The following is a 57,671-nucleotide window of genomic DNA, read 5'->3' as shown; positions in this document are numbered from 1 at the left end:
TCTTCATCAGTCGGTGTTAAAACTTCTCTCTCTTTCACTCCTCTCCAAAATGGTAATTTTAACAGATTTACCCAAAATCTCTTTTCACTTATAACCTTGCAATTAATGTGCCAATATTGAAATCCTCAATTTATAATTATTACGAAAACAATATGCAAAATTCCATGGCACTTTTCTTGATTTTTTTTGCCCTTTACTGCAAAAAATTTCACAAAAAATCTTTGATCCAATAAAAGATTTTTTAAAACTGAGTTGAGATGAAATATTGCGAGAAAAATACATTTTCTCGACAATCTGAGGCGGATTTTCTGAAGCACCTTTTATTATTTTTTAATGAGAACAACCAAATACATAGTTATACCATAATTTGGGGATGATAATGGAAACATTTTGAAAATGGAGTAAAAAAATGAAATCCATTTACCTTGCTTTAACAAAGTTCATGAAAAGGGATACCCAACCTGTTGAGTCCAATAAGGAGTCTATATCGTTTAAAGAGGTCTTCCATTCAATCGATGAAAATATCTCCTTTTTTAAAGATATATTTTCTGAATCAGCAGATTTAATAATTAAGGAAGTAAATATAACAAATAATCGGAGAATTTTGATTTACTTAGATACGATGGCAGATAAAGATAAGATTCAAAGGGAAATTGTAAAACCGATGATGGAAGTAGAGAATGACCAGTTCCAAAATATCCTTTATTCTAACTTTCTTAAATCAGATAACTTATTTAACGCTCAAGAAGAACTGTTAAATGGGTTCTGTATAATGTTCTTTGATGGTGTCAAAGAATTCTACATGATAGAACTTGGCCTCTCAAAAGACAGGAGCATTATTGAGCCTAGTAATGAACAAGTCATTCAGGGATCTCATGAAGGTTTTATCGAAAATCTTTCAATTAATCTTCATTTAATAAGGAAATCATGTAGAACTGCAAACCTTACCATGGAACATATAACATTGGGAGACCAGATTCAATCCAAAATAGCCATGGTTTATTTAAAGGATCTTGCCAATGATGAAATGGTCAGCGAATTCAAACGGAGGGTCCATCACATTTCAATGGATCATCTCCCAGGTACTGGAGCTCTTCAGGAATTGATAGAAGATTCCACTTGGTCACCCTTTCCTCAGATTTTAAGCACAGAGAGAGTAGATCGTGTAGTAAGTCATCTAAATGAAGGAAGAGTAGCGGTGTTAATGGAAGGTTATCCTTCTTGTTTAATTATTCCCGTCACTTTTTTTGCATTTTTCCATTCACCTGATGATTATAATTCGCGCTGGATGATTGGGACCTTTATCCGTACCATGAGGCTCGTGAGCATTTTAATTGCGATTAATTTACCTGCTATTTATATTGCGATAATTGGTTTTCATTTTGAAGTACTGCCGGATGATTTAGTACTCCCTGTTGTAAGTTCAATTAAAAATATACCTTTTCCTCCGTTAATTGAAGCACTCGTCATGGAGCTGACCATTGAACTGATTCGTGAAGCGGGGGTACGCCTACCATCAAGGATTGGCCAAACCATCGGTATTGTCGGAGGTCTAGTTATTGGTGATGCCGTTGTCCGTGCAGGCCTCATTTCGAATACTATGATTGTGGTTGTGGCGATTACGGCCATTGCGGCCTACAGCATCCCGACCACAGAAATGAGTGATGCCGTAAGATTTTTGCGATTTCCCCATATGATTTTGGCGTCAACCTTTGGATTCGTTGGGATTATCTTTGGGTTTATGTTTACTTTAGCTCATTTATGCAGGTTAGAATCATTTGGCACGGCCTACTTTGCACCTTGGGCACCCTTTCGATTAAAAGACATTAAGGATACGGTTATCCGTTTGCCCTTATGGAAATTTAATACACGTCCACTTGATTCAAAACCGAACACCCTGAAAAAGCAATCTGTCGCAAGAGGCTGGGAACGTAATGAAACAAAACAAGAATAGAATTACAAACAAACAGCTTATCTTTATGATTATCCAAGCCCAAATTGGTGTAGGTATATTATCGTTGCCCCATGATGTTGCATTAATAGCCAAACAGGATGGCTGGATGTCCACTTTAATATCAGGTGTCATCTCACAGGGGATTATCTTTTCCTATTGGGGACTAAGCAGAAGATTTCCTTCGTTATCTTTGTACCAATTACTGCCTACATTACTAGGAAAATTTGCCGGGAAGCTACTCATTCTTTGTTACGCACTCTATTTTATGGTAACAGGGAGCTTAGTTCTAGCAAGATATAGTGATATCCTGGATAAATGGATCTTACCACGTACCCCTAATTGGATTACAATGGTGTTAATCCTTATCACTTGCATATACATCGTCAACGAAGGTTTAACCAGTATCGCGAGATTTTATGTACTAGTATCCCCCATTCTGTTTGTATTATTAGTGTTGATTGCGTATGCAATGAAGGATGCGAACTTACTGTATATCTTTCCAGTCGGGGATCATAGTATTTTAACAATATTGAAAGGTTCAAAAGAAGCTGCTTTCTCCATGTTGGGCTTTGAACTGTTTCTTTTTATCCATCCCCATGTACAATCTTCCGAAAAAGAGAAGCTGATTGCCATCACAACTGCGAACATTTTTGTCACCTGCTTTTATACCTTTTTGGTGTTCGCAGCACTTGTCTATTTCGAGCCCAATTTAGATATCGGGCTGACTCCAGAGCCATTATTATATATGATAAAAGCTTATTCCTTTCAGGTTATTGAAAGGACGGATTTATTTTTCTTATCACTCTGGCTTGTCATCGTTGCCACTTCGATCGCCAACTGGTTATTATTATCTGCAATGGGGCTGTCCAGCCTTTTTAGAAAAAAACATTATACCCGCTTTCTGCCTATTGTTGCAGGTGTTTATTTAATCTTAGCTCTTCTTCCTGATCAAGGAAGAGACTTTGAAAATTTTAATCACTTTCTTGGGCCGACGCACTATATTTTTATCGGCATCATCCCTTTACTTCTACTTATTCTCTCTTGGGTTCTGTCGAAAAAAGAAGGGGTGAGTAAACCATGAAAAGCAAAAAGCCTATCATTTTACTTCTATGTGTATTACTTACTGGATGTTGGGACCAACACCTGATGAAAAATGCAGTATTGGTACAGATATTAAGTTATGATTTAGCAGATAACGACGAAATGTTATTAGGGGTTTCCATTCCCATAATCGATGAGTCCTCCGCGGGACCGCAAGCCCGAGTAAAAAGTGAAACACTTTCTGCAAAAGGTCATACACCAAGGGATTGCCGACTTAAAATCGATCGAGAGATATCTGGAATATTAGATTCATCTAAAAATAAACTGATTTTTTTTGGCGAGCGGATGGCGGCTGAAGGTATTTATCCACCATTAGATGTCGTTTGGAGAGATCCCCGAAATTCACTGAGTGCAACACTAGGTGTAGTGGATGGAGAAGCGGTGAATCTGCTTGAAATTAATCCAAAACATGAGCCAAACGTGAGCGAATATATACAAGACGCTCTTACTAGCGCAGAAGAAAACTCAATTATTCCAGATCAAACCATCCAGATAGTAGCCTCAGAAATGCTTGATCCGGGAGAGGATATTGTCCTCCCTTATCTTAAAATGAATAATAAGAAAAGTGCAGTAGTGGTCGGCCTCGCTCTAATGAACGAAACAAAATATTCGGGAAAATTATCTCCACAAGAATCATGCCTCCTCCTTTTATTGAATAACAAAAAAGGAAAATACGCACGATTTACAAAACAAGTAAATAAAAAAGAAAAGCAGAAATTAAAAAATTATATTTCATTTAATGTCAACAATCTGAAAAGAAAATTAAAAGTTCATGTAAAAAATGGAGAGGTTTCTGTTCAACTCAAATTACATTTAAAGGTAAATGTGGATGAATATCCAAAAGGAAATGTTCCTAAGGATATAGAACGGTTAAATAAGGTATTAACAAAGGAGCTTACAAAAGAAGCGAAACAGGTTATTACGAAATTACAGAAGGCTAATTGTGATGCATTTGGTATTGGGAGGAGACTAATCGCGTTTCACCCCAACACTTGGGAAATGCTAGATAAGAAGGATTATTTTAAAAATGTAACATTTTATACCAATGTAAAGGTTGAAATCATCAAACAAGGTATTGTCTTGTAATGATGAAGTAAACAACTATGAGTACTAAAAATAACTTAAAGGACGATTATGTGTGCCATATCGTCCTTGTTGGGTTTAATTATTTAAGGGCTTTACTTACTTTTAACTTCTTTCCTTTTATGGTTGTATTCTCCATAGCTTGTAAAACGAGCGAACCTTTTCCATTCAGAATATCCACATAGGACATCTGATCTTGAATCGTAATAATCCCAATATCATCTGCAGTTACCCCAGGAATTTTCGCAATTGTTCCAACAAAATCTACTGCTCGAAGCTTCTTCTTTTTTCCACCGCTAAAATATAGTTTCATAATATCTTGGTTAATTCTTGCGGTTTTATTATTTCTTACGACTCGCCGGCCGCTGATTTTTTCTTCGAATGCAGCCTTCTTACCAGCAACTTCATGTGGCTTGGGTGCATCCATTATTGGAATTTCAAAACCAATATAACGTTCAATTGCTTTTACGAATTTCCCTTCATACGGGGTCGCAAACGTAATCGCTTTTCCTTCATTACCTGCGCGACCGGTTCGGCCTGTTCGGTGGACATAGCTCTCTTTTTCCATTGGAACATCATAATTGATTACAAGGGTCACATTATCAATATCAATTCCTCGTGCAGCTACGTCAGTGGCAACTAAATATCGGAAATTCCCCATTTTGAAACCATCCATTACAGCAAACCGATCTTGTTGTTCTAGTCCGCCATGGAGTCTTTCACAAGAATAATTGGATTCTTCCAATTCGGTATAGACAGTATCGACGTGTTCTTTTGTTCGGCAAAAAATAAGGCAGCTGTCTGGATTTTCAATGACGGTAACGTCTTTCAGAAGTGAAATTTTTTCCTCTTCCTTCACTTCGATTAGACGATGTTCTATTGTATCCGTCGTGATCCCGGCAGCTTCAATCTCGACATTAATTGGATTTTCCATATACTTAAAGCAGAGATTTTCAACATCTTTAGGTAATGTTGCCGAAAATACCATTGTTACTCTGTTTAAAGGTAGTTCATTTATAATTGCTTCTACTTCATCGATAAAACCCATATTCAGCATTTCATCAGCTTCATCTATAATGAGATACTTTATTTTATCTAAAACCAGGGTTTCTCTTTCAATATGATCGATAACACGTCCTGGGGTACCAACAACTACATGAGTTTTTTGTTTCAATTCTTCTTTTTGTTTCGTAAAAGGTTCTTTTCCGTAAACGGCCATTGCTTTAATTCGTTTAAACCTTCCAATATTCGTAATGTCTTCGCGAACTTGAACAGCCAGCTCTCTGGTTGGTGTAAGGATTAAGGCCTGTGGCAATTTTTCTTCCCACTCAATCATTTCGCAAATAGGAATTCCAAAGGACGCAGTCTTGCCGCTGCCTGTTTGAGATTTTACCACAAGATCTTGATTTGCCAATGCTAATGGAATAACTTTACTCTGAACCTCTGTCGGAGCTTCGTATTTTAATACCTCTAATGATCTTCTTATTTCATCGCTTAAATCATAACCCGCAAAACTTGTTTCACTCATGTATTTACCTCGTTTATTTGTATTTATCCGGCTTATCTATAGGATTTCTCTCAAAGAAATTCATATGCATAATCTGAATATGGTTCATTATACTTGAAACTTTCGTGTGCATAAACGTCTAACTTCAATATATAAGGTTTTAATTGTTAAGCTGTGCGTGTTTCCTTTTCTGTATTTGCTTTAAAAAATCGTTTCATCATTGGAGGAGTAACAATAGTTGTAACAAGTACAACTATAACGATCACAGCGAACATGTTTTGACTTAAAAGGTTTGAATCTAACCCAATAGCAGCAATAATTAATGCTACTTCACCACGGGAAACCATCGCCGAACCAATCCCTAATGAGCTATTCCAGCCAAATCCAGCCGCTTTAGCTCCAACGGCGGTACCTATTAACTTTGTTGAAATCGCTAAGATGCTAAGGATAATAATCAGACCTATATTTTCAGTAATTCCTTTAAAGTGTGCTGTGATTCCAATCGAGGTAAAAAATACAGGAACGAAGATGGAATAACTTATTGTTTCAACTTTCTCAAAAACTTCATGTTTGAAATTCGTTAAACTAATGGCGACACCAGCAATATAAGCACCAATTATTGCTGCAACGCCTGTATATTCCGCTAAGTAAGCATAGACAAAACAAATAATAAGCGCAGACGAAATTACTGTTTCTGTTACTTTTAACGTTGAGAACTTTTGCAAAAACCAAGGAACGACCTTCCAGCCAACAAAAATGGCACCTACAAAGAATACAACCTTTTTTAAAATAACAGCCGTTAAGTTAACATCCCCTCCTGCAAAACTCATTAAGAAGGCCAACGCAATGATGACCACAACATCATCGATTACAGCAGCTCCTAAGATTGTCGCTCCTTCAGGTGTTTTTAATCGATTCATCTCTTTCAGTGCTTGAACGGATATACTTACGCTTGTTGCAGAAAGCAAGAGCCCTAGAAACCAAGCTTCCATCGTCGTTAAATTTAAAATAATTCCAGCAAAATAACCTAAAACAAGTGGGGCAATAATCCCCCCAAAGCCTACATAAGTGGAGGCTTTGCCAGTTCGTTTAAACTCATCTAGATCTGTTTCCAATCCCGCCATAAACATTAATAAAATAACACCTATTTGACTGAATTCCGTTAATGTTTCGGTCTCAGTTACTAACCCTAATACGGATGGACCGAGCACAATCCCAATTAGGAGTTTGCCAAGAACGGAGGGCTGCCCTAACCTCACACTGATGCTGCCAGCTATTTTGGATGCAATTAATATAATCGCTAATTGTAGAATTAACACTTCCATTACCACCTTTCGTTATTATCGTTTGTTATAAATAATAAAAATACAAAAAGAGCCTGTTACCAAAGGACATAATAATCCCTTGGTGACAGGCTCCTCCAAGTACACTCTGTATTCTATTTTTCATATTATAACATATTTCTGGGATAAAAGGGCGTTACATTTTACTTACTTAAATAAAGCTTAATAAGTTGTAAGGATTTGCCTCTTACTACGATGATAATTTTGCCTTTCATAATCATGCACTACTTATCTGCCTAGATGGTGCTGTGATGTCATTTGGACATGAGCATAGATTATGAATACTCTGCTCCTTTTTTGTAATGGTCTGTCTCCTTTCATGCATAAAGATGTAAAAAGGGGGATTTTTCATGAAAATTTATTTCTCTGCAAACAAGCTAATTAGATATGCGGTAGCCTATGTGTTTATTACCTCTGCCCTTATGAAATTCTTGAATAGCGAAATGGCGAATCATTTTCTTCATTTAGGACTACCCTATCCTCAACTAATGTTAAAGCTAGTCATTTTCCTAGAAATGGGTTGCGGAGTATTAATATTAATCAATAAATCTGTTAAAAATGCCGTAATCCCTTTAATTGGCATCATGTTTGTCGCCATCCTTTTAACAAAGGTCCCCTTACTGCACACTGGCTTCCTCTCATTCGCTTTTCAATCACGATTGGACATTGTGATGTTCATTTTACTTGTTTATTTATATCAGCACTCTCCTAGGTAATCCTTACCTGTGCTAAAATAATCCTATCGACTATGATTTGGTGAGTGAACACGTATGAATGTAAAAGAAAAAGTAAAGTCTCTACCGTTAACTCCAGGCGTTTATCTAATGAAGGACTCTTATGGGCATGTGATTTATGTTGGAAAAGCCAAAAGTTTAAAGAAGCGGGTCCAGTCCTATTTTCAACATTCCAAAGCCCATCCGCAAAAAATAATAAAGATGGTTTCTAACCTTACCGATTTTGATTATCTTTTAACTGACACGGAATTCGAAGCCTTTTTGCTCGAATGTAAATTAATTAAGGAATTAAAGCCTCATTTTAATAAAAAAATGAAAAGTCCTCAACGCTACGCTTATCTCGTGGTAAAAACGACTGAAGGCAAGCGTTTTTTGGAAATGTCCCACTCGTTTGTGGAGAATGACGGAAACCTCTATTTTGGACCTTATTTTAACAAGTACACTGTTGAAAAAGCCATCAATGGAATAAAGGAAGCTTTTAAAATAAGCTGCCGCAACCCATCCATGAAAAATGGTCCGTGTTTAAATTATTCTTTAGGATTATGTATCGGAATGTGTCTGGGTGGTTCCGCACTAGAAGAATACAATCGAATCTTGAACAAGATTCTTGCGTTGCTGAATGGGACGGACACAGAAATACTTGAGGAAATCAAACAGAAAATGACAGCTGCATCAGAACAATTTCAGTTTGAAGTGGCGGCAAAGTATCGGAACATCCTTGATTCGATAAATGCCTTTCTTTATAAAGAGCAGGTCATCGAGTTTACCGAAGAAAATCAAAATATTATCGTCGTTGAATCCATAAATGAATATACGTTTAAACTTTTTCTGATTAAGGGGAACAAACTTTTATATCGAGAAAAAATAAATAACGGACAAGAACTTGGGACCATTAAAAGTAATCTATTAACTTATTTAAAACAAGGTCCTCTCAACACTCGAATTGTAGTCAGTAAAGAGGAACTTGATGAGGCGCAAATTATCTATAGTTATTTGAAGAGTGGCAATTGCCATTATCGTATTATAGAGGATGAAATGCTTGAGACGGGGGATGAATCAATTATAGATGATGTTCTTGAAGGATTGCTAAAAGAAAAAGTAAATATTTATTAGAAAAGAATCAAAAAGATCGTGAAGTATCATGATCTTTTTTCTTTGCAAATGGTGATAATTATCTCACGGTAAATAAAAAAACTGAAAGATTCTAACAGAATCTTCAGTTTTAATTTTGTTATGAAAAATTTTGCTTATTTCTCCCCAGATACTTCCTTAACTTGATAATTTGTGTCAAGGATGAACGTGTTTCCTTGTGAAGATTCGATCGTTTGAATGAGTCTAAGTTTTACCAATTCCGGATTTTTCTCCATCATTTTAGCTGCATTTGCAAGGCTTCTTAAAGTCGCCATTTCTCCTCTAGCTTTTTCTAAGGAGTTAAGAGCTTCTTTTCTGACTTTAATGGCATCTGTAAATACCTTTTTCATTTCAGCAGATAGCATGATATCTTTTAAATCAACAGAATGAATCGACAATCCGGTTAAAGATTGGTCTTCCAATAATAAATTTTTTACTCGATCAGATAAATTTTTTCGATTGATCAAAATCTCATCTATTTCTAAGGTGGAAATGACTTCCCTTAATTTGAACAGAATGGTCATGGAAATCTTCAAAACGTATTCCTAATTTTTAGTTGTAAGAAGAAGAGTTCTAATTACTTAGAAAATATTGATGCAACAACAAAACCAATGATGATTACCAGTATGATAACGCCAATACCTTTCCACCCTAGACTACCTGCTAAATCAGCAAGATTTCCACTTCCAGCCCTATTAAATGCATCATTCATATTTCCCATTGGATTTCTTCTTAATTCCTCTTGTCTAAGTCTCTCTCTAGCTCTTTCAGGAGTTTCTTTGTCTCTGCTCATTTCAGCTCCTCCTAATTCTGTATTTTTAATCGTTTATTTCCTGTTTGAATATTATTATATTTATGACTATAATAGGATATTTTTACATACTTTGGTAGTTTAATAAAGTAGCATTTTGGCCTTTACCTCTGTAATTCCCTAGTCACTTCATCGGCAGCTTGCTGCACTTGTTTTATCAATTTGGGAATCGTACGCTCGTTGATTCTACTGGCAGGACCTGCGATACTAACAGATGCTTTGACTTTGCTCCTGCTCATAATAACTGGAGCAGCTATTGAAACAACCCCTTTATGTAGTTCTTCCCTGCTCACTGCAAATCCTTTTATTCGGATTGTATCCAGTAAATCCTTTAACCTCCTTGGATCAGTTATCGTTTTCGCTGTATAGGATGCTAATCCCCTCTCCAACACCTGCTCAATTATCGCATGTTCTTGATAAGCTAACAAAACTTGTCCTGTACTCGTGCAATGGAGCGGATTTTTCCTCCCCGCATGCGACAATAAATCAACGGGATTCGCACTTTCAATTTTAAGGAGATACAATGCATGATGTTCTTGGAAAATCGCAATATGTGCGGTTTCACCTGTCTTTTCTGCTAGCTTTTCAATAATATCCATCGACAAATGACAAATTTGTTCCTTTTTTATGAGGGTATGGCCCAAAGCCAAAACCGATGCCGCCAGGCGGTAGGATTTAGCAGATGAATCTCTGACAATGAATCCTTCGACCATTAATGTATGAACCAACCGAAAGGCCGTACTTTGCCCAATTTCTAATCGACTAGCAATCTCTTCTAATTGTAATTCCGGTTCCTCAATAGAAAATAGATTAAACAGACGAAGAGCATTTCTAAGGGACGAATACTGATAACTATTCATTGCAGGATATCTCAATCTAGGGTCCACTCCTTGTCTGGAATAAAGCCCAATTTCATCGATATTTCATTGGCCGCCCCGATGATCCTTTCTGTAAAACCATTTATTTTAGTATGATGAATTCGCTCCCTTGTTCCGACAACGCTTACCGCCGCTACGACCTCACTCGTGTAGTCCCTTACTGGAGCAGCGATGCTCACCACATTCTCATGCATTTCATCAATACAGATTGAAAACCCCTGTTGTTTTATTTGGCTTAATTGACCTTTTAACTGCTCGGGGGAGGTTATGCTGTTTGGACCCATACGTGGAAGTCCTTCCGCCATTATGCTTTCGATTTTATCGTTTGGCTTGAACGCTAATAATACTTTACCAGCACTCGTACAAGTAACCGGGTTCTTTTTTCCAATTGAAGATAATAGTGATACAGGATCAGCACATTCGATTTTATGAACATAGGTTATTTCTTTTCCTTCTAAAATAGCAATATGAGCCGATTCCTCTAAATCGGAAACTAGCTTTTTTAATATGTCTTTTGATTCACGGTGGATTTCTAAGTGGGAAGTGATCACGCCACTAATCGACAGGAGGGAAAATCCAAGACTATATTTATGTCCTTCTTTTTGTAAAAAACCCTCTACCAATAAATCAGCGATTAGTCGGCTCACAGTGCTTTTATGTATTTGCAGGGCATTAGCTATTTCGGTTATACCCCATACTGGTTTTTCAATCGTGAAAAGTTGTAGGATTTGCAGTCCGTGTTGGACCGATTGTAAAACAGGCGTTTTTTTATTGGCTGGAATGATAATAATCACCTCAAAAAAATTCAGTTGTTCCGTATAAAAGAAGTTGAAACTATAATTCAGAATATTTTAATTATATTATAGATTTACCAAAATATAAAACGCTTTCAATTAAAGGAGCTGAAAAGATTTGAAAACACAAGTAGGAATTATCGGAGCAGGTCCTGCGGGACTAATCCTTGCACAACTTCTTCATCTACAAGGCATTGATTCTGTTATTTTAGAACGAAAATCAAGAAATAATATCGAAGGAACCGTAAAGGCCGGTATCTTAGAACAAACAACAATTGATATTTTAAGAGAAATAGGTGTCGGCGATCGGATGGATCGTGAAGGTCATTTTCATAATGGCAACTACTTTCAATTTAATGGGCAAAGACGCCATATTGATTTAATAAAATATTCTGGCGGCAAGCAGGTCGTGGTCTATCCTCAGCATGAGGTCATTATCGACCTGGTCAATGCCCGCTATGAAAATGGCAAAGACATCATCTTTGATGTGGAAGATGTCACTCTACATGATATCGATAGCAAACAGCCAAAAATCCGCTACCGTAAAAACGGATTGGACGAGGAATTGGTTTGTGATTTTATCGCAGGCTGTGATGGCTATCATGGACCAAGCCGCCACGCAATTCCTGAGCAAAACCGAAAAGAACATGTACACTTTTATCAATTTGGCTGGTTAGGGATTCTCTCCGATTCCGCACCTGCTGCAGATGAATTAATTTATGCAAATCATGATCAAGGCTTTGCCCTGCTTAGCACTCGGACGCCTATCCTGCAGCGTCACTATCTTCAAGTAGACCCATTTGATGGTATTGCCAACTGGTCTGATGATCGAATTTGGTCGGAATTAACGGCACGGACCAAAACAAATGATGGCTGGCAGGTTCCAGATGGACCGATTAACTCAAAAGGAATTTTTCAAATGCGCAGTTTTGTTTGTGAGACGATGCAATATGGCCGCCTCTTTATTGCGGGTGATGCAGCACATACTGTTCCGCCTACTGGTGCCAAAGGACTTAATCTGGCTGCCACCGATGTAAAAGTCATGGCTTGTGGAATTATGGAGTTTTATGAACAAGGCATTACGGATATTTTGGATCGTTATTCGGAAATATGTCTTCGTCGTGTTTGGGGCGCAGAGCGGTTCTCCTATTTCATGACAAAACTTCTTCATATGAACCCGCACCTTGATTCCTTCGAGCGTGGGGTCCAGCTAGCAGAGCTCGATTACTTTACTTCATCTGAAGCAGGGTTAAAAATGATTGCTGAAAATTATGTCGGACTGCCAATCCAATGGGAGAAAGCTGGAGACCTGAAGACTTTATTAAAATAGAAAATTGCACTTTTCAATGCAATCCTACCAATTAAAAAACAGGAATTTGACTTAAATGGTCAAATTCCTTTTAACATTCGTGAAAAAAAATAAGAAATAACTCAAATAAGCTTATATGTTAAGGATGTTCTTCGAGGTATTTTGGATAATGTTGGTAAAAAAGACAATATTGCTTAAAAATGAGCCAATAATGTGTAAAAATAGTCCAATCCTATCCAATAATGAGCCAATCTCATCTAAAAATCAGCCGATCCCTTTAAAATTTCAGCTAATACACTAAATATTGCTCCCAAACCGCCAAAAATAATGATCCAATTAAGGCGTTTGTTCCATTTCTTTGCTAATTCTCGGGTCAGTTCTTGGTTCTTGTCAACCTTTTTTACTTCAATCCTTAAACGTAATAATTGTCCAATTGTTCCGAGGAAACAAATTACAGCTAGTAACCCTGAAACTTTGCTCCATTCCATTGAACTTACACCCTATTTCCAAAAGTAAAATTCTTCAATTTAAGATCTAACAATAAACAAAATTCTTTGCGAATTATCAATACTCCCGCCTGATATCCTTAATAAGCGACTGAACCAAGCCTTCTTGGTAACCGGCTTTTTTTCTTTCCATTAAAGCATTTGCAACCTCTACTAATTCGCTTGAAGTAATGGTTTGCATTTTCGAGAGTCTGCTTGAAATATCTTCGTCCGATATCGATTCTAAATAGGAGGCTGTATCCATTCTCCAAAAAATCACTTGGTTTGGGAAACGGTCTTTTAGTCGTTGAGCCATTGTGATTCCTTCAGGGTCTAAGTCTCCTGAATAATACAAAACACAGCCCGATTCCACTAAGTAATTCAATAGAACCCAGCTTGCTGCCCGGAATTGTCCATGTGTGCAGATGATGGGAGCTCCGGGTACCTCGTCTACAATTGTCGAACAAACACTTGAATTTTCAACAATCCATACCTTATTCCCTTTGACCGGCCAGACTTCTTTCAGCTTTAATAATTCTTTAATCGGCACATTTAAAACCGTCTCGGTCTCCGCTGCCCCTACCCAGACAGGGTGAGTCCCCATTTCCCCTTTGGCAAAGAAACCACGGCAGGAAACAAAGCTCCATAAATCATCTCGCATCAGCCCATAGCTACTCAATAATTCATTAAGCTCTTCGGTTGCTGTTGGCACCCCTGCTTCACGAAGTCCTTTTAACTGTTGATCTACGTACATACAGTAAATCAATAATTTTCCTGCTAGACTACCATTATCAAAATAATGAGGATTTCCCGTTGTTTTCTGGGCAAATAATGGCAGTCTTTCAAATTTACCAGTTACGGAAGGCGTTTCTTGAAATGCCTTGAAGACCATGATGACTTTTTCAAAAAAATCGAGAGGATTTTGTTTATAAAGCGACCAGATCCATCTAGCTTCCGGCGGCTTGGACTCAATCCAGTCCCACCACCAGCTACCTTCCGGATACTCCAACCTTAGCTGTTGAAAATAATTCTGATCCTTTTGTTTTTCTAAATGATTTTCTTCCTGTTTTGTTACGATGGTTTCTTCGAGTACCTCTTCCAATAACTGCAAAAGTGAATAACCAGAAAAAACGGTCTGTGTTAATTCCTGTTCAAAGTCCAGTAAAGAAATCTTGCCTTTTTCAAGCAGCCGATCTGCCGACTGGCCTAAAAAACCAGCGATGGATTCCATTTCTTTCTTTGTAAAGCTGCGAGTACTGACCGTTCCACCGATTCTGCCGAGAGACCGATATTTATCCTTAAATAGCTTAAAAAGCTTATGGAATCCCGCTTCCTCACGCAGAATTTGCACGCTTCTATTCATGGTTTACCAGCTCCATTGCAGGATCATCTAATACCAAGGACCGCTGTTTCCCATCCCATTGGTAGCGGATTATTGTCACGAAGTCCGCATTTTTTGGGCGGACTAGCTCACAAATCGGCAGACTGGAGATGGTATCATAGTCACCCCATAATGCCTGAGAGTTCATAATATAGTTAAAGCCGAGCTGTTCGACCACTTCAAACATATCGCGAATATTATTTTCATCGACACCGGCAAAGGCTTCATCAAGTGAGATAATATAGGGAGCTATATCGCCTGCTTCTTTGTAGCGGGAATAGGCCGCTGTAAATAACGGAATATACATCGCCATAGCTTTCTCACCGCCACTGAATTTAAAAAAGGCATTGTTGGTCAATTCTCGTTTTGGTTCGTTCACCCTTTTGTAGGACAGGACAAATGTAAACCATTTCCGATAATCGAGAACTTCTTTTAACACTTGGTGGAGTGTTGAACCTTCATTTCTAAGCTGAATCAATTCCTTGGCCTTCGCAATTCTCGATTGAAAGTGTTTGGTAATTCGCTGTAAATCTTCCTCGTTTAAAAATTTACTATTTCTTTGCAGCAGTTTCACAAGATCTTCTGTATCCAACTCCTGCTCGGATTCTGCGGTTAATGGCTTCCAGGCAATAGAGAATGTTAGTCCGGATGAATTATCGCGGCTTTTCATAATTTTATCCATTTCGTGGACCCATTTCTCAGCCCGCTGGATCCGGTTTCGTAGAATAACTCCGACAGTATTGACAATGATATCTTCATACAATTGGCGGTCTTGTTCATCCAGCCACCCTTTTTGGTCCTCTACTTCTTTTGTTAAGGAATGAAACACAAAGTATGGGCTGACCCGCTGTCCTTTATATTCCATTTGTATGATTCGTCGACCTTTTAGCTGGTTCCATTCATTCAAGATGGGTTCATAATACTCACCCCAATTTTGAGAAAACCACTCAGGACGCTCCCATTCTTCGGTGTATTCAAACATCCGATATTCAGTTAGGAAGACTTGCTCATTGATGAAAGCCTTAGTTAATTGTTCATTTAACTTAGAGCGGTCATATTTTCCTAATATCGGTGCCAACTCTTTTACAATCCACTCAGGATTGACGTCTTCGAGTTCGATAAACCTTTTTGTCCATTCTGATTTGACCATTTCTTCCCACTCATCTGCCATATGAGACCAGAATTCAGCGTTAGTTTTGGCAGCAGCTAACTCTTTTTGACAAGAATTATGGGCTGTTTCCTTTTTGGGGATTAATTCAAGCAATTGAGAGAATCCATCCTCTGCTTCTCTAAGGGATTGCTGCACCCGCTGAATTTGCCAGCGGATTTCATCGATGCCTTTTAATTTCAATTGCTGCTCGATCGACTCAACTTCAACTTTTTCTTTTCGTAAAAGGGAAGCCTTGACGTTTTGGTCACCCTTGATTTCGTCTAATTCCAGTTCCATTTCAGAAACTCGATCGGTTAACTGGAGGATTGTCTTCTTGGCAAACTTACTTTTTTGAAAAAATTCACGCAGGTTAAACAGTTCGGTTCGGTAATGTTTGGTCATCTCTAATGCTTGAATTAAAACGTCTTGTGTTAGGGAAAGATTGAGCTGACTTCCCAGTTGATGCAGTTTCAGTTTCACCGTTAGAAGCTTGCTGTGAACTATTTTCCACTGTTCATCCAGCTGTTGGTGAACATTTTTCTTTTCCTCTAATTGATGCCCCAATTTCTCCATTTGCTCGTTCACATCACTAAGGACTTTGTCTGTAGGGATTGATTGTTTCCATTCGTCGGCCTGACGGATCTCTTCTTCAAATAACTGCTGCTGATTCAGTATCTGCCTTAACTCGTTTTGAAGCTGTTCTAGCAGCCGTTCAACTTCCTGAATTTTCTCTTGCTGATATCGTTTGCGGGACGAGCGTCCGATAAATTTTGATGGTCCCTCATTCGGTGCATGTCCGATTATACAGCCAAGAGAGTAGGTTCCATCCACGTCCACATGGAAAGCAGATCCATCTTGTTCTAGTGAGATGCTCCTTAACACATCATCCACTTTGGTACTGGCAATCGGACAGTCGTCTTCTAAATCCGGACGCAGATAATCTGCGAGCGTATAGCCAAGCAATTGCGGTTCAGGGCGGATGATACGGTCATGGATTGGATGAATGTCTTCTCCCGTGATTAAACTATCAAGGATTCCCGTTTGTTTTAAAGCAGACTCAATCCGTTCTTTCTGTTCGTCTGTAACATGATCCTGAAATTCTACCGCTGCATAAAACGGAATAAACGTCTGCCCATCGCTTTGCAGCTGCTCACGGAAAATATCGGTATCACGCGCCCGTTCTGGATTAGGCATTTTTAATGTTTTCCAATAGTGAAGATCATCTTTTGCAGTTACAATTTCAATATTTTTATCATCGATTGACTTCTCGAGCAGATGTTTCTCGGCCAGCAAGTTTGCATGATAATCATTGAGCACCGCAAATAGTTGTTCACGGACCTGTTCGTAACGATTGTCTTCATACAATCCTTCCATTAAACGGGCAATCGTCTGCATCCTTTCGGTTGAAAAAACAAGCTTCGGATGTTCGTCCATCCAGACAAATAGTTGCTGTTCCAGCTTTTGCTTTTCCTCGGTAAACCACTCTGCCAAGTGGTCTAAATTTTTGCGAAGCTCATCAATTTCCTTCTTTTTCTCAGAGGATTGCCGCTGCAAACGGTTATGATCTTCAAATAGGCGCACTTCCTCATCAGCCAACTGTTTCAACGAGCTGAGCAATTGTTCATGATGGTTAATTTCTTGAATCCAGACCGAAAAATCAAACTCTTCCGACTGATGCCGTTCCAAATCATCGGCATTTACTTCATGCTGAGTAAAAGCAGATTCCTCCGCATCATAGGCTAGCTCATCGAGAACTTCATCGATCCGTTTATTTAGATGTGTTAACTCTGTTCTTGCCTGTTCTCGGTCCTGCCAGATTCGTTGATATTGATTGTTCTTGTTGTCCCACTTAGTTTCAAGGTTGTCGATATCACGCTTTAAGGTCTGAATATTTTCCAGCTTTTTTTGCCTTTCTTCTTCTAAGTTCCAGACCTCATGTCGCTCAAGCCGCTTCTTTTCCGCCTCAGCCACTTCTTTTTGCTGAGAAAAGGTTTGCCTTTTCTCTTGGAGTTGATTGATTTCTTGACTGAGCTGCTGGTTCTGATTCGATAATTCGGCAGCTTGCTGCTCAGCTTCTCCACGCTTTGTAAGGGCATTTTGCCATTTGGCCGCTCGTTCTGCTAATATAAATTGATTGTAGGTATGGTATTGGTTGAGTAACCTACTGATAGATTCATATTCTCTTTCTAGCTGCTCAAGCTGCTGCTGTGTTTGGTCCATATTTTCAATCGTATCAGATAAATGTCTTAATTCATCATCTGTCAAAGGAGGCAGTGCCGATTCTAAAATTTCATAAATGACCGTCGGTTTGAAATCTTTAGATAACTTTGGACTGCGCAGCTGAATTAACAGCTTAATTAAATCCTCGTAAGCGTCAATCGATTGAAAGCCGAATATATATTTGTTGACTAATTCCATGTATTCCCGCTGGGTGTGGACGACATAACCTCCTGCACCAATCCGATTCTCCAGCTCTTTTGCCGAAAAAGGAACACGGTCTCCTAAATGGGTTTGGGAAAGTTGAAAATCGTACCCAATCCTGCGGTTATCGGTAATGACAAAATACCATGATTTTATGCCTTTATGTCGTTTGGCCTGCATGCCAATCCCTGTTGTAATATACCGTTCCAACCCAGCTTGTTTATATTCAATAAATAGATAGCCGGTCCGCTCATCCCGGTCGACCACTTCTTTTTCACCTAATAGATAATCTTCCATCCTTCTAGCCTTTGAGCCAAACGGATCGAGACGGTCAGGCGTTTTCTTGCCATCAAGCAATACCGGTAAAAAGCTTTGCATCGTCACGGATTTTCCCGAACCATTGGTCCCCCTGAGCAAAAGCTTTCCATCGGAAAACTCAAACGTTTCGTCATCGTAATACCAAAAATTTAATAAACCTGCCCGGTGCATGACCCATTTTGTCTCTGTCATTGTTCCGCCTCTCCCTTCACAAAATCAACTGGATACTCGCCAGTCAAAACTCCTAGTAACGACTTAAACCGGATGAGCGAGGTTTCCTCCTCCACTTCAACCATCATCCATTCCTTCATCGCCGCCAGTATCTCTGAACGGACTCCGCTTGTACTATTTTCTCGAAAATATTTCGACCAGCCGGTCGCTTTTGCTTGACGTAATTCATCGATAACCTGTTCGAACTCTCCTTCAGTCATCAAAATCTCGCCATTTTCGTTCGCTTTAAAACGGTCGGGCTGTGTATGAATGAACTTGGATACTTGTAAAACAATGTCTGTTGATGCCTTCGTATTAGGAAATACCTGATGATACTGCCTCGGTGCTGCGATTGATAAAAACGCCGTATTTTTATAGACATGAAGTTTATAATCACTATGTTTCTCAATATCTTCCGCTAACCGATTTCGAAAGTTTCGGATATAAAGAAAATCTGGGTCCTGCAGGTCTTTCCGTTCTAGTCCAGGTGAAAAAAACAGCTTGCGATATACCCTCTTCCTGCGCTCATCCTCTTGATTTAATTTCCAGTCCTCTCTGACTAACTCTTCCCAATTTTGAAAGCTGGAGAAATCATCAGGATAGGTTCGCATAAAATAACGGCTGTATATTGTAGCTTCGTATAAAACCTCTTGATCCTCATTATAATCGAAACGTCCAATATCACCATCAATGGTTCGAATCAGTTGAAAATCCATCAGCACTTTAACCGCTCTAATCAACGCTCTTCGGTGCGTATATAGCGTCCAATCTAATGGAAACTCCCCTGGATAATCGGTTTGGATGTCTTGGCATAGCTCTGATAACAGAAATTGTTCGTCAACTGCTTTACCCTCTATAAAGGAAAGAGCACAACAAAAGATCCCATAATCAATTGGTTCTTGGAAAACCCGGATTCCCATCCATACCTCAGGTTCAACGGGGATTTTTTCTAGTTTAATAAAATGCTGATGAACAATCAGTCGTAGCCCGAACTTTTCATTTATATAGCGGCGAAGCACCTTTTCCCTCTCGCGAATCAGATGATACCATTCTGGCTGGTCGGCCCGTAAGATCCAATAGTGATGGAACAATAAGTCAAGACCTTGCATCGCCTTTTCATCAAAGATTTGAGTTTCTTCCAATTCATTCACCTCTGTTCTTCAAACACGAAGGTTGCATCCGGCATGACTAAATCTCCGTCTTCTGCTTTTAGCGTGATTGTTTGATTTTGATCAAGCTTCACTTTGACCTGCAGCCCGTAATCGGTCTTAACGGTCCGATTTTTGCTGGCCATTGATTTTCCAATCCAACTCAGTAATACCTTTCGAATGAATGGTTCTACGGTTGGCAGCTCGGAGAGCTTAATCATTCCTTGGTTGATATACGTTTCGATTAATTTTCTTTCTTGTTCTCGTTCTTGTAAATAATGCTCTAGCTGTGCTTTTTTTCGTTTCTCATTGGAGTTGAATGAACCCGGTTTGGTTTTTTCCCGATAATGGACCGTTCGAGGTTTGATGGTTAATTCCACAGGCGCTTCATCCCATGTATCGACGTGAAGATTCTCAGTTGTCCCCTCCTCCAGCTGTATATGCTGAATGGACATCGAACCAAACACAACAGATGACAATTTATGAGATTCTTCTAGGTTATGACACTCTGTAAACCATTTTGCCAGATGCAAATAGTCCTTCTTCCGGCTGCGAAAATGCTGCTGTCTTTCACCAATTCGCTGCACATAGCGCGTCATTCTGCGAATCATTTCATTGGTCTGCCACTGGAGCGTATCGAGTTCACTCTGATGGACTGCGGAACCTAGGAACCATTGACAGAGTGAAGACCAATATTCCTGGTACTCCGTCAGCCAATCTTCTACAGACGAAGAAACGTCTTCTAATCGAGGAACAGCTTGACGATGCTCAATCAGCTTTTTAAAAAATCCGTGCAAGTGGTCTGAGGATAGTTCTGATAACAGTTGCTGAATTTGCAGCGATGTTTTTTGCAGTGAGACGATGAAATCTCGTAAATAGGTTGTAAATTGATTTTTATAGACTAAAAATGCCTCTGTTTGCATGCGCTGGTCAGTTTGTTCACTGTTGATATAGGCAATATAATCGGCCGTACTGGTTCGGATTGATTGAAAATAGCGAAATGCATCTTCCCAAATTCGCATATATTCTTCTGCAGGTTTATTTAGATTCTGTTCCAATTCTTTTTGAAGAGTTGTCAGTGCTTGTTGCAGCCGCTCAAACTGTGACCGCTCCAAGGATCCTTGGAAGGTGTCGCCGATTTTTTCTAATTGAACCAGCATTCTCTCAATTTCAACCGTATACGGTGTACATTGATAGCGGAACCTTTTCTTTTTGTATTCCTCGATTGTTTTGGCATTGGTCATATCCTGCCGAGCGATTAAGTTATTCCATTTAACTAACTGGGATAGTTGTTGATGGAGCAGCTCTTCTTGATAGTCAGCGAAAGCTGGGATTGTCCGCATATAGTCCAATAATTCTTCAGGAGCAATAAAATCTCTCATTCTCTCATGCTGATGGTAAAAATAGCGAAGAATGGTCCGATAGTGGGCAGCAGAATCTGCTGTTAAATAGCTTGCTTCGATTATTTTTTTCATCGTGTGTTCCAACATGTCATCATCCTTATAAAACTCAATTACTATTATTGTATAACATAGATAATAGGATTCAAATGTAAAATAATACTTCTGATGGCCATTCGGGTTTTACTCATACTTGATATTAAATAGCATCAAAAAAACACACGATATTCTTGATGTAAAATGTCGTGTGTTCTTATGATGATTTTCTAAAATATTTACAATTATGAGAGTTTTTGCGATATATTTCTTCATTATAGTCAAATATTATGTTACTTTATACCTTTGATCAGCTTTTCTTTGGTTTAAACGTCTTACAACAAGTTTCAGCCGAATAGCTAGCTGCATCCTGATGATTCTTTTCACCTAACTCTGACGACATTTCTGTATCATATCTTGCATGGCTATCTAGTTCAACCATTATTTTTTCAGCTGTGCAAACATTCCCTTCTCCATAAAATGTACAGTTTGAAATCGCACAGGAAACCTCTACTTTGGGCATGATTGTACCTCCCTTTTTGTTAACCGCTCTGATAAATTATTTTCTGCAAAAAGCAATATTTCATTCAAAGTACCTTACGGCATAACAATTAGATTTTCCTTTGTACAAACAATCATAAAGCATCAAGGAAAAATATCATGTCAAAGTGGAGATTTCAAAAGAAACAACTATACATGTTCAACTTTCGCTAATTAAGAATACTTAGATTCCGTCATTTTTTTACCAACAAAAGAGAGCTGATATCATCAGCTCTCTTAAACATTAGATTGTAACTGTTTCTAGTCTAAATCCTTCCACAACTACCTCTTCATCAATTTCCAACAATAGACACCGTTTTCCTTGGAACGTTATATATTTAACGTATTTCAGGTCAGTCGGGTTGATTGTTACATTGGCCACTTTTGTCTCGATTTTGATGGTTTTAGGAACTAAACTAGTTGCTTTGAATTCATGTTTTTCATCATCCACGACTGTTTTAAAGGCATGTTCTACTTTGGCCGTCTCCACATTTTCAACGCCACTTACAGTTAAGATGCGCTCGATATCCCGTGTATCTAACGTAGGGATTTCACTTTCTTCATTCTCTTGATTCTCCTGAACCAGCTTATCGATTTCCTCATACACATTGGAAATCACTCGGGAATCCACTTGGTCTCCGATCACTTCTTTTAAAATAAAATCGAAACAGTCCTTATCTTCCTGAGCCGTTATAATCTCTTCACAATTAAGCACTTCTTCCATAAATTTATAATCTGGTTGATTTGCTTTCCCTGTATAGTAGAGAATATGGTTTACATCTGCTGCATTGTCATTTAAAGCAGGGAAGAGAAACCCAGTTAATGGTGAATCTAAATTAATAATCGGATCAAAGACATTATATGATTTGAATTCCTTCTCGATATAATCAAACATCAAGGCTTTTTTCGGCACATCTGTTTTATTAAGACTGCATAGGATAAACGCGTTGGAATAGACCTGGTCATCCCCGCCTTCTTCTGATTCCGCATTCCGTTTCTTGGTCGGTTTTCGATATTCCCCGCGGATAAACGTCACCACTGTATCAAATTCATAAACGGTGGCAGAAAACATTTTCACGACGATTTCGAGCATATATTCTTTCCAATCTTCCGTTGTTTCTTGTTGCAATCCATCGAAAAGGAACATTTGGGTGCTGTCTTCCACATCCCTCATGAATTTCAGCTCAAACAGTTTAGCATCAAGTTGACCTGTTAATACTTTTTTAAAGTTGGCTAAAAACAATTCTTGTGCTTCTTGTTCTAGCATTTGAAACGGCTGACTGACTTGATGGTAAATCTCGCCTGATTCTTTCTGTACATACACATTAAAGATTTCTCTGATTTGCAGGTTGTAGTTATCTAGCTTAAATTGTTTTCGAATATTAGCAATGTCTTTTTTGTTCATTCCATTCAACTCCCATATCTGATTATACCGTTCAGACCTGAAAATAGTAAAACTTGAGGAATCTCTTGCTAAAGGCTGTGTTAAACTTGGATGTTGATTTCCGTTCCAGGCGCTTCCCTTTCCGCGGGCTTGCCGGGGAGCCTCCTAAGCGCTTTCGCGCCTGCAGGGTCTCCCCTGCCCCGTACTCCCGCAGGAGTCTCGCGCCTTCCACCTCAATCAACATCGTTAAAAGATCAACAATGACCTTTAACACAGCCTCTTTAATCAAAAATAAAGGGCTGCCACATTAACCTGTTAAGCACAGTTAACGCAGCTGCCCACATTACTAACTAGGGATTTTCTTTACTTACTTATTTTGAAAATGTGAAGCCATTTTCTATTGAAGGATTTACACTTGTTACCATATTATTCACTGCACTGAACAAAGCTTTTATGGAAGAGGTCATAATGTCAACATCAATTCCGCATCCCCAATAAACGGTCCCATCTAAGGCAGTAATTCCTACATAGGATACGGCATTTGCTTTCGATCCAATTTCCAATGCATGCTCCTTATACACTAAATCTTTAAAATCGATACCTAAAATGCTTCCAAGACCATTGCTGATGGCATCCAGTCTACCATTTCCTACAGCGTTAAATTCGTGAACTTCATCATTAATTTTAATCGAAACATTCGTTTCATAATCATCATTTTGAGTAAATTTGTAATTGATAAACTCGATCGGGGTTTTAATATTCACATATTCTTTTAAGAAAATGTCATAGATTTCATTGGGCATTAGTTCCTTATGCTTACGGTCTGATACATTTTTTACACTATATCCAAAGCTTTCACGCATTTCGGCAGGCAAATCAAGACCATAATTCTGCATTAGTATATATCCGATTCCACCTTTACCGGATTGGCTATTAATACGAATAATATCCCCTTCATACTGTCTGCCAATATCTTTTGGATCGATTAATAGATAAGGTACGGACCAATACTGATCTTCTTTCTCCTCACGCCATTTCATACCCTTTGCAATGGCATCCTGATGGGACCCGGAAAATGCAGTAAAGACCAGTTCACCACCATATGGGTGTCTTTCATGTACCTTCATTCTTGTTAATTTTTCATACTTGGCAAGGATTTTATAGATATTTTCAAAATTAAGCTTTGGATTGACACCATGCGAAAACATGTTTAAGGCAAGTGTTACGATGTCTACATTACCTGTTCTTTCGCCATTACCAAACAGTGTTCCTTCGACTCTCTGTGCCCCAGCAAGCATTCCCAACTCTGCATCTGCAACGCCCGTTCCCCTGTCATTGTGCGGATGAAGTGAAAGAATGACATTGTCACGGTAGCTTAACTGTTCACTCATGTATTCGATTTGGCTGGCATATACATGAGGCATTGACATCGAAACTGTCGCTGGCAGATTGATAATCACCTTGTTGTCCGCAGTTGGCTGCCAAACATCAAGGACTCTGTTACATATTTCAAGCGCAAACTCCATTTCTGTACCTGTAAAGCTTTCCGGTGAATATTGAAACTGGAAATTCCCTTTTGTTTCCTCAGCATATTTTTTAACCAATTTTGCTCCAGTCACCGCAATGTCGATAATTTCTTCCTCGTTTTTTCTAAAAACCTGCTCACGCTGTGCCACTGATGTTGAATTATAAAGGTGAACTACTGCCTTATTTACACCTTGAAGTGCTTCAAACGTTTTTTCAATAATATGCTCTCTTGACTGCGTTAACACTTGAATGGTCACATCATCAGGTATTAATTCTTGTTCAATCAATGTCCGTAAAAAAGCATATTCCGTTTCAGATGCAGCAGGGAAACCAACTTCAATTTCCTTGAACCCTACTTCCAAAAGTAATTGAAAATATTCAAGCTTCTCTTCCAGACTCATCGGTACGATCAACGCTTGATTTCCATCCCGCAAATCTACACTGCACCATAAAGGAGCTTCCTCTATGTATTCCTTCTCTGCCCATTTCATACTTTTTACCGGAGGCATAAAATACCCTCTAGAATACTTTTCAACATTTCTCATTTCGTTGACCACCCTTTATAAGTTTTAATAAAATTAATTTTTCAAATAAAAAAGCCTATCATCTCATAAGAGACGACAGGCTTTGCCTACGTGGTACCACTCTTTTTGATTCATTAAAACGCAAATGAATCCACTTAATGACTTTATGACGGCAATCAACCGTTAAGACCTACATATCAGCCTTACCACTCCTGGGTGAGTTGGGGGAGTTATTGACTGTCTTTCACCAGCCGACAGCTCTCTAGACAATAATGATCCCTTAATACTCCCATTCATTGTGTTTATTTTTTAAATTTTCCTTATTTTATTATTTTTTTAATAATCAGTCAACCCCGTTTGAGGGCTTTTTTTATTTATACTACTTAATTAACTGCATTTTTTACCGCTTTTATATGATATAATCCACCTTCCGAGCTAATAATATGCTCAGGTTTTGGTTTACCCAATTTTGCTCTATGGCCTGCAATATGCGCTTCACTCTTTTCCCACTGCTTCCAATATTCCTCTGATTCCCACCGAATCATGACCATAACCTCTTCATCTCCACGGCGAACCTTTTTCTCCATGACTGTTACATCAATAAAACCTTCTTGCTTTTCAAGCATGCCTTCCCCACTGAATTGGTTGACAACCTTTTCGGCATTTCCTTCTGTTACGATAAACTTTTTTAACTGAACGAACATCTAAACATCCCCTATCCTTTATTAATAAATATAAATTGCTTATTCTTCTGCATTCTCACTATTATCAAAAGCTTCTTCAGTAGCTGTATCTTCTTGTTTCGTGTTCTTTTGATCAGATTCCATTGCTTCATGTTCGTGAAGTTCAAATAATTGAACGAACTCGTTAATAACCATATCCATCGCTTTTAATTCACCAACGAGGATTTGGTTAATCGATTGAAACTCAGGTGCATCTAACTGTTGTTTAATTGTTGAACGTTTAATATTCAGCATCTCTAAAAATGCAATTGCCCTGCCTCGGCGAAATGTTTTGGCACCACGATGGTGATGATCATGGTCTTTTCGTTTATGTCCATCTCCACGATGATGTCTGTCTTTACTATGAGCTTTAAATTCTTCGTTTCTCATTTATGCGGCCCCTCCATCTGTATACAAACGTATACATGACTTTATATTCCTACTGTATACAATTGTATACTAAATGTCAATCCATATTCTTTAACTTCGACAAAACATACTCTTTCATACCAAAAGAACCAGCAGTCAAATTACTGCCGGTTCTCCACAAAATGAATATTCCTATCTATTTTAAGCATTCTATAAAAAAAGAGTAAGGAGTTTAAATCATGCTGGTGGCATTAATCCGAATAGGTCTCTTTTTAATACCATGGTTAACTGTTTTCTTTATTCCTAAAGAAGAGTTTAAAAAGTATACGCCAGTTGCAACTTTTGCAACCTTAATAGTACTAGCAGAAAGTGTTTTGTCAGGTCCCTTTAAATGGTGGAAAGTAAAAGGGGGACCTTTACAAAAAGCTTTAAATGACTTTAGTTTTATTTTCGGACCCTTCTTTGTCGGCACCATTTGGATTTTTCGATTTACATACGGAAAATTTTGGCTGTACCTTTTAGCAAATATTTTAATGGATTCGTTTCTTACCTACCCTGCAAGCTGGATTCTTCAAAAATTACATGTTTTCAAATTGGTTCGTTTCAAGCCTAAACACATTTTCTTTACGGCTATGCCTTATGCAATTCTTATTTATCTTTACCAAATGTATATAAGTAAGCCCAAACATATAAATGATCAAAGTGAAATCTCGAAACCAGCAAATTAGTCAGGTATTACCTGGCTTTCATCTTTTTGGCTGTGTTAAACTTGTATGTTGATTTCCGTTCCAGGTGCTTCCCTTTTCAGCGGGCGTGCCGGGGAGACTCCTCAGCGCTATCGCGCCTGCGGGGCCTCCCCTGCCCCCTACTCCCGCAAGAGTCTCGCGCTTTCCACTCCAATCAACATCGTTTCAAGATTAACAATGACTTTTAACACATCCATAAAAAAATCAAATCAGTTCATTTTTGTTTTTTAGATTTATAAATAGGATGATACTGCACAAGGAACATAAAATGGCTAATGATGCAATAAAACCGTATCCAGCCTGTAATCCTAAAACCTCGTTTTCTACTCCACTTGCACTTGTAAACAACTTGCTCACCAAATCAATTATAAAGCCTATCAAAAGATTCCCGATAACACTTGCAATGCCCATCAATGTCACCGTAAAAGTAATCGCGGTTCCTGTTCCCTTTGGATACCTTTTGGCTAAAATTGCCATGACAGTCGGATAGATCAAGGCAATCCCCACTCCAGAAATCGCAAATAAGATCGCTCCCTTTTCACCCGTTAGGATGGCTGCTAAACTGCATACACCCGAAAAAGCGGAGGCAATGATGATCGATAAGGTATAACCAATTTTATCGGTAACAGCTCCTAAAAAAAGTCGAGCAAGCATGAAAAACAAGAAAAACATCGATAACATTTTAGAAGCATCATGGATGTTCCAGCTATAGGCGTCCACCAAAAATTGTACAAGCCAGCTGCCAACTGCCATCTCTGAGACCACCCCGAAAGAAAGCACCGCTACAATCAACCAGGCAACAGGGTCCCTGATAAGAGATTGATAGGAGGCCGTCTCTACATCATCATCATGCGTGTCATGTGGAAATTTACCTATCAGAGAAGGAATAATTGGCAACAGAGACAATAATAACACCAAAAGGTACATGCCTCGCCAGCCCAGATTTGCTCCAAAGATGTTCCACCCCATTAAAGAGGCCGCTATGGTTGGTGCTACAGTTGAACTAAGCCCATAAAAAAAGTGAGATAAATTCATCATGAACCCAGTGTTTTTAGTGAAAATTCTAGCAGCCATGATCCCTAAACCTATCTCAAGCATGCCATTTCCAATATATAAAAAAAAGAAAGAAGTAGACAAAAAGCCATAATTTGTGGACAGGTAAATAACAAAACCCGCTAATGCCATCGATAAAAAAGCAATGATTCCCGTCCATTTGATCCCTATTTTGCTACTTAGTAGGGATGTAAATGAACAGGCAATAAGATAGCCTAGAGAATTCAAGGCTAATAGAATACCAATCTGTGATTGGCTTAACCTCAGTTCATTCTGAATGATAGGGATGGCTGGACCTTTAATGTTCTCAGATAAACCAAAGATGAGAAAGCCTCCAAAGACGATACTGAGTAAAATATAATAGTTGTATTTTGGAACACTCTTAAGTGTAGGCCTTGTTTTTTCTGTTGTAAGTGTTTGTTGTTGGGTTTCCATAAACTTTCCTTTCTTTTTAAAAATAGTCTTGCATATATTGTGATAAGTATTTATTCAGCTTCAGAATAAATATTCCAATATTTAATTCTAATTGGCTGCCGTACTTTGAGAATGGGGGCAACTTTTTGTAAAGGATGTGGATGGAAATGGATTTTAATACTTTTATCAGATTATACCAAGAATTCTTAAAGGAATGTGCATCAAAAGGTTGGATTATTGAGGTTCTTATTGAGGAATTTGGAAATCATCTAGCAGCAATCAAAAATTCAGCAGGAATTGAAGTCCAATTCTATATCGAATTAAATCTAGATAACTCTGTTCAGCTTAATAATACAACGAATCAAAGCAACCTAGATTATGGCGTTATAAGGGACTCAGGTAAAGGGGACGTCTTCGCAAAAGAAGTATTGGATGAGTTTCACCAGTACTGGAGAAGCCACTTACCTAGACGCTACTCTAGCTTTATTATTAATAAACAATAAAATAGTTAGTAGAGGGGATATAATAAATTATTGTATCCCTTTTACTATTTTCATAAAAATATACAATTGATTCAAGAATTGCTTCCCCTCTTCATAAGCTTTATGATGTATTCCTTAGGGCTCCAGCAATTAAATTTATAGTGTGTTTTAGTCTCATATCCTAATCGTTCACAGTAAAATTTCATTCCTTCTGTTTTTTTCTCTGCTATAAAATGCCGGCAAGTCGCACAGCAATGAAAATCTTTCATAAACACATCACCTTTCATTCTTTATATAAGTAATATAAAAAATAGTTTGCTATGATATTAAGGATATAGGAATGTTTCAAATAAATTAAGCTGAAAGAGGGATCTTTTTGAAAAAAATCATTTTTATTCCCTTAATTCTTTGTGCTTTCGTATTAGCAGCTTGCGGTGCCGCCAAAATCCCGATGGACGCAAATAATAAGAATTTGATGAATATGAAGCCAGTTAGCGGAGAAGAAACATTATCTGAATGGTCTACACCTAGTAGTATCACTACTAACAAACCAGTAACCATTTCAATCCTTATTAAGGATAAAAATAATAAGCCAGTGAAAGAATTCGAAACAGTTAGCACTAAGAAAATGCACTTAGTAGTCGTTAGTAAAGATTTTTCTTACTTTGCTCATATTCATCCCACATTTAAAGGAAATGGACGATTCGAGATTACCACAACGTTTCCTGCAAGTGGAGATTATAAACTCATTGCTGAAATGACTCCAGTTGGTGCTAGTGATTACAGTATTGAAAATCACTGGGTTAAAGTTCAAGGAACACCACCACCATCCGTATCAATTGAACCAGACTCTACGCTCACAAAAGTAATCAATGGAACTAAGGTTACTCTTTCTTTCGATGGAAAACCGACTGCCCAAAAAAATATCGATATGAACTTTACCCTATATAATGCTAAAACGAATAAACCAATAACTAATTTAAAACCATATTTAGGAACAGTTGGTCATGCAGTGGCAATTGATCGTTCAGTAGCACAGTTTATGCATATTCACCCATTATACCCCAAAGGCAAAGGTCCAAAAGTAACTTTCATGACCTATTTCCCCACAAAAGGAGTATACAAAGTCTGGGGGCAATTTAACGTAAATGGACAAATATTGACCGTACCGTTTGTTATCAATGTTGAGTAAAAGACTGAAAAGACCTATTCCACAGTTTGAATAGGTCTTTTTAGTACGTTGTATTTATTTTTTACGGAATGAACGTACCACCGCAAATAATGAAAGCAGCACGGATACAATTGAAAGAACTAATGGCAGCGTATTAGACTGTTCATTGTTTGTTGTCTTCACGTCCGTTGTTTTTGTGGCATCTTGTTTAGTGTCTTCAGTGACGGTTTGATCATCATGATGATCATCTGTTGAAGTTCCTGCGACAATATCTGTTATAGAATGTGGAGCTTTTGCTGATTCATCGCCTGTCCACTCGACGATACTGCCATCTTTATAATATTGGTAGGCATCCCATGCAATCTGGGTAGCTTTATCAGGGTTTTTGGCCACAAAGGTAAACTGTTGAAATTGACCTGGTAAAATCCCCTCGCCAGTTGCTGTAAATGTAAATAATTTAACCTTGCCGCTCGCATCCTTATCAGCCGTATAGTTCCAGCCAGGGACAGGTTGATAAGACATAATTTCTACTCCCGTAGGTGCTTTAATCGTGAATTTTGTAGTTGGTACTTCTTTTTCGACAGGAACTTTAACCGTATATGTTTCCCATGCTCCAGTAGTAGAAGTTTTTGGCATCACAGTTACATGGGCACTTGCTACGCTTGAAAATAAAAACAAGCTTAATACAGTAGGTACAATCACTTTAGAAATTTTTTTCATTGTTCGTTTCATTTAATTACTCCCTTTAAATGGTATTTATTGACTTCCAACTAATACTTTGAAATCTGTATCAATTGTTTCTAATTCCTTGGTGAGGACATGAACATGAACATTCCAGCGGCCTGCCATATTGAAATTCATCCCTTTGACTTTGTAGCTGCCTTCTTTGACTTTAATTAAGGTTTTCGTATCGTCCCCCATATCCATCTCTAAAGAGGTAAAGGTAAGGGTTACTTGTTCAATATTCTTCAAAGGCTGACCTTTTTGGTCTCTCAATGTTAAAACGAAATTATTCTCCCCAATAACATTAGGGGTCACTTCAAAAGTGATTTGACTAACTCGCTGACCTGTATTTGTTTCCTTGAAAGGTCCTGGAGATGACATCGCCGTTGGTAAATTGGTTAATAAAACAGAAAGCATTAAAACAATTAAGCCCGTTACCAGTTCTCCCCATAATGTCGTTGGTAATCCTTTTTCTCGGTTCTGTTTTCCTTTTAAAAAGTTAAATGCAGCGAAAACAATCATGATTATTAAAAGGAGAACCTTTCCTAATAATACTCTTCCGTAATTGGAAGTTAGAAGAGTTCGAAGATTAGGAATATAGGAAAGACTACCAATAAAGCCCGTTACGGATAACACAATGACAAGTAAGATTCCCCACTTGGAAAACCTTTGAATCGTTTCTAAAAAAAGCGTCTTGGTATCCATTTGCCTACTAAGAGGGATTAATGCAACCAGTCCGATCAAACTTCCAATCCAAATCGAGGCCGAGAGTAAATGAATAAAGTCGATTGGAACTGTGAGAAAAACGTTTGTTGACGAAGCAGCATGACTTGTAAAAGATTTAGACACTAACAATCCGATTCCGAGTATGAACGAAATCCACAACCATAATGCGTTAAACTTACTTTTTATTAATAGGTAAGTAAAGATAAATAGAATAAACAACCCAGTAATTTGGATAATCCAAATTTTGCCGAACAATGTGTACTCAACCATATCCAGTAGTAGACTAATCCTTATAATCTGGATCCAGGATGCACCTAATTCAATCACTGCTTGCAATGGCAGACTCAAGAGAATACTAACGAATAATATAAATAATGAAAGTATGATTACTTTATTAAAATTTTTGATCAACCGAGAGTTTTCCAAAATCCCCTTCGGTAAGATAAAAAGATAGAGAAAAAGCACTCCAACTAAACATGCATTACTTATGTATTGAAGCCAACGGATGATAATAAGGTCCATTTTAGGCGTATAGCCTTTTGTCTGTTTACTGACGGAAGAACTATCTTGATTATGATTTTCCTTTCCTATTTGAAATGGAATGACTCCTTCAACTGGATGACCATCACTAGATACTACTCTCCATTTAATGCTGTATGTGTCATCAGGAAGATTTGAACCTAGGCCCGTTTCAATCATAGAAGGATTTTTAGGATCTATACGTCCATTTTTCTGATCCACCCGATTCCCTTTTGAATCAAACACCTCTATTGAATTGAATGATGCCTGGATCGATTCATCAAACACAATCGATACCTTTTTTGGAACCTGATTTAATATCTCATTTTCATATGGAGTTGATTTAATAATATAAGCATGGGCAGAAGCAAGTGAAGGAAATAATACTAGACAAAGATAGATGACTGCCATCATCAGGCTGCCATTTTTCAAGTGTTTCACCCCATCACTTCCTTTCTATTTATGGCACCCACAGCCCAAGTCACCAGTCATTCTTTTGGTAACTTCATCCAGTGCTTGATCAAATCGAAGAATGGTTCCACCAAAGCCCTTTTGAAATTGTTCTGCATATTTTAATGAATCAAACGTTAATACTTGCGGTTTACAACAATTTAAATTAAAGTCAGCATCAAATAAATAGTAAGCCAGCTTGGCACTAATTGTTGTATGTTGAAGAAAATCACGACAAATAATTTGCGAAACATTTTTTTCAATATCTTTATACCTTAATAGGCCACAGTGCGGGCAGCAAAATTGCTCCACTGTTTGTTGAAGGGTTATGATTTGCATAGGATGCCGATTATTCAATTCCTTTAAACAATAAGTACAAGTATGGGGAGAAACAGTTGAATGGGTAACTAATGAAATACCGCCAGACGTTTTATTAATCTTGTTTTCTTCTATTAATGGTTTAATATCCCGATATACTGTCATTTCAGAAACATTTAAACGATTGCTAATTTCGCTTATTGAAAGTGTTCCATCTTCCGTTAACCATTTTAAAATTTGATTTTGCCTTTCAAACGGCAGCATTTATAAACCTCCTTTCCACATAGTAAACTGAAGCCATAATTATACAATAGAACAGTTTAATCATATTAACAAGTACGATATGTGAATAATATGTGAAAATTATCATCAAATTCACAAAAAGTAACACGAATTTAAAAAATACGAACTTCGTTATGAAAGATCGCATTTTGACCTTTTATTGTTCAGGTTGTTTCTTTAACTAGTCTTTTAGTCGATATTAGTTTTAAGAACCATGGAAAGAAAAACCGATAAATCACAAAATATACTGGTAGGCCATACCAAGTTTCCCAATTATTATTGTTCATATAGCCCACTTTAACTAAACCCAGTTCTAAGAAAAAAGACAAAAATGTAAAAATTAATGCAATAATCCATCTTTTTTGTGCACTATAAAAATTAACATAAATAACAGATATCGAAGCAGGAACAAAGCTCAGCAAAAAGGAATCGCTAAGCTCGGTAGTGTTTTTCTTTGCTAAGTCAAATAAATCAAATACAGAACCTGCAATCGAATCAGAAACCCAAGTCAAAAATCCTGCTATTCCTAATGTAATGAAAATTCCTGCCCATGTTAGATTTTTTTTAGGCATAAATAATAGAATAAGTATGAAAACAAACAATACGGTCCAAACATACCATTCACCTTGATACTTCAATATTTCCATTAATTCACCCACTTTCCTTATAGTGCTTATCTTTTGTAACCTAATGAAAAATATACGAGAGCTAAAATAAAAAGAGATGCCGCAGCACCCCTCATTTAAAAATGATTTTTCATAGTTTTGTTATCACTTTTTTTCCATAACAGCGAAGTAATTACCTTCACTATCAGCAAAGTTAAATACTCGACCCGACGGCATATTTACCAATTCTCCTACCGTAACCTGTTTACTGGATAAATCGTTATATAATTTATCTAGATCCTTCGAGAAAAACATTAAGGAAGGTGTCCCTAGATTTAGTTCAGGCTGCATTTTAGAAATGAGTTCCTTATTGTGGAGGATTATACTTGTCTCAACTTCCTTTGTTGGAGCAATTTCAATCCATCTCATCCCTTGACCGCTATCTTGCTCTGAAATCACCTTAAAACCTACTTTTTCTGTCCAAAACTTTACCGCTTCATCTTGATTATTCACATACAACATAATTTGACCTACTATATTAATCATTACGTACACCCTCCAATTTGTGTAAATATATCTATTTATTGTCCTTTTCATGGAATCCATCCCACAATTTGTAAAACAGTAATAACGATTTCAATCACAATAAGAATAACCACAATCCATTCCACGAACAGTCCACGGATGGAATGGCTGATGGTGGAAAAACCGTCCATGATGTTATATAAAATTTCTGTTTTGCTTTTTAAAATGATATGGCGATCATTTAATTCAAAAAAATCAATCATTTTGTCATAAAATTCGCTCGCATTACTATTTGTCCAAGTTATATCAGGCTTATCCAAAATCATGATATAGGCAAGTGTGTTATAGTCATGGCGAAGAATTCTCGCGGTTGTTCTTGCCAGCTCTTTATTTCCTATTCTTAACTTGCCTTTTTCCAGGCGATCAATCATCGTTTCAAGTCTGTCATGGATATCCCCTAATTGTTCCTCCGTTTTCTCAAGTGCAACGGATTTTGCAAGAACAGTAGAGATTAGTTCAGGGTAAAAGTGTTCATATTCGGGTACAACTACATATTCATCCGTTAATTCAAGGTTTTCAGTTTTACTTATCTGCAGGCTATAATCGTCTGAGTACTTGTACATATTTTTGAAATCAATGTCAGGCTCAAAGAATTGGATATAGTCTAAAAAAGTTTTTATTTCATTTTCATTAGAATGATTTATAAAAACAAGACTCCCAAAAGAAAAAACGAGAACACTTTTCGATTCATCCACTTTTTCACCTAAAATAGTTTGAAGGATATTGCCTTTTAGAATTAAAGGTTCTTCCCAGGTGAATTTTTTGGGAATTCCACATTGTAAAGCAATTTTGTTTAGATCAATTTCATTGGTGATGGCGATTGCTTTAAAAGTAAAGTCCAACATTTATCACTCTTTCACAGATCTTTTTATTTTATGTTATAAAAAATCGATCCCATGAAACATTATTTCCTTTCCTCTACTTAACTATGTCACTACTTTTATTAATTCACCATTAACTAAATTAATCCTGCATGTTCCACCAAAATGCCTATCTAACTTGACTGATATTTTAACTTGATCTGTCCCGCTTGTTTAATTCCGAAAGGTTCACAACATTTTTCCCCAATGTCTAAAATAGTGTGTTAGTTAATCTGACAAAATCTTAGGAAATAAATAATTTTATAACTATAATGAACTTGTGACATACTCCTTGAATGGAAACCACGGTGAGGGAAGGCACCCTGGTTTTCATTTTTTTTGTTTTTCGGGTACTCCTCAAAAATCATTCTTTCTGATATGTTTATATTATCAACTACCAATTTAAGGATGTGATGGGCAGGCTGTTCCTGCTGGAATATGAACATTACAATTATGATTGCGGATGATAATTCGTTTATCCGAGAAGGCATGAAGATCATTCTAAGTACATACGGTGAGTTTGAAGTACTAATAACAGTTGCTGATGGTAAAGAGGCAGTTGATTATTGTCAAATTCATCAAGTCGACATAGCCCTTTTGGATGTAAGAATGCCTAATATGAATGGCGTTGAAGCAACAAAAATTCTAACCGAAAAGACGAAGACAAAGCCGATCATCTTAACAACATTTGATGATGATGAGTATATTATCGATGCGATTAAGAACGGTGCAAAAGGCTATTTATTGAAAAATACCGATCCTGAACGGATCCGTGATGCCATTAAAAGTGTCTATTATGGCAACACCGTAATGCAGGATGTAGTACTCGATAAAATTAAATCAAATATGACAGGTACTTCGAAAACAGAGTCCAAAGTGGATGCAAGCCTATTTACCGAGCGGGAAATGGATATTATGACATTAATAGCAAAGGGCTATTCCAACAAGGCAATTTCTAAGGAGCTGTTTATCTCTGAAGGAACGGTCGCGAATTATATTACTTCCATCCTAAGTAAAACTAGGTTGGAGCATCGAACACAAATAGCCATTTATTATCTAACTGGTTCAGTAGAATAAGAGGACCAGCCAATGGAATTATGGATCATTTTCAGCAAGCTTATTATCATCCTGTTTCTTAGCATATCCTATATTCACTCCGAAACTAGCCATTTAACTTGGATCATCCTTTCCATTTTGATGTATATCTCCTTGAATATTACCCTTTATCTAGTTCGATTGAACAAAGTGAAGATTAGCATCCACCTGGTTTCGATAATCCTTATTTATACTTCCTTTCGAGAAGTGAATCCGTTATTCTTACTGCTTTTGCCGAATAATATCTATGAACTTTTCTGGTCTTTTTTTGAAAAAAAGTGGTTATTGTTGTTAGTGGGCTTGCTGCCTTTATGGCTTGTACCCCAAAATCAAGCGTTATATGGTCTGATTGCCCTGTTCTGTTTTGTGGTTAATTATATGACCAGCCATTACTCGAATAGGCTTATTCATTATGAGCATACGCTGGATAAGATGCGGATTGATATGCAGCGTCTCTCCAAAAGTCTTAATGAAAATAAAGAGTACATTAGGCAATCGGAATATACCTATCGTTTAGAGGAACGCAACCGGATATCTCAACAGATTCATGACAGCATTGGCCACTCCATGACAGGTGCCCTAATTCAAATGGAGGCAGCGAAGACCCTTATGACCATAGACCAGACTAAGGCCGTGGAACTGCTTCAGAATGCGATTAACATTTCAAAAGAGGGCATCGAGGATATCAGGATTACCTTGAAAGCTATGAAGCCAGCTACCGAACAAATAGGTTTGCAGCGCCTTAAATTGTTCATTGAGGAATTTTCCATTCAGCACCAGCTACGAATGCCGTTTGTATACAAAGGAAACATAGAACTGATTTCACCGATTCAATGGAAAATTATGCTTGAGAATATCACCGAAGCCTTCACGAATTCATTAAAATACTCAGGTGCGTCGGAAATAGCGATTGACATTCAGGTATTGAATAAGCTGGTTCGGGTCGACGTCCGGGATAACGGCAAAGGAATTGAATCCGGCAAATTAGTAAAAGGGCTCGGCATCGTTGGCATGGAAGAACGGACCGCCTCCGTAAAAGGCACAGTTATCGTCGACGGAAGCAACGGATTCTCTGTCACCACCCTCCTCCCCATCGCCTAATGAAAGCATTCATAAGAAAAATATGAAATTTCTCATGTATAAAGGGTGAACTAATGCACTTATATTAGTTCACCCTTTTTCCTTATAATTAAATTACAAATACAAGAAATGGTGTCAGGCATCCCAAAGGCACCATCCAATGAGGTGAGTTTTTTATGAACGTGTTGGAGATTAAAAATTTAACGAAGAAATTTGGCGATTTTATTGCTGTTGATAATATGTCTTTAGCGATTCAGGAAGGAGAAATTTTTGGTTTTCTTGGTTCCAATGGCGCTGGCAAAAGTACCACCATCAATATGATTTCGGGTCTGTTACGAAATAACAGCGGGGAAATCCATATCCTAGGCAAGAACATTGCTTCACACAGCAAGTTCGCCAAGATGAATATCGGGATTGTACCGCAGGACCTGGCGATTTATGAGGATATGACTGCATACGAGAATGTGAGATTTTTTGCGGGATTATACGGACTGCGCGGAACAGAGTTAAAACAACGGGTTAAAGAGGCACTGGAGTTTGTCGGCCTAATAGATAAGCAAAAGAGCTTCCCAAAGAACTTTTCCGGCGGAATGAAACGCAGATTGAATATCGCTTGTGCAATTGCCCACCGCCCAAAGCTGATTATTATGGATGAGCCAACTGTTGGCATTGATCCACAGTCACGAAACTATATTTTAACCTCAGTCCGCAAGTTGAATGACATGGGTTGTACTGTCATTTACACAAGCCACTACATGGAAGAAGTGGAAGAAATCTGCTCGCGGATTGCCATTGTTGATCATGGTAAGGTGATTGCCGAAGGAACAAAAGAACAGTTAAAAGCCATTATAACCGATACAAAGGATATTTGGATTGAAGTGAAAAACGCTGAAAACCTCGAAGTAGCATCATTAAAGGAGATTAAGGGGGTTAATTCCCTTTCCATCGAGGAGAACCTTGTGAAAATCAACTCCCATTCGGAAGTCAACAACCTGAACCAGATTATCGAGTTTTTCATTAATAGAGGAATGGAGATCCGCTCACTCCAGGAGCTGGCCCCAAACTTGGAGACCGTCTTCCTCACTTTAACCGGCAGAAACTTAAGAGATTAGGAGGAGTTAGTTGTGAATATCATCAATATTGCGCTTAATGAATTCAAACGGAACATCCGAGATATTAGGACCCTCGTGTTTATGCTGGCCTTTCCTATTTTGATGATGCTGATTCTCGGAACTGCTTTGTCTAATACCTTTGACAAAAACATTAAACTGGGAAAGATCAATGTACTATATACCGAAAAAAATGACAGTAGCTTTGCTGCCTCCTTCCAAAGATTTATAAGAGAAGCAAAAAGGCAGGACATTCATTTCTCAAAAACTTCTGAAAGTACTACAGACGGAAAGCTCCAAGTGAAGCAAAACCACTATGATGCCTATGTGGAAGTAACAGATACAGGCATTCAATTTTATGGCAGTGAACGGAACAGTATTCAGGCAAGTATGGTAGAAGGTATGCTGACAGCTTTTGCCGATAAATACAATTTGATCACCGAAGTAGCAAAGGAAAAACCAGAAAAAGTGCAAACGATATTGACCAGTACTCAAACCAACTATGTAAAGGAAACCTCCTTAAATGCCAATAAAGCACCCGGATCCATGGATTATTATGCGATGGCCATGACGACAATGATCGCCTTATACAGTGCCATTTCCGCCAGTTCTCTGATTCGAGGTGAAAGAAGGCGGAACACCGCTATTCGGCTCTCCATCGCGCCCATTAACAAGATGGAAATTTTTCTAGGTAAAATTCTTGGGGGAATCGGAATTAACTTTGTTTGCATCTTGCTAGTAATGGCCTTCAGCCGTTTTGTTTTTGGGGCAAATTGGGGCAGCCATCCCGGTATAGTGGTGCTTATACTTTTCACGCTCGTGTTCCTTGCCGTCAGCTTTGGGCTCGGTCTCAGCTATATTATTAAAACGGACCAAGGCATGCGAACCATTATTATGGTCGTCCTTCAGCTTGCTGCCTTTTTTGGCGGTGCGTATTTCAGGATTGAGAACGCCGACGGCTTTCTGAAACTCATGATCAATTTGTCCCCGCTGACATGGGCACGGGATGCGTTGACAAGAATTATTTATAACAATGATCTATCAGCCGCACTGCCTTCGATTTCATTAAATATCGGTATTGCGATTGTTTTCCTGATGTTTGCTATTGTTGCATTCAGAAAACGGGAGGGTCTCTAAGATGCAAGAAATCATGTGGCTTGTGGCCAATTCATTACGTTCCATTTTTTTAAATAAAAGAAGAATCATTTCTTATGTACTTGTACCCCTACTGGGTATTTTCATTGCCTTCTTGGCATATGGCAAAACAGGTCCTTCCTATCTCCAGACCGGTATCGTTGATTTGGACCATACTACCATTTCAAAAAATACCGCCAGTTTTATCGGCAGTTTAAAAAATGTAAAAACAAGTAAACTAGCAGAATCAGAGGTCAGAAATAAAATCGCTTCTGGCGCCCTGGATTGTGTGATTATCCTTGAACCAGGTTTTTCAGAAGCAATTATAAAGGGTGAAAAGCCTGAGGTTCAGATCGTCTCAATTAAAGGGGCACAGGTCACCACTTATATTAAGGCCTACCTTAATAACTATATTGGTAACCTCTCCTCCTTAAGCACTGCTTCCAATGGGGAAGTAACCTTGTTTAATACTCTCTATCATAATTACCAAGAGTCTAGGTTTAAAGTAACAACCCATTCTTTAAAAGATACATCTAATAACAACGATATGACCATTCAGACGATTGGTTTTCTGCTGATGATTATGCTCAACTCTGCAGGCGGGCTATCTGAATTGATTTTAAAAGAAAAAGAAAACCGCACCTATTTCCGAATTATGTCGGCACCCATCGACGGTAAAAAGTATGTTCTGGCTAATGTGATTGTCAATATGATTATTATGACGCTTCAAGTGGTTGTCACCTTGACGGTTATGACGAAGGTCTTTGGTATTTCAGCTGGAGTTCCATTCTGGGAAATGATTGGTGTGATGATGTTTTTCTCGCTTGTCTCTGTCGGGTTATCATTGGTCATTACTGCCTTTGCCACTACCTCGAATTCAGCAAGTGCCTTGCAAAATCTGATCATAACACCCACCTGTTTGCTTGCCGGCTGCTTCTGGCCAGTAGAAATCATGCCAAAGGCAGCTCAAAGAATTGCGGAATTCTTGCCGCAAAGGTGGCTGCTCGACACGATTACTGAGCTACAAAAAGGACACACCCTCAGCAGCTTGTCAATGAATTTGGTAACCTTATTGTCCTTCGCTCTGGTGTTCTTCATAATCGCGATTTATAAGTTTAGCCGGAATAATAATGTTAGAAGTTTTCTTTAATAAAGTTTATAAAACCTCGCCGAGTAATTGAGCTGGCGGGGTTTTTGTTAACGGAAAATTCATATTCCCCTATATGGAATGGTGATAAATTTCTATAAAATGAGCTTAGAGATTAAGATAGGATGTGTCCTATGTTACTAAAAGCTAGATCTTAGTCGGAAGAATTATTAGTTTTACGACATTTAAACACTCGAATGGAGTTAGCACCAAATGATAAGTTTCACTATTCTAACCTTGAAAAGGGCTATGAGGGGGAAATAAAATTCGACAAACTGGCTACAAACCTTCAAGAAGAAAGATATTTCATAAATGACCTACTATTAGAAGTAAATAACTCCTATTTTCAAATAGATTCCTTAATGATTTCACAAGGTGGGATCCACCTTCTGGATATAAAAAATTATCTAAGTGATTATTACTTAAAATCGGACAAACTTTATTCCGTAACAACCGACCGCCAAATTAAAAATCCTGTTGACCAGTTAGAAAGAAGTTCGACTTTATTCAGCCAACTGCTCCATAACCTTAAGCTTAATTACCTCACTGAAGCCTTCGTTGTCTTTATTAACCCGGAATTCACTTTATATCAAGCCCCCATGGACCACCCCCATTATATTCCCCACCCAATTAAATGGTTTTTTGAATGATTTAAATAAGACACCTTCAAAGTTGAACGAGGGTCACAAGAAGCTAGCACAAAAAATAATTTCATTACATCAAGCCAAGAATCCATTTACTGTAAGGCCAAAATATTGTTATGAACAGCTGCAAAAAGGATTTAATTGTCATTTATGTCATTCCTTTCAGATTTATAAAAAGGATAATGAGTTTGTTTGTGGAAAGTGTGGCGGACATGAAAAGATAGAGTTAGCTATTGTAAGGCATGTGAATGAATTTAAGCTATTGTTTCCTGATCGAAGAATTACCACCCATAGTATTTACAATTGGTGCAATGTTGCTTTAAACGAGAGGACAATTCGCAGGGCTTTAAAGAAAAATTTTACTTCATTGGGGAATTCTAGAGATACTTATTATGAATGATTTTGGGATTCGGACAGGAACCTGCTCTTTCTTCCTTCCCTTGTCCGAATCAACCTTCCATTCGGACAGGAACCTGCTCTTTTTCTCTTCCCTTGTCCGAATCATCCTTCTATTCGGACAGGAGCCTGCTCTTTCTTCGTTCTCTTGTTCAAATCACCCTTGCATTCGGACAGGAACCTGCTCTTTCTTCCTTCCCTTGTCCGAATCAACCTTCCATTCGGACAGGGTCCTGCTCTTTTTCTCTTCCCTTGTCCGAATCAACCTTCTATTCGGACAGGAGCCTGCTCTTTCTTCGTTCCCTTGTCCGAATCACCCTTGCATTCGGACAGGAACCTGCTCTTTTTCTCTTTCCTTGTCCGAATCACCCTTCTATTCGGACAGGAACCTGCTCTTTCTTCGTTCCCTTGTCCGAATCATCCTTGCATTCGGACAGGAACCTGCTCTTTTTCTCTTCCCTTGTCCGAATCATCCTTCTATTCGGACAGGAACCTGCTTTTTCTTCGTTCCCTTGTCCGAATCATCCTTTGATTCGGACAGGGTCCTGCTCTTTTTCTCTTCCCTTGTCCGAATCAACCTTGCATTCGGACAGGGTCCTGCTCTTTTTCTCTTCCCCTGTCCGAATCAACCTTCCATTCGGACAAAATCCAATAATTCTGTCTTTCGAAGGGAATCTTTATTAACTCCTTTTATTACAAATCCCCTACATACTTTAAAAGTATCTGCTTTGCCAGAAAAGAGTCTTAAACAATTTTTTTATGAATAAAGCCAAGGTTATTTTACCCATAATATTAGATCACAAACAATACGGGTTTATATGTAGAATTTCGTTTAGTATTTTTTTCAAACTAGTTTAAAGCATAAAGTTTTTTCTTGTGCACATTCTATTAAAGGCTTGTCAACAACCAACTGAAGGGGGATAATAATGAGCGACTTCTTAGGCTTGTTTAGTGATGATAAATCACAAAATTCGGAAAGTAATCAAAATACCGAAACGACTTTAAATACCCAAAACAATCAAAATGAAGGCACACTTCAACTTCATAAAGAAGAATTAGACATTAACAAGAACAGTGTCGATGCTGGAGAAGTGGTCATTTCAAAAGATGTTGTCGAAGAATCAAAAACGGTTGATGTTCCTGTCATGCACGAAGAAGTTGTCATAACGAGAACTCCACTGAATAACGAGCAAAGTGATTCTACATCAATCTCTCAGGAAACCATTCATATTCCTGTCAGCCAGGAACAAGTGGAGGTAAATAAATATACAGTAGCAACTGAAGAAATTTCCGCATCAAAACGGAAAGTGGAAGAAACTCAACAGGTACAAGAGACGCTTAAACGCGAAGAAGCTCATGTTAATACAACTGGTAGCGTTAATATTGTTGATGAGTCAGGATTATCTGATATAAATAACAGCTAAAAAAAAACACCTTTTGATTACTAAGATAATCAAAAGGTGTTTTCATCCTTTACAAATGGAGGTAGCTTACATTGCCCAAAAACCATACTCCCCAATATGAAAAACATAATGAAATTACTTTTCAAATACATAAAGAACAATTGGAGGTAAACAAAAAGTGGATTGATACAGCCGATGTTACAATCTATAAGAAAAAGTATACAAAGGAAAAGCAAATTTTAGTTCCTGTCACATGCGAAGACCTCATTATTGAAAAAAGAGTAAAAAATCCAGAAGACCCTCGTGATATTCAAATAGAAACCACTTGTATTCCCTTAAGTGAAGAACAAATTGAAATCAAATTAGCCCTAACTGTACTTAATGACATTGAAGTTTATAAAAATCAATATGAAGAATTGATTCAGATTAATGAAAGGTTGAAGCAAGAAAAAATCCATATAGATACTATTGGAGATGTAAATGTAGTTATAGATTGTCCATCATCACCAGCTGATACATGATTGTAAAAAAGTCGAATCTCCGTTCCCTCATTCAAATCCGAACAAAGCCCACTCTCCCCATTCCTACAATAATAAAAAAAGGCTGTATCAAAACTGGCTGAATACCGAGATTTTTGATACAGCCTCCCCCATTAAAACTACTAGTCTACTAAAGTTTGTTTTAATGACTCAAGATTTTTCTTCATAACCCCTATATAATCCAGACCCTTTTTTTGATCTTCTTTTGTTAAACCTTCTAACGGATTTAAAACCTCCGTTTTAGCACCTACTTCATTGGCCAAAGTCTTAGCCACCTTTGCAGAAGTAAGCCCTTCAAAATAGATAATTTTTATATTTTTCTTCTTGACCAAATCAGCTAATTCCGCCAATTTACCAAGACTTGGTTCAACATCAGGAGATAAACCCGCAATCGGGATTTGCTTTAAACCATATTGCTTTGCCAAATATCCAAAAGCAGCATGTTGAGTCACGAACTCTTTTGATTTCGATTTATCAACAGTATCTTTATATAGTTGATCCAACTCTCCAAGTTGAGACTTAAAGGCAGCAGCATTTTTTTCATACTGTTCCTTATTTTTGGGGTCTTTTGCTTCTAGCGCCTTCATTATAGTATCTACTTCTTTCTGGGCTAAAACAGGAGAAAGCCATACATGCGGATCCTTAGTAGACTTTCCATTTTCTTCTGAAAGCCCATTAATTAGTGTAATTCCTTTAGAAGCCTCAACAACCTTTAAATTGGATTGATCAATACTATTTAATACCTTCTCAGTCCAGGTTTCAAGGTAACGGCTATTATAAATAAATACGTCTGCGTCTTGTATTTCAGCCATGTCCTTTGCTGTTGGGTCCCAATCATGAGGCTCTACACCATTAGGAATTAACAAATCCACCTTAGCCGTATTTCCCGCCACTTTTTGTGCAAAGTAATACATTGGATAGAAAGTGGTGACAATATGTAGCTTTTTAGTCCCATCGCTTGCTTTATCCTCTTCAGTTTTAACAGTAGTAGAACAGCCGCTTAATAATAAAATAAATATAAAGAAAAGACTCAAGTATTTTTTCATGTTGTTTATTCCCCTCTCTAAAACAGGAATCATTACGATTTATTTAATATAATCAGTTAGTAAGAAATATAGTTTATGAGATATATGCAAATCGTAAATATTACGAATTGTATCTTATAATGATATTACCTTTTTGTCAAATTAAAATTATTTAATAAAAATAAAACAGTAGTTTTGCATATTCTTATGGTGGATATAAAAACAGAAAATAAATTGACCTGTTCAACTGATGAACAGGTCAATTTCTCTCATCATAAAGACTCAATCCAATCCGCTACTGTTAAAACATCAGCTTGACGCGGGAATACTTTTTCGGTGAGAACACGATGAACTTCAGGATCAGCATCGAGACATGCATCTGAAAGTACCGTAATGGCATAATCTTTATCTGCCGCTTCTCTTACAGTTGATAAAACAACACCACTTGTGGCAATTCCACTAAGGATTAGCGTGTCAATTTGCTTTGATCGGAGAATAACTTCAAGATTGCTCCCGGCAAAAGCACTAACTCGGAACTTTGTTACCACCGGTTCGTTCGGTTGGGGTTTTAGTGATTCGTGAATTTGCGTTCCAGGATCAATGACAGTCATGCCCCCAAGGTGAGACAAAGCAGAAAACATTCTATTCCGTGAATTATTTTCAGGATAGCCTTCACTAAAGGCCACACGAACAAAAATAACCGGAATATTATTTTGGCGCGCTGCTTCCACAGCTTTCTGGAAAAGAAGAAGTACATCCTGTTTATCTTCATAACGTGAAACAATACCGTTTTGCAAATCCATAACTAGTAGCGCAGCATTTTCGGAAAATTTACTCATGTGTTAGTTACTCCTTTTATTAGTTTCATTCATTTCTATGTACTATTTTAGTTAGAATCTTATGTTAGCATACAATTCGAAGAATAGCTTTTTTTATGCATATGAAAAAGCTGTAAACATCCGATTCGAATCTAAATCGAAACAAATGTTTACAGCTTACTTCGTTATTATTGTTTAGGCATAATTGATACCTGCTGCCTTTATATTGTTTTTATCAGCTGACCCACATGGTGTTACTGCATAGGTCATATTACAATTAGGACAGTTCATAACAATTGTTTGTAATGTAAAGCTTTCACCGCACTCACATGTAATGATGTGTGCCACTTGGGGTGGAAAGTTTTCCTTCGCTTTACTTTTTACATGGTCACAAACATCTTTTCCGTTTTTTAATTTTGATGTACATCCACAGCTCATTTCAAAACCTCCAAAAGTTAATTGAGTAATTTATGTTCAGAATATCACATATTAATTCATAGCTGTGTGTCCAAAAATCAACAAATTGATGAATGGGAGTTTTTCACTTCTTTTTGGATAGTCACTTGTTGTTTCTCATATAATAAAGTAAAACTGTTCAAAGGGTGTACACGATGAAACATCTTTTCATTTATATCCTCTTATTTCTTCTGGTGATGGCCGTTGCTACTTTATTAGATATTCTACAAGGCTTAACTTTTATGGATACTCTTCATGGCTTTTTACTAATTAAACAAAAAATGACAGGTGAGGAGCTGTTCCTTATCTTTCTGTTTTTCTCACCACTTATTATTTCCTTGTCCAAAACCTACTTTAAAAAAAGACAATCTTCTAAGTCTACGTTTGAGGAGTAAATTTTCTTTGGATAATGGCAATCAGAAATAATAAGGTGGGTATTATGAATTGAAAAGGAAGATGTAGATAATATGGTACAACATGTAATCCTTCATCTAGATGTTCAATATAATTGGAAGCAATGATTCGGGAGGCAATTAAAAGAATGAATCCCATTGGATAAATCAATTTCTTCGGCTGTTTCAACTTAAATACATCAGCTGCCCCAATAATCGCACAGATGAAAAACACTGTTATTTTTACGAACCCCAATAATACCATGCTAATGATGACTACCGTATCTAGCCTCTGTACAAAATCAGCTATGTTGATATAACCAACTGCTGTGAGAATAGGAAATGAGGAACGCGATGTAATATCTGCACCTGCTATCAATATGTTTAAGAGGGTAAATAGTAATAAAACTCCCCCGCTTATGGTAACACCCATAATCCCTATTTTCCTGGCTCTATCTTGTTTATCTAAGAATGGTAATAACATCGTAAAGGTGACCATTTCACCAAATGGGAATGTTAACGTCGTCGGAAAAAATGACTTAAAAATCGGACGCCAACCGTTTTCTAATATTGGTTGGAGATGATTTAATCTAATAATTCCACTTGCAAATTCAAAAATCACAAGAAGAATCAGTATGAACAGGATGATAAAAAGACATAGTTCTGAGATACGAAAAAATACCTCAATCCCTTTATAAGCAGCATACATTACACATATCACCATAATAATCCCAATGGTTAGAAGCGAACTTGAACGGTAGGCCGTCATGATTAAAAGTTCTTCGAAATCGCGCAATACTCTCGAAGCAATGTACATAAAGTAACCAACATATAAAAATGCAAACAAAGTACCTGCATAACGTCCCAAGATTTTTGGAATGTAACTAGTCAAAGGCATGGATGGAAACAAATCATTTAACTTTGTAAATACAAGATATAGCACACAGCCGGAGACTATTCCTAAAAGAATAGTAATCCATGCATCCTGTTTTGCTTCTCCAGCCATCCCCAGCAGTATAGCACTTCCTAATTCAAATAAAAAAATAACGCTAAACAACTGAAATCCATTGATGTTTGCCTGTTGCATGCCGTATTTCCACTCCTAGATTAATAAGGATAAGGCTTAATTCGCATTCCTGTCTCTTCAATCGATACATTCACTTTTACATTTATTTTCGCCTGGGAAAATAATTGATCCCATTTGCGTCTAGATTCTTTCCACTTTTTAGGTTGAGTGGCGTGTAAAATCTCTCCGAATCCGAATACATCACTTTTCAAATTTTGTGCAGCCAAAATTCCATCCGTTATTTCCTTTTTCAATTCCTTTTCTGCTTTTTCCTCATATTCCTTAATAATCTGACGTTTGCTAATATCCTTATTGCATAATAATTCAACAATATATCCATAGGCCTTCGTATTAACGGTAATTATCGCTTGACTGTTTTGGATATCGACTTTCGTATCATTTTTTAATTGATTAATGGTAATATTGTTATACCGTTTCTCGTCACAATGAAATCTCAAGTTTGTATTTTTTAATTTATTATCAATAATTTGCAAGGACTTTGTCTTTTTTCCATCCATCCATCCAACTAGTTTCCCTTCTCTAAAAATGGATACACCATTAAGTTTTGTAAATGTCTTTTCCATCGTTTCTAAATTTTCATTTCGAGCACCAACTTTCTTGCTGCCTATTACACTTACTCCACTAATCGCAGGTTCTGAACCTTCACTCGTTAAATCCTCAATTACTTCATAAATTTTAGTCTGACCATGTTCTCCTAACGTCTCTGAGGCGTTTTTTACTTTTCCGGAAAGTGCTTGTACGGGAATCTTATCAACTGTTGAGAGCATATCCATTGTGGTTTTTACACCTGCTCCACGTGCAATTAAAACCGGTACATTGACCCGGACCCCAGCATCTCGCTCAAATATATCAAAAATAAAGTTCAAGCTTTCCTTTTTAGCCAAACGTTCACCGATGATTACTAGCTGAATGTGAGAATATATATTCTGACGTGAAAAAAAATTAGCCGAATTCCCAGCTGCTTCATTCAGTGTTTTACCGGTTGCTTCATAATTAATAACAGGAGTAGAACCAGAGCCAGTCCCTTTGGCAGCATTTTCACTAGGTTTGACTACTTGGTAGGTAACCTCATACATGTTTTTATCCGGAATATAATCAATTCCTACTCCAAGGACAATCGCTAACTCGTTTATTTCTTTGTAATTGGAGCAACCAGAGAGAATCGCTAATAAACCTATAAAAGGGAGTACTAATTTTGCTCTCATTCCTTATTCCTCATTCTTATGTTTTTCTACCTTTCGCTTTAGATGACCGATTTACTATACTTTCTATCGAAAAACGAAAAAGTACGTCTTTTTGCTCCTTTAGTCGAAATGGTGCAACTGGGTAAAGATAGGGTACCCCGAAAGAGTTTAGCCCGCACATATGCATTCCTATAATTAATGAAGCAGCTAATACACCATATAACCCTGCATACGATGCAACAACCAAAAGTAGAAACCTTAGGATACGTGCGGTGATCCCAAGATTATAATTAGGCAGTGCAAAACTAGCAATCGCTGTAACAGAAACAATGATTACCATTGCAGCTGAAACAAAACCTGCATCTACCGCTGCTTGTCCCAAAATTAAAGCTCCGACGATTGAAAGAGCGGAACCTACGGCTCTTGGCATTCTGATTCCGGCTTCCCTTAGGACTTCAAACGTCATCTCCATGATGAACGCTTCGATTATGGCTGGAAAAGGAATGGCCTCCCTTTGAGCAGCAATACTAACAAGTAAAACTGTGGGGACAAGTGCCTGATGATGGGTAATCATGGCGATGTATACGGCAGGTGCATATAAAGCTAATAAGAATGCCCCTAATCGTAACAGCCTTAAAAAGCTTCCGATATATTGGTTTTGGTAATAATCCTCGGAGGATTGAAAAAGCTGTGTAAAGGTTACGGGCACAACTAGAACGTAAGGAGTCCCTCCAATAAAAATGGCTACTCTTCCTTCTAGTAAATTTCCAGCTACAACATCAGGACGCTCAGTATTTTGAACCATAGGAAAAGGTGTATGCTTATCATCTTTGATGAAGTTTTCTACATAAGAAGATTCCAAAACGCCGTCTATTTTAATATTCTCTAGCCGCTGTTTGACTTCCTTCACAATAGAGTCATTAGCAATGCCTTTGATATACATGATTTCAACGGATGTTTGCGTCACTTCTCCAATTTTCATAGAGTCAAGACGTAGATTTGGGCTTTGAATCCGCCCTCTCACTAAGGCTGTATTTGTTCTGATGTTTTCCGTAAAACTGTCCTTTGGGCCACGGATAACGGTTTGTGTCGTTGGTTCCGTGATACTCCGTGACTCAATCTCCTTGGTGTCGAGGACTAGGGCCGTCGTATCACCATCTATTAAAATGACTGTACTTCCAGATACGATTGCAGAAAGTACCTCTTCTAAAGTCTTTTTTACTTTAATATTGCTAATAGCTATCGTTTGTTCAAGTTCATCCTGTAATGACCCGGCATCCAGGAATGATTTATAGGTTAAAAGAGGTTCTAAAATATGTTCTTGAATAATTTTTGTGCTAGATATTCCGTCGATATGAATCACGGCAAAGGCATATTTATTCTCGTTATGCTGAATAAAGCGATTGATTAAATCTCCGCTGCTTCCAAGCTTTTCTTTAACTTGTTCAACATTTAACCTCGCTGTGTTTTCTAAAGGAGTGCGGGAGGATTCTGATTCCTCTTTGCTATTTTCTTGTCTCAAGCGAGAATTTTTCAACATAGACGCTCTATCACCTCTTACCATATTTCTTATATTTTCCATAGTTTCGATATTTATGTAATTGACTATGATCTATAATTTTATATTCCTTTATCATCCGTGTTTTATTATATTGATATATTTAGGTTTTTCGCCTTTTTTCTATTTCAATAAAACACTTCCAAAAGAAATCGCATACAATGTGTTGAATAAACAAAGGCAGGAGGTGAAAATCGATGGGTCATAACCATTCTTCCTGTGGAATTTTTGGAGTTTTTCTTGGATTCTTAACAGGGGTAATTTGGTTAGTATTTGTTGCATTGGGCTGGGTAACTATTTTACTTGGAGCAATCGGCCTAACCGGTTTCCTTGTTACTGTTATCAACTTCCTTATTGCATTAATCGGCTTCCTTGCTTTCCTTATCTTCGGACTGTGCGTATTTAAGAAAGCGTGGCACCTCTGTAAGCATCATTGTTAATATTGCCTTATGAATCGGTGCTGATTTCAAAGAAAAAAACGGGATAGGGCTGTTTTCAGCCCTATCCCGTTTTTTTATAAAAAATTAGAATTTAGTATGATAGTTTTCAATTTCCCAAGTGTGTACAGCAGTGCGGTAGCTATCCCATTCTGCCTTTTTCATAGAAACATACTCGCCGTATACGTGTTCACCTAGTGTATTAGAAGCAATTTCGCCAGCTTCTAATTCCTTTACAGCTTCAGCTAAGCTGCCAGGTAAGCTATCGATACCCAAGAATGCTCTCTTCTCTTCAGTCATATGGAAGATATCTTCATTGATTGGTGCTGGTGCTTGTAGTCCTTTTTCAATTCCATCTAAACCTGCAGATGCAATTACTGCAAATGTTAAGTAAGGGTTAGCAGATGGGTCTGGACAACGTAGTTCTACACGTGTTGCAAGACCTCTTTTTGCTGGAATACGAATTAACGCAGAGCGGTTTGAAGCAGACCAAGCAAGATAACATGGTGCTTCGTATCCAGGTACTAAACGCTTATAAGAGTTTACTAGTGGGTTTGTTACCGCCACAAAGCTCTTCACGTTTTCTAATAAACCTGCAATAAATTGGTAAGCTTTATCAGATAATTGTAAATCATCAGATGGATCGAAGAATGCATTTTCGCTTCCTTCGAAGAATGACATGTTTACGTGCATACCTGAACCGTTAATACCAAAAACTGGTTTTGGCATGAAAGTTGCGTGCATACCGAATTTCTTTGCAATTGTTTTAACAACCCACTTATAAGTAGTTGAAAGATCTGCTGCAGTTAATGCATCAGAATACTTGAAGTTAATTTCGTGTTGACCTTCTGCTACTTCGTGGTGAGAAGCTTCAATTGTAAAGCCCATTGCTTTTAATGCACGATAGATTTCCAAACGAACACGCTCGCCAAGATCATGTGGAGATGGCTCAAAATAACCTGCTTTATCACCAAGTTCTTGAGTTGCGTAACCATTGTCATCATTTTTAAATAGGAAGAATTCTAATTCAGGTCCTACTGAAATAGTAAATCCTTTATCAGCCGCACGTTCTACTGTTCTTTTCAATACGTTTCTAGTATCTCCTTCAAAAAGAGAACCATCTGGATTTGCTGCTGAACATAGGAAACGAGCTTCTGAATATCCAGCTTCTTCTGTCCAAGGAAGAACAGCAAATGTTGCTAAATCTGGTTGAAGATAAAGGTCAGATTTATTGATTGGTGAAAATCCTTTGATTGAAGAGCCATCAAACATCATTTTTCCTTCTACAACATCTTCTAATTGCGCACTTGTTACAGTGACGTGTTTCAAAATCCCTTCGATATCGACAAATTGCAAGTGTAATAGTTCTACACTTTTTTCTTTAATAATCTCTTTGATTTGTTCTAAAGTTGCTTCTTTTGATGAATTTGAAATAAGTGTTTTAGCCACGTCACATTACCTCTCAATTTTATGTTATATTTTGTTACATCAATTAATAACTAGATTATATTTTAAAATTCATAGTTTGACAATCCTTTTTTGCATATTTTTTTGAATATTTATGCCATTATCACAGTAAGCGTTTTCAATATTTCTAGGAATAATAAGGTAAATTCCAATTAATTGATGTATTCTATTAAATAAATATACAAAATTATGCAGTGTTTATGTAGTCCCTTCTATCATAAATTAGTAAAAGGACCTATTCAACTGATGAACAGGTCCTTTTTGTTATTAAAATAAACTATTACACTAAATTTTTAATTTATCCATATCAATAATTCTTTTTAGGTAATCATATTCTTTTTGCTCGAGGATGTCGATTTCATTGTTGGTGGCAAGAAGTATTTGATCTCGGCACTTGGCGATTCTTTGAATCATGGGGTGAATGGTCAGACTCGAAAGGTTCACAAAGTCATATAAATCGTTTAGACTTACAGGTAATTTATAACCTTTATTACTGCTCGCTATTAACAGCCCCCTATCGCGCAACTTGGAAACAATGGTGGACCGAAAGCTATGTGGAGTTAATTTTACATCGCGAATCGCATTTAAATTATCTAATATTTCTTCCGTATACACATACTCATCTGGATTTTCCTTTAAATTAAATAACAGAAACTTTATAAAATCAAGGCGAAGCCGCTCTTCTTCTTCTTCACTCTTACGATGCTTTTCTATATATTTATAAGCCAAATTAACTGCTTGCTTAATGATAATTTCATCATCTTTTGCTCGATCATGCTCTGCCTGATAATCGAAGAGAAAGTTTTTGTAGTCGAGGGGCAATAGATTTATGGCCGCAATTTTGCTTTTGAAGATTTTCGAAAAAGAACGATATTGCTCAGAATACAGATTTCGTTCATATCCGGTTGCAAGAATCTTGGTGACTAGGTTTGCTAACTGAAGTAGGAGTTCTGATTGAGTGTGGTTGAACCCGAATGTGGAATAATTAAATAAGTCTGGAATACTTCTTGTTTGGATATAATTTTTAAACTCCCTAAGAAATAGTTTTGATTCATGTTCATCTGATGCAAGATCAAGCTGTTCAAACGTTCGATTTAAGTCATCATAGATTTTTCGATTTAAATATTTTAAAAAAGGTGTTTTAAACAAGATTCCGTGGTCTTCTCTTATTTTTCTTTTATCAATCACATAGGCATAGATACTAAACGGTAGATCTTTCAAATCGTTAATAAGCTGCAGGGTCTGGGTTGGAGCATCGTCGACGATGCTTGTATCAATTGTTCCTGTTTGAAAATACTTTTGGCTGATTTGCCCCAATTCATATTCTAAATACTGTTTATTCGATTCCTTTAGAAGTATAGACACAATGATAAAATGGGATGACCCATTCCCTTTATCAAAATCAAATCTATAATCACCAAATTCATCTATAAAGGCATATTGGATTTCCTCCATCTTCCCACCACCAAGAAATGAAATTTTGTCAATATATACAAGTTCAACAAAATTTCATAGAAACCTTCTCAAAGAAGCTATTTTCAAAAAAGTAGGACACTAATGAATAGTGTCCTAAAAGAAGATTCACTTGTTCTTGCTTTCTTTTTCACCAACCACAGTATTGCCGATTTTAGGTTCGGTCGTTGTGTTAGTTTCATTAGGAACCCAATCAAAACTTGGTTCAGTTGTCCCCGTTGACATCAAAGGCTGGGTAACGCCGTCTGCCTTTGGTGCCATTTTTGTGTTTTTGGAGTTAGAGTTGTCTTGTGCCAAACTTTTACCTCCTTTTACTTTTACTAATCTCTCTATTATTATCTTTGTGCCTTTGAATTCTATTCTCTGTATAATTACCGTTCTCTTATCGGCAAACTTTCCTTTGTTCTTTAATTTAAGTGACGGTTTATTCTCCCCCAACTCCTTCCCACCAGCCAGACCACTCTTGCCGTTTACTTACAGATGTAATATGGGAAAGATGATGGCGACCATGCCATGCATAAAGTCCGATGTTTTTGCCCACAGAAACTTCCCCTGTTTCAGGATGAATAAATGTTTTTTTGAGATCACTTGGACTTAAATTATTTAAAAGCTTTACTAATCGTTTATGCAATGAATCGAGGAGATCTAAGGAAACATTTATTGGTAATTTGATATCAGGTAGCTCCGCCCATTTACCTTCATCATAAGGCTTAATAACAGGATTCTCTTCAGTAAGGGCTAATTTAAAACGAATGTAAGCATTCATATGACTATCTGCGAGGTGATGGACTACCTGACGAACGGTCCATCCTCCAGAACGATATGGCGTATTAAGTTGTTCAATATTCATGTTTTTAACAGCCGCTCTTAAAAGTCCTGGTAATTCTTCAATCTCTTTAATCCAAGTCTTGATTACATTGTTTGTTAATTCACCATTGAATTCGAATTTTCCAATTGGATACCTTTCGTCCATCATAATTCCTCCCCAAGAAAAAGAATTCTTTCAATATATAAATTCTTTATTTTTCCACTAAATCCTTTATTAAATAAACAGAAGACTTTGATTTGAAAAGAATTCACTTTTTGGTAAGTAGGGATTATAATGATATAAAAGTGATATCACTTTACCTTTTGGGAGGGGTTCAAGATGAGGGAAAAGTCAATTTTTAAGATGAATGGGTTTGCAGCTCTTATTATTGCTCTGATCTGTATTGGTTTTGGTATCTTTTTAATTGTTACTGGTGCAATTTCTGAAATAATAACTGGTGTATTAGTTTTTTTATTAGGATTAATTATTGCCACAAGTTTAACAATTGTTCAGCCAAATGAGGCAAAAGTTTTGACATTCTTTGGTACCTACCTTGGTGTCATTAGGGATCAAGGATTATGGGCTACGATTCCATTTACGTTTAAACGAAGCGTTTCCCTTCGTGTTACAAACTTTAATAGTGAGAAATTAAAAGTAAATGATTTAGATGGCAATCCAATTGAAATTGCCGCTGTGGTGGTCTATAAAGTTAGAGATGCTGCAAAAGCATTATATGATGTTGAAAACTATAAAAATTTCATCCATATTCAAAGTGAAACAGGTATTCGTCATATTGCGAGCACATACGCATATGATTCTAATGAAAATAACGGTAATGCACTAACTCTTCGTCAAAACAGCGATGAAGTCGCTGATGTTCTTGTTACTGACTTACAAAAACGACTGGATGTTGCTGGTGTAGATGTGATTGAAGCTAGGATTATGCATCTTGCCTACTCTTCTGAAATCGCTGCTGCCATGCTTCAAAGGCAACAAGCACAAGCTGTATTATCGGCCCGTAAAGTAATTGTGGATGGTGCAGTCGGACTCGTAAAAGCAGCGATTGACCAACTGACTGAACAAGATATTGTGGATCTTGATGAGGAGAAAAAAGCTCAGATGGTAAATAATCTAATGGTTGCGATCGTATCTGAGAAAGGAACGCAGCCAATCATTAACACAGGATCCATTTATTAAGGTTGTGTAATAAATGAGTAAAAGAAAAGCATTTCCGCTGCGGATTGATCCAAAATTATATGAGGTATTAGAAAAATGGGCACAAGATGAGCTTCGAAGCGTAAATGCGCAAATCGAAGTGATCTTAAAAGAAGCTGCTAAAAAAGTGGGAAGAATTAAATAAAACAACATAATTAATCATCTATCCTCCGTCTTGCATAATGGCGGATTTTCTTTTGTTATTAATCATAATGTCCACCTCCTTGGCAATAATAAGCAAATAGTTAAAGATTAATTTGCCGGAGGAAGAAACTTTGGAACATACTTGGCTTTCTCTGATCCCATTTGTGATTGTTATTTCCATGTCCATATGGCTTAAAAACATCTTGCCAGGACTTGTCGTTGGCTTGCTGGCGGGCGCTTTTATTGTTCAAACCGATATTTTGAAAGGCGCCTATCAAACGGTCTCCTATATCGTTACCACACTGTCAAATGGGAACAACATCAAAATTATAGGGTTTCTCTACTTATTTGGCGGTCTGGTCGGCATGATGAATATTTCCGGAGGGATTAAAGGTTTTTCAGATTGGATTGGGACGAGAATTAAGACTGAGCGCGGCTTACTGGGACTCATTTGGCTTACTCTCCCTTTCACCTTTATGATGCCGATGTTTCGAATCATGATGATTGGACCAGTTATTAAATCTCTAATAAAAAAAATTAACGCTCCAAAACAGCGGGTTGGAATGATGATGGATATTTCCACAGAATCCGTTATTGTCCTATTACCTGTTGCAACCGCCTTTGTTGGATTCATGGTATCGTTGGTGGAAGGTAATATAAGAAAGTTGCATTTAAATATGTCTTCTTATCATGTATTTCTATTGAGTATTTTGTTTGATTTTTTCGCAATTGTGATGCTAATAATCGGGATTTTATTTACCTTTTGGAATCCTGCAAGTAGGAAACGACAATCTCAACCACGTAATCATGAAATGTTGGATGAAGAAGGAAATGAATTTCATCGAGCTGGAATTCAAAAAGAATTATCCTTAGTTAAAGCACAACCATGGCATTTAATTTTCCCTGTCTTCTTACTTTTAGGGTTATCATTATTCCTATTATGGAAAGACGGCACCGAAAGAGGCGCTAAAACCGTATTCGATGCTTTTTCCACGGCGGATGCCACTTTTGTAATGCTGTTGGCTGTTTTTATTACCCTTGTATTGTCCTTTGTGTTTTACATCATCAGACACCAACCTTTACATGAAATCCTTTATCATTTTTATGATGGCGGAAACCAAATGATGGAGGCCATTAGTCTGCTTGTCCTCATTTGGTCTTTGACTTTATCTGCAGAAGATCTGGGTTTTTCCAAGTTTATCAGCTCGACATTGGGGTCCTTTCTGCCAGCCTTTTTGACCCCAGTTACGATTTTTGTCCTGGGTTCGTTAATTGGCTACTTTATTGGTTCTTCATGGGGAACTTGGGGGTTGTTTATGCCTTTAGGCATGTCACTTGCAGTTTCCACAGGAGCATCCATCCCTTTAACAGTCGGTGCCGTGTTTGCCAGTGGAGCATTTGGTGCGTTAACTTCTCCATTGGGAGACACAACCATTACTACGGCATCTATTTTGGATATGCCGCTAGTTGAATACGCCCGGTTTAAGTTGAAGATTTCTGTAATTGGAGCAGGAATTGCGATTGTTTTGTATTTAGTTTGTGCCTTGTTTTTTACTTAGTTTTTTTGCTACAGAGTCAATGAAATGATTTCTCATTGACTTGATTTAAGCTCTAGCTTGCACTTTGGTCAATGAAACCACTTTTCATTGACCGTTTTCTTTCTCTTATTCACTCTTCGGTCAATGGAATCACTTTTCATTCTTACTCGCTCTTCGGTCAATGTAACCACTTTTCGTTGACCACTTTCTTGCTTCCGCGCATCTTTCGGTCAATGTTCCCTATCTTCATTAAACCTGCCCATTAAAATAGTATTATAATAATTCCCATCCGAAAGAAGTTTGTCTTTTTTTAATACTCCTTCCACTT

57 protein-coding genes, 1 pseudogene and 1 other annotated feature (2 of these 59 cut by a window edge) are annotated in these 57,671 nt (G+C 37.6%); of the genes and pseudogenes, 23 read left to right on the top strand and 35 right to left on the bottom strand.

What is annotated here, in order from left to right; genetic code table 11:
- Positions 1 to 38, bottom strand: a pseudogene (locus tag JOC76_RS29770) (pyridoxal 5'-phosphate synthase lyase subunit PdxS); its annotated part reaches 120 nt to the left of the window's first position; the annotation flags it as partial.
- 371 nt (positions 39 to 409) lie between these two features.
- On the opposite strand from JOC76_RS29770, the gene JOC76_RS02675 reads away from it, so the two are divergent.
- From JOC76_RS02675 to JOC76_RS02665, 3 genes are read left to right on the top strand one after another with little or no spacing between them, the layout of a single operon-like run.
- Entirely contained in the window at positions 410 to 1,954 is a 1,545-nt protein-coding gene (locus JOC76_RS02675) for a spore germination protein (protein WP_205175877.1), read from the top strand.
- Positions 1,935 to 3,035, top strand: a complete 1,101-nt coding sequence (locus JOC76_RS02670) for a GerAB/ArcD/ProY family transporter (protein WP_205175876.1) — start codon at positions 1,935 to 1,937, stop codon at positions 3,033 to 3,035. Before JOC76_RS02675 ends, JOC76_RS02670 begins: the two co-directional genes overlap by 20 nt.
- Positions 3,032 to 4,141 (top strand): Ger(x)C family spore germination protein, encoded by a 1,110-nt coding sequence (locus JOC76_RS02665; protein ID WP_205175875.1) that lies wholly within the window; start codon positions 3,032 to 3,034, stop codon positions 4,139 to 4,141. The genes JOC76_RS02670 and JOC76_RS02665 overlap by 4 nt, the downstream gene beginning before the upstream one ends.
- Before the next feature lie 79 nt (positions 4,142 to 4,220).
- Here JOC76_RS02665 and JOC76_RS02660 read toward each other — a convergent pair whose 3' ends face one another.
- Positions 4,221 to 5,666 (bottom strand): DEAD/DEAH box helicase, encoded by a 1,446-nt coding sequence (locus JOC76_RS02660; protein ID WP_205175874.1) that lies wholly within the window; start codon positions 5,664 to 5,666, stop codon positions 4,221 to 4,223.
- Between the two features lie 146 nt (positions 5,667 to 5,812).
- Positions 5,813 to 6,964 carry a cation:proton antiporter gene (locus tag JOC76_RS02655; protein ID WP_205175873.1) on the bottom strand — a complete coding sequence of 384 codons (1,152 nt, stop codon included), beginning with the start codon at positions 6,962 to 6,964 and terminating at the stop codon, positions 5,813 to 5,815.
- 374 nt (positions 6,965 to 7,338) lie between these two features.
- On the opposite strand from JOC76_RS02655, the gene JOC76_RS02650 reads away from it, so the two are divergent.
- Both JOC76_RS02650 and JOC76_RS02645 read left to right on the top strand, forming a co-directional pair.
- Positions 7,339 to 7,704: a DoxX family protein gene (locus JOC76_RS02650; RefSeq protein ID WP_205175872.1), complete on the top strand. Its 366-nt coding sequence runs from the start codon at positions 7,339 to 7,341 to the stop codon at positions 7,702 to 7,704.
- 54 nt (positions 7,705 to 7,758) lie between these two features.
- A complete protein-coding gene (locus JOC76_RS02645) occupies positions 7,759 to 8,835 on the top strand; it encodes a GIY-YIG nuclease family protein (protein WP_205175871.1) in 1,077 nt (358 codons plus the stop codon).
- A gap of 134 nt (positions 8,836 to 8,969) precedes the next feature.
- On the opposite strand, the gene JOC76_RS02640 is transcribed toward JOC76_RS02645, so the two are convergent.
- The 4 genes from JOC76_RS02640 to JOC76_RS02625 form a co-directional block, all read right to left on the bottom strand.
- The gene (locus JOC76_RS02640) at positions 8,970 to 9,389 is read right to left on the bottom strand and encodes an SPFH domain-containing protein (protein ID WP_205175869.1); all 420 of its coding nucleotides are present in this window, start codon (positions 9,387 to 9,389) and stop codon (positions 8,970 to 8,972) included.
- Positions 9,390 to 9,430: 41 nt separating this feature from the next.
- A complete protein-coding gene (locus JOC76_RS02635) occupies positions 9,431 to 9,646 on the bottom strand; it encodes a DUF6366 family protein (RefSeq protein WP_205175868.1) in 216 nt (71 codons plus the stop codon).
- A 122-nt stretch (positions 9,647 to 9,768) separates the two neighbouring features.
- Complete coding sequence (locus tag JOC76_RS02630) at positions 9,769 to 10,524, bottom strand: IclR family transcriptional regulator (RefSeq protein ID WP_239557506.1); 756 nt, start codon at positions 10,522 to 10,524, stop codon at positions 9,769 to 9,771.
- 11 nt (positions 10,525 to 10,535) lie between these two features.
- Positions 10,536 to 11,336, bottom strand: coding sequence for an IclR family transcriptional regulator (locus JOC76_RS02625; protein WP_307784679.1), 801 nt, complete (start codon positions 11,334 to 11,336; stop codon positions 10,536 to 10,538).
- A gap of 118 nt (positions 11,337 to 11,454) precedes the next feature.
- Here JOC76_RS02625 and JOC76_RS02620 point away from each other — a divergent pair, with 118 nt between their 5' ends.
- On the top strand, positions 11,455 to 12,666 hold the full coding sequence (locus JOC76_RS02620) for a 4-hydroxybenzoate 3-monooxygenase (protein WP_205175866.1): 1,212 nt from the start codon (positions 11,455 to 11,457) through the stop codon (positions 12,664 to 12,666).
- A gap of 236 nt (positions 12,667 to 12,902) precedes the next feature.
- Here JOC76_RS02620 and JOC76_RS02615 read toward each other — a convergent pair whose 3' ends face one another.
- From JOC76_RS02615 to JOC76_RS02570, 10 genes are all read right to left on the bottom strand, one after another.
- Positions 12,903 to 13,133: a hypothetical protein gene (locus JOC76_RS02615; RefSeq protein ID WP_205175865.1), complete on the bottom strand. Its 231-nt coding sequence runs from the start codon at positions 13,131 to 13,133 to the stop codon at positions 12,903 to 12,905.
- A 76-nt stretch (positions 13,134 to 13,209) separates the two neighbouring features.
- Positions 13,210 to 14,493 (bottom strand): TIGR02679 family protein, encoded by a 1,284-nt coding sequence (locus tag JOC76_RS02610; RefSeq protein ID WP_205175864.1) that lies wholly within the window; start codon positions 14,491 to 14,493, stop codon positions 13,210 to 13,212.
- On the bottom strand, positions 14,486 to 18,592 hold the full coding sequence (locus tag JOC76_RS02605) for a TIGR02680 family protein (RefSeq protein WP_205175863.1): 4,107 nt from the start codon (positions 18,590 to 18,592) through the stop codon (positions 14,486 to 14,488). The genes JOC76_RS02610 and JOC76_RS02605 overlap by 8 nt, the downstream gene beginning before the upstream one ends.
- Complete coding sequence (locus JOC76_RS02600) at positions 18,589 to 19,752, bottom strand: TIGR02678 family protein (protein WP_205175861.1); 1,164 nt, start codon at positions 19,750 to 19,752, stop codon at positions 18,589 to 18,591. The genes JOC76_RS02605 and JOC76_RS02600 overlap by 4 nt, the downstream gene beginning before the upstream one ends.
- A gap of 5 nt (positions 19,753 to 19,757) precedes the next feature.
- Positions 19,758 to 21,233 carry a TIGR02677 family protein gene (locus JOC76_RS02595; protein ID WP_239557505.1) on the bottom strand — a complete coding sequence of 492 codons (1,476 nt, stop codon included), beginning with the start codon at positions 21,231 to 21,233 and terminating at the stop codon, positions 19,758 to 19,760.
- Positions 21,234 to 21,504: 271 nt separating this feature from the next.
- Positions 21,505 to 21,717 (bottom strand): DUF1540 domain-containing protein, encoded by a 213-nt coding sequence (locus JOC76_RS02590; protein WP_205175859.1) that lies wholly within the window; start codon positions 21,715 to 21,717, stop codon positions 21,505 to 21,507.
- Between the two features lie 261 nt (positions 21,718 to 21,978).
- Complete coding sequence (locus tag JOC76_RS02585) at positions 21,979 to 23,139, bottom strand: DUF4317 domain-containing protein (protein ID WP_205175858.1); 1,161 nt, start codon at positions 23,137 to 23,139, stop codon at positions 21,979 to 21,981.
- A 350-nt stretch (positions 23,140 to 23,489) separates the two neighbouring features.
- Positions 23,490 to 25,190 (bottom strand): 2-isopropylmalate synthase, encoded by a 1,701-nt coding sequence (locus JOC76_RS02580; RefSeq protein ID WP_205175857.1) that lies wholly within the window; start codon positions 25,188 to 25,190, stop codon positions 23,490 to 23,492.
- A gap of 65 nt (positions 25,191 to 25,255) precedes the next feature.
- Positions 25,256 to 25,475 (bottom strand) — a binding site (T-box leader).
- A gap of 77 nt (positions 25,476 to 25,552) precedes the next feature.
- Entirely contained in the window at positions 25,553 to 25,873 is a 321-nt protein-coding gene (locus JOC76_RS02575) for an antibiotic biosynthesis monooxygenase (protein ID WP_205175856.1), read from the bottom strand.
- Positions 25,874 to 25,912: 39 nt separating this feature from the next.
- Complete coding sequence (locus JOC76_RS02570; RefSeq protein ID WP_205175855.1) at positions 25,913 to 26,281, bottom strand: hypothetical protein; 369 nt, start codon at positions 26,279 to 26,281, stop codon at positions 25,913 to 25,915.
- 218 nt (positions 26,282 to 26,499) lie between these two features.
- Between JOC76_RS02570 and JOC76_RS02565 the strand changes: the two genes are divergently transcribed.
- On the top strand, positions 26,500 to 26,988 hold the full coding sequence (locus JOC76_RS02565; RefSeq protein ID WP_205175854.1) for a hypothetical protein: 489 nt from the start codon (positions 26,500 to 26,502) through the stop codon (positions 26,986 to 26,988).
- 222 nt (positions 26,989 to 27,210) lie between these two features.
- On the opposite strand, the gene JOC76_RS02560 is transcribed toward JOC76_RS02565, so the two are convergent.
- Entirely contained in the window at positions 27,211 to 28,494 is a 1,284-nt protein-coding gene (locus JOC76_RS02560) for an MFS transporter (RefSeq protein WP_205175852.1), read from the bottom strand.
- Between the two features lie 146 nt (positions 28,495 to 28,640).
- Between JOC76_RS02560 and JOC76_RS02555 the strand changes: the two genes are divergently transcribed.
- Together JOC76_RS02555 and JOC76_RS02550 are read left to right on the top strand one after the other, a co-directional pair.
- Entirely contained in the window at positions 28,641 to 28,976 is a 336-nt protein-coding gene (locus JOC76_RS02555; protein WP_205175850.1) for a hypothetical protein, read from the top strand.
- Between the two features lie 355 nt (positions 28,977 to 29,331).
- Positions 29,332 to 30,147 carry a DUF8832 domain-containing protein gene (locus tag JOC76_RS02550; RefSeq protein ID WP_205175848.1) on the top strand — a complete coding sequence of 272 codons (816 nt, stop codon included), beginning with the start codon at positions 29,332 to 29,334 and terminating at the stop codon, positions 30,145 to 30,147.
- Positions 30,148 to 30,201: 54 nt separating this feature from the next.
- On the opposite strand, the gene JOC76_RS02545 is transcribed toward JOC76_RS02550, so the two are convergent.
- The 6 genes from JOC76_RS02545 to JOC76_RS02520 form a co-directional block, all read right to left on the bottom strand.
- The gene (locus tag JOC76_RS02545) at positions 30,202 to 30,858 is read right to left on the bottom strand and encodes a YcnI family copper-binding membrane protein (protein WP_205175846.1); all 657 of its coding nucleotides are present in this window, start codon (positions 30,856 to 30,858) and stop codon (positions 30,202 to 30,204) included.
- A gap of 24 nt (positions 30,859 to 30,882) precedes the next feature.
- On the bottom strand, positions 30,883 to 32,535 hold the full coding sequence (locus JOC76_RS02540) for a copper resistance CopC/CopD family protein (protein ID WP_307784678.1): 1,653 nt from the start codon (positions 32,533 to 32,535) through the stop codon (positions 30,883 to 30,885).
- A 15-nt stretch (positions 32,536 to 32,550) separates the two neighbouring features.
- Positions 32,551 to 33,126, bottom strand: a complete 576-nt coding sequence (locus JOC76_RS02535) for a DeoR family transcriptional regulator (protein WP_205175844.1) — start codon at positions 33,124 to 33,126, stop codon at positions 32,551 to 32,553.
- A 182-nt stretch (positions 33,127 to 33,308) separates the two neighbouring features.
- Positions 33,309 to 33,791, bottom strand: a complete 483-nt coding sequence (locus JOC76_RS02530) for a hypothetical protein (protein ID WP_205175842.1) — start codon at positions 33,789 to 33,791, stop codon at positions 33,309 to 33,311.
- Positions 33,792 to 33,914: 123 nt separating this feature from the next.
- Positions 33,915 to 34,295, bottom strand: a complete 381-nt coding sequence (locus JOC76_RS02525; protein WP_205175840.1) for a VOC family protein — start codon at positions 34,293 to 34,295, stop codon at positions 33,915 to 33,917.
- Between the two features lie 47 nt (positions 34,296 to 34,342).
- On the bottom strand, positions 34,343 to 35,179 hold the full coding sequence (locus JOC76_RS02520; RefSeq protein WP_205175838.1) for an RMD1 family protein: 837 nt from the start codon (positions 35,177 to 35,179) through the stop codon (positions 34,343 to 34,345).
- 453 nt (positions 35,180 to 35,632) lie between these two features.
- Here JOC76_RS02520 and JOC76_RS02515 point away from each other — a divergent pair, with 453 nt between their 5' ends.
- The 9 genes from JOC76_RS02515 (at position 35,633) to JOC76_RS02475 (ending at position 43,723) form a co-directional block, all read left to right on the top strand.
- Positions 35,633 to 36,271 carry a response regulator gene (locus JOC76_RS02515; RefSeq protein WP_205175836.1) on the top strand — a complete coding sequence of 213 codons (639 nt, stop codon included), beginning with the start codon at positions 35,633 to 35,635 and terminating at the stop codon, positions 36,269 to 36,271.
- Positions 36,272 to 36,283: 12 nt separating this feature from the next.
- Positions 36,284 to 37,390 (top strand): sensor histidine kinase, encoded by a 1,107-nt coding sequence (locus JOC76_RS02510; protein ID WP_205175834.1) that lies wholly within the window; start codon positions 36,284 to 36,286, stop codon positions 37,388 to 37,390.
- A gap of 155 nt (positions 37,391 to 37,545) precedes the next feature.
- A complete protein-coding gene (locus JOC76_RS02505) occupies positions 37,546 to 38,481 on the top strand; it encodes an ABC transporter ATP-binding protein (RefSeq protein WP_205175833.1) in 936 nt (311 codons plus the stop codon).
- 12 nt (positions 38,482 to 38,493) lie between these two features.
- Complete coding sequence (locus JOC76_RS02500; RefSeq protein WP_205175831.1) at positions 38,494 to 39,615, top strand: ABC transporter permease; 1,122 nt, start codon at positions 38,494 to 38,496, stop codon at positions 39,613 to 39,615.
- Between the two features lies 1 nt (position 39,616).
- Complete coding sequence (locus JOC76_RS02495) at positions 39,617 to 40,762, top strand: ABC transporter permease (protein ID WP_205175829.1); 1,146 nt, start codon at positions 39,617 to 39,619, stop codon at positions 40,760 to 40,762.
- Positions 40,763 to 40,956: 194 nt separating this feature from the next.
- Complete coding sequence (locus JOC76_RS29765; RefSeq protein WP_239557504.1) at positions 40,957 to 41,409, top strand: nuclease-related domain-containing protein; 453 nt, start codon at positions 40,957 to 40,959, stop codon at positions 41,407 to 41,409.
- 386 nt (positions 41,410 to 41,795) lie between these two features.
- Positions 41,796 to 42,566, top strand: coding sequence for a hypothetical protein (locus JOC76_RS02485; RefSeq protein ID WP_205175828.1), 771 nt, complete (start codon positions 41,796 to 41,798; stop codon positions 42,564 to 42,566).
- Positions 42,567 to 42,725: 159 nt separating this feature from the next.
- A complete protein-coding gene (locus JOC76_RS02480; RefSeq protein ID WP_205175827.1) occupies positions 42,726 to 43,223 on the top strand; it encodes a YsnF/AvaK domain-containing protein in 498 nt (165 codons plus the stop codon).
- Between the two features lie 71 nt (positions 43,224 to 43,294).
- On the top strand, positions 43,295 to 43,723 hold the full coding sequence (locus JOC76_RS02475) for a YsnF/AvaK domain-containing protein (RefSeq protein WP_205175826.1): 429 nt from the start codon (positions 43,295 to 43,297) through the stop codon (positions 43,721 to 43,723).
- Positions 43,724 to 43,863: 140 nt separating this feature from the next.
- On the opposite strand, the gene JOC76_RS02470 is transcribed toward JOC76_RS02475, so the two are convergent.
- The 3 genes from JOC76_RS02470 to JOC76_RS02460 all read right to left on the bottom strand — a co-directional run bounded on the left by JOC76_RS02470 (position 43,864) and on the right by JOC76_RS02460 (position 46,022).
- Complete coding sequence (locus JOC76_RS02470; protein WP_205175825.1) at positions 43,864 to 44,787, bottom strand: metal ABC transporter substrate-binding protein; 924 nt, start codon at positions 44,785 to 44,787, stop codon at positions 43,864 to 43,866.
- A gap of 251 nt (positions 44,788 to 45,038) precedes the next feature.
- Positions 45,039 to 45,605, bottom strand: a complete 567-nt coding sequence (locus JOC76_RS02465; RefSeq protein ID WP_205175824.1) for a cysteine hydrolase family protein — start codon at positions 45,603 to 45,605, stop codon at positions 45,039 to 45,041.
- Between the two features lie 174 nt (positions 45,606 to 45,779).
- Positions 45,780 to 46,022 carry a hypothetical protein gene (locus tag JOC76_RS02460; protein WP_205175823.1) on the bottom strand — a complete coding sequence of 81 codons (243 nt, stop codon included), beginning with the start codon at positions 46,020 to 46,022 and terminating at the stop codon, positions 45,780 to 45,782.
- Between the two features lie 173 nt (positions 46,023 to 46,195).
- Between JOC76_RS02460 and JOC76_RS02455 the strand changes: the two genes are divergently transcribed.
- Positions 46,196 to 46,435, top strand: coding sequence for a YczF family membrane protein (locus JOC76_RS02455; protein WP_205175822.1), 240 nt, complete (start codon positions 46,196 to 46,198; stop codon positions 46,433 to 46,435).
- Here JOC76_RS02455 and JOC76_RS02450 read toward each other — a convergent pair.
- Genes JOC76_RS02450 through JOC76_RS02440 form a run of 3 tightly spaced genes read right to left on the bottom strand, consistent with a single transcriptional unit; the run spans position 46,419 to position 50,243 of the window.
- A complete protein-coding gene (locus tag JOC76_RS02450; protein ID WP_205175821.1) occupies positions 46,419 to 47,519 on the bottom strand; it encodes a GerAB/ArcD/ProY family transporter in 1,101 nt (366 codons plus the stop codon). The two genes, JOC76_RS02455 and JOC76_RS02450, sit on opposite strands and share 17 nt — an antisense overlap.
- 20 nt (positions 47,520 to 47,539) lie before the next feature.
- Positions 47,540 to 48,724 (bottom strand): Ger(x)C family spore germination protein, encoded by a 1,185-nt coding sequence (locus JOC76_RS02445; protein ID WP_205175819.1) that lies wholly within the window; start codon positions 48,722 to 48,724, stop codon positions 47,540 to 47,542.
- Positions 48,725 to 48,740: 16 nt separating this feature from the next.
- Positions 48,741 to 50,243 carry a spore germination protein gene (locus JOC76_RS02440; protein WP_205175817.1) on the bottom strand — a complete coding sequence of 501 codons (1,503 nt, stop codon included), beginning with the start codon at positions 50,241 to 50,243 and terminating at the stop codon, positions 48,741 to 48,743.
- 215 nt (positions 50,244 to 50,458) lie between these two features.
- On the opposite strand from JOC76_RS02440, the gene JOC76_RS02435 reads away from it, so the two are divergent.
- Complete coding sequence (locus tag JOC76_RS02435) at positions 50,459 to 50,701, top strand: ABC transporter (protein ID WP_205175816.1); 243 nt, start codon at positions 50,459 to 50,461, stop codon at positions 50,699 to 50,701.
- An 84-nt stretch (positions 50,702 to 50,785) separates the two neighbouring features.
- Here JOC76_RS02435 and glnA read toward each other — a convergent pair whose 3' ends face one another.
- The 4 genes from glnA to JOC76_RS02415 all read right to left on the bottom strand — a co-directional run bounded on the left by glnA (position 50,786) and on the right by JOC76_RS02415 (position 54,614).
- Entirely contained in the window at positions 50,786 to 52,147 is a 1,362-nt protein-coding gene (gene glnA / locus JOC76_RS02430) for a type I glutamate--ammonia ligase (RefSeq protein WP_205175815.1), read from the bottom strand.
- Positions 52,148 to 52,450: 303 nt separating this feature from the next.
- On the bottom strand, positions 52,451 to 53,620 hold the full coding sequence (locus JOC76_RS02425) for a DUF3800 domain-containing protein (protein WP_205175814.1): 1,170 nt from the start codon (positions 53,618 to 53,620) through the stop codon (positions 52,451 to 52,453).
- Between the two features lie 126 nt (positions 53,621 to 53,746).
- Entirely contained in the window at positions 53,747 to 54,076 is a 330-nt protein-coding gene (locus JOC76_RS02420) for a hypothetical protein (RefSeq protein ID WP_205175813.1), read from the bottom strand.
- A complete protein-coding gene (locus JOC76_RS02415; RefSeq protein WP_205175812.1) occupies positions 54,063 to 54,614 on the bottom strand; it encodes a YfiT family bacillithiol transferase in 552 nt (183 codons plus the stop codon). Before JOC76_RS02415 ends, JOC76_RS02420 begins: the two co-directional genes overlap by 14 nt.
- Before the next feature lie 171 nt (positions 54,615 to 54,785).
- On the opposite strand from JOC76_RS02415, the gene JOC76_RS02410 reads away from it, so the two are divergent.
- The 3 genes from JOC76_RS02410 (at position 54,786) to JOC76_RS02400 (ending at position 57,364) form a co-directional block, all read left to right on the top strand.
- Positions 54,786 to 55,643, top strand: coding sequence for an SPFH domain-containing protein (locus JOC76_RS02410; RefSeq protein ID WP_205175810.1), 858 nt, complete (start codon positions 54,786 to 54,788; stop codon positions 55,641 to 55,643).
- A gap of 13 nt (positions 55,644 to 55,656) precedes the next feature.
- Complete coding sequence (locus JOC76_RS02405; protein WP_205175808.1) at positions 55,657 to 55,806, top strand: type II toxin-antitoxin system antitoxin; 150 nt, start codon at positions 55,657 to 55,659, stop codon at positions 55,804 to 55,806.
- A gap of 130 nt (positions 55,807 to 55,936) precedes the next feature.
- Positions 55,937 to 57,364 (top strand): Na+/H+ antiporter NhaC family protein, encoded by a 1,428-nt coding sequence (locus tag JOC76_RS02400; RefSeq protein ID WP_205175806.1) that lies wholly within the window; start codon positions 55,937 to 55,939, stop codon positions 57,362 to 57,364.
- A gap of 209 nt (positions 57,365 to 57,573) precedes the next feature.
- Here the strand turns inward: JOC76_RS02400 and JOC76_RS02395 are convergent, their stop codons facing one another.
- Positions 57,574 to 57,671: the final stretch of a GNAT family N-acetyltransferase gene (locus tag JOC76_RS02395; RefSeq protein WP_205175804.1), read on the bottom strand. The gene runs 460 nt beyond the window's last position; only the last 98 of its 558 coding nucleotides appear in the window; its start codon lies off the right edge, out of view — the gene reads right to left on this strand; the stop codon is at positions 57,574 to 57,576.

It is taken from the genome of Neobacillus cucumis, assembly GCF_016908975.1.
Classification (GTDB): domain Bacteria; phylum Bacillota; class Bacilli; order Bacillales; family Cytobacillaceae; genus Neobacillus; species Neobacillus cucumis.
This window is presented reverse-complemented; position numbering and strand designations above follow the sequence as displayed.

What these genes read in the sequence shown, in the direction of transcription:
- JOC76_RS02675 (WP_205175877.1), top strand. Translation starts at nt 410, where the DNA reads ATGAAATCCATTTACCTTGCTTTAACAAAGTTCATGAAAAGGGATACC.
- JOC76_RS02670 (WP_205175876.1), top strand. Translation starts at nt 1,935, where the DNA reads ATGAAACAAAACAAGAATAGAATTACAAACAAACAGCTTATCTTTATG.
- JOC76_RS02665 (WP_205175875.1), top strand. Translation starts at nt 3,032, where the DNA reads ATGAAAAGCAAAAAGCCTATCATTTTACTTCTATGTGTATTACTTACT.
- JOC76_RS02660 (WP_205175874.1), bottom strand. Translation starts at nt 5,666, where the DNA reads ATGAGTGAAACAAGTTTTGCGGGTTATGATTTAAGCGATGAAATAAGA.
- JOC76_RS02650 (WP_205175872.1), top strand. Translation starts at nt 7,339, where the DNA reads ATGAAAATTTATTTCTCTGCAAACAAGCTAATTAGATATGCGGTAGCC.
- JOC76_RS02645 (WP_205175871.1), top strand. Translation starts at nt 7,759, where the DNA reads ATGAATGTAAAAGAAAAAGTAAAGTCTCTACCGTTAACTCCAGGCGTT.
- JOC76_RS02635 (WP_205175868.1), bottom strand. Translation starts at nt 9,646, where the DNA reads ATGAGCAGAGACAAAGAAACTCCTGAAAGAGCTAGAGAGAGACTTAGA.
- JOC76_RS02630 (WP_239557506.1), bottom strand. Translation starts at nt 10,524, where the DNA reads ATGAATAGTTATCAGTATTCGTCCCTTAGAAATGCTCTTCGTCTGTTT.
- JOC76_RS02615 (WP_205175865.1), bottom strand. Translation starts at nt 13,133, where the DNA reads ATGGAATGGAGCAAAGTTTCAGGGTTACTAGCTGTAATTTGTTTCCTC.
- JOC76_RS02610 (WP_205175864.1), bottom strand. Translation starts at nt 14,493, where the DNA reads ATGAATAGAAGCGTGCAAATTCTGCGTGAGGAAGCGGGATTCCATAAG.
- JOC76_RS02605 (WP_205175863.1), bottom strand. Translation starts at nt 18,592, where the DNA reads ATGACAGAGACAAAATGGGTCATGCACCGGGCAGGTTTATTAAATTTT.
- JOC76_RS02595 (WP_239557505.1), bottom strand. Translation starts at nt 21,233, where the DNA reads ATGAAAAAAATAATCGAAGCAAGCTATTTAACAGCAGATTCTGCTGCC.
- JOC76_RS02590 (WP_205175859.1), bottom strand. Translation starts at nt 21,717, where the DNA reads ATGCCCAAAGTAGAGGTTTCCTGTGCGATTTCAAACTGTACATTTTAT.
- JOC76_RS02585 (WP_205175858.1), bottom strand. Translation starts at nt 23,139, where the DNA reads ATGAACAAAAAAGACATTGCTAATATTCGAAAACAATTTAAGCTAGAT.
- JOC76_RS02580 (WP_205175857.1), bottom strand. Translation starts at nt 25,190, where the DNA reads ATGAGAAATGTTGAAAAGTATTCTAGAGGGTATTTTATGCCTCCGGTA.
- JOC76_RS02575 (WP_205175856.1), bottom strand. Translation starts at nt 25,873, where the DNA reads ATGTTCGTTCAGTTAAAAAAGTTTATCGTAACAGAAGGAAATGCCGAA.
- JOC76_RS02570 (WP_205175855.1), bottom strand. Translation starts at nt 26,281, where the DNA reads ATGAGAAACGAAGAATTTAAAGCTCATAGTAAAGACAGACATCATCGT.
- JOC76_RS02565 (WP_205175854.1), top strand. Translation starts at nt 26,500, where the DNA reads ATGCTGGTGGCATTAATCCGAATAGGTCTCTTTTTAATACCATGGTTA.
- JOC76_RS02560 (WP_205175852.1), bottom strand. Translation starts at nt 28,494, where the DNA reads ATGGAAACCCAACAACAAACACTTACAACAGAAAAAACAAGGCCTACA.
- JOC76_RS02555 (WP_205175850.1), top strand. Translation starts at nt 28,641, where the DNA reads ATGGATTTTAATACTTTTATCAGATTATACCAAGAATTCTTAAAGGAA.
- JOC76_RS02545 (WP_205175846.1), bottom strand. Translation starts at nt 30,858, where the DNA reads ATGAAACGAACAATGAAAAAAATTTCTAAAGTGATTGTACCTACTGTA.
- JOC76_RS02535 (WP_205175844.1), bottom strand. Translation starts at nt 33,126, where the DNA reads ATGCTGCCGTTTGAAAGGCAAAATCAAATTTTAAAATGGTTAACGGAA.
- JOC76_RS02530 (WP_205175842.1), bottom strand. Translation starts at nt 33,791, where the DNA reads ATGGAAATATTGAAGTATCAAGGTGAATGGTATGTTTGGACCGTATTG.
- JOC76_RS02525 (WP_205175840.1), bottom strand. Translation starts at nt 34,295, where the DNA reads ATGATTAATATAGTAGGTCAAATTATGTTGTATGTGAATAATCAAGAT.
- JOC76_RS02520 (WP_205175838.1), bottom strand. Translation starts at nt 35,179, where the DNA reads ATGTTGGACTTTACTTTTAAAGCAATCGCCATCACCAATGAAATTGAT.
- JOC76_RS02515 (WP_205175836.1), top strand. Translation starts at nt 35,633, where the DNA reads ATGAACATTACAATTATGATTGCGGATGATAATTCGTTTATCCGAGAA.
- JOC76_RS02510 (WP_205175834.1), top strand. Translation starts at nt 36,284, where the DNA reads ATGGAATTATGGATCATTTTCAGCAAGCTTATTATCATCCTGTTTCTT.
- JOC76_RS02505 (WP_205175833.1), top strand. Translation starts at nt 37,546, where the DNA reads ATGAACGTGTTGGAGATTAAAAATTTAACGAAGAAATTTGGCGATTTT.
- JOC76_RS02495 (WP_205175829.1), top strand. Translation starts at nt 39,617, where the DNA reads ATGCAAGAAATCATGTGGCTTGTGGCCAATTCATTACGTTCCATTTTT.
- JOC76_RS29765 (WP_239557504.1), top strand. Translation starts at nt 40,957, where the DNA reads ATGGAGTTAGCACCAAATGATAAGTTTCACTATTCTAACCTTGAAAAG.
- JOC76_RS02485 (WP_205175828.1), top strand. Translation starts at nt 41,796, where the DNA reads ATGAATGATTTTGGGATTCGGACAGGAACCTGCTCTTTCTTCCTTCCC.
- JOC76_RS02480 (WP_205175827.1), top strand. Translation starts at nt 42,726, where the DNA reads ATGAGCGACTTCTTAGGCTTGTTTAGTGATGATAAATCACAAAATTCG.
- JOC76_RS02470 (WP_205175825.1), bottom strand. Translation starts at nt 44,787, where the DNA reads ATGAAAAAATACTTGAGTCTTTTCTTTATATTTATTTTATTATTAAGC.
- JOC76_RS02465 (WP_205175824.1), bottom strand. Translation starts at nt 45,605, where the DNA reads ATGAGTAAATTTTCCGAAAATGCTGCGCTACTAGTTATGGATTTGCAA.
- JOC76_RS02460 (WP_205175823.1), bottom strand. Translation starts at nt 46,022, where the DNA reads ATGAGCTGTGGATGTACATCAAAATTAAAAAACGGAAAAGATGTTTGT.
- JOC76_RS02455 (WP_205175822.1), top strand. Translation starts at nt 46,196, where the DNA reads ATGAAACATCTTTTCATTTATATCCTCTTATTTCTTCTGGTGATGGCC.
- JOC76_RS02450 (WP_205175821.1), bottom strand. Translation starts at nt 47,519, where the DNA reads ATGCAACAGGCAAACATCAATGGATTTCAGTTGTTTAGCGTTATTTTT.
- JOC76_RS02445 (WP_205175819.1), bottom strand. Translation starts at nt 48,724, where the DNA reads ATGAGAGCAAAATTAGTACTCCCTTTTATAGGTTTATTAGCGATTCTC.
- JOC76_RS02440 (WP_205175817.1), bottom strand. Translation starts at nt 50,243, where the DNA reads ATGTTGAAAAATTCTCGCTTGAGACAAGAAAATAGCAAAGAGGAATCA.
- JOC76_RS02435 (WP_205175816.1), top strand. Translation starts at nt 50,459, where the DNA reads ATGGGTCATAACCATTCTTCCTGTGGAATTTTTGGAGTTTTTCTTGGA.
- JOC76_RS02425 (WP_205175814.1), bottom strand. Translation starts at nt 53,620, where the DNA reads ATGGAGGAAATCCAATATGCCTTTATAGATGAATTTGGTGATTATAGA.
- JOC76_RS02415 (WP_205175812.1), bottom strand. Translation starts at nt 54,614, where the DNA reads ATGATGGACGAAAGGTATCCAATTGGAAAATTCGAATTCAATGGTGAA.
- JOC76_RS02410 (WP_205175810.1), top strand. Translation starts at nt 54,786, where the DNA reads ATGAGGGAAAAGTCAATTTTTAAGATGAATGGGTTTGCAGCTCTTATT.
- JOC76_RS02405 (WP_205175808.1), top strand. Translation starts at nt 55,657, where the DNA reads ATGAGTAAAAGAAAAGCATTTCCGCTGCGGATTGATCCAAAATTATAT.